53 protein-coding genes (2 of these 53 running past the window's edge) are annotated in these 54,294 nt (G+C 72.6%); 12 read left to right on the top strand and 41 right to left on the bottom strand.

All coding sequences use genetic code 11. The annotated features are described in order from the left end of the window. Nucleotides 1-282, bottom strand: partial view of a rodlin gene (locus ACIP93_RS32300; RefSeq protein ID WP_345219894.1) — the 5' portion only. 117 nt of this gene lie to the left of the window's left edge; only the first 282 of its 399 coding nucleotides appear in the window; the start codon lies at nt 280-282; the stop codon falls past the left edge of the window. Between the two features lie 273 nt (nt 283-555). On the opposite strand from ACIP93_RS32300, the gene ACIP93_RS32295 reads away from it, so the two are divergent. After that, complete coding sequence (locus ACIP93_RS32295; RefSeq protein ID WP_345219895.1) at nt 556-966, top strand: rodlin; 411 nt, start codon at nt 556-558, stop codon at nt 964-966. Between the two features lie 143 nt (nt 967-1,109). Here the strand turns inward: ACIP93_RS32295 and ACIP93_RS32290 are convergent, their stop codons facing one another. After that, nucleotides 1,110-1,607 (bottom strand): DUF5949 family protein, encoded by a 498-nt coding sequence (locus tag ACIP93_RS32290; RefSeq protein ID WP_401764675.1) that lies wholly within the window; start codon nt 1,605-1,607, stop codon nt 1,110-1,112. Nucleotides 1,608-1,871: 264 nt separating this feature from the next. On the opposite strand from ACIP93_RS32290, the gene ACIP93_RS32285 reads away from it, so the two are divergent. After that, nucleotides 1,872-2,282 carry a rodlin gene (locus ACIP93_RS32285; RefSeq protein WP_401764672.1) on the top strand — a complete coding sequence of 137 codons (411 nt, stop codon included), beginning with the start codon at nt 1,872-1,874 and terminating at the stop codon, nt 2,280-2,282. A gap of 495 nt (nt 2,283-2,777) precedes the next feature. Here the strand turns inward: ACIP93_RS32285 and ACIP93_RS32280 are convergent, their stop codons facing one another. The 10 genes from ACIP93_RS32280 to fabG all read right to left on the bottom strand — a co-directional run bounded on the left by ACIP93_RS32280 (nt 2,778) and on the right by fabG (nt 13,439). Then, complete coding sequence (locus ACIP93_RS32280) at nt 2,778-3,152, bottom strand: DUF6009 family protein (RefSeq protein WP_345219898.1); 375 nt, start codon at nt 3,150-3,152, stop codon at nt 2,778-2,780. A gap of 169 nt (nt 3,153-3,321) precedes the next feature. Beyond that, complete coding sequence (locus tag ACIP93_RS32275; protein WP_401764668.1) at nt 3,322-4,890, bottom strand: phage/plasmid primase, P4 family; 1,569 nt, start codon at nt 4,888-4,890, stop codon at nt 3,322-3,324. Nucleotides 4,891-5,735: 845 nt separating this feature from the next. After that, nucleotides 5,736-6,308: a transcriptional regulator gene (locus tag ACIP93_RS32270; RefSeq protein ID WP_401764665.1), complete on the bottom strand. Its 573-nt coding sequence runs from the start codon at nt 6,306-6,308 to the stop codon at nt 5,736-5,738. Then, nucleotides 6,309-7,925: a helix-turn-helix domain-containing protein gene (locus ACIP93_RS32265; RefSeq protein ID WP_401764662.1), complete on the bottom strand. Its 1,617-nt coding sequence runs from the start codon at nt 7,923-7,925 to the stop codon at nt 6,309-6,311. Further along, a complete protein-coding gene (locus ACIP93_RS32260; RefSeq protein WP_401764659.1) occupies nt 7,922-8,206 on the bottom strand; it encodes a helix-turn-helix domain-containing protein in 285 nt (94 codons plus the stop codon). The genes ACIP93_RS32265 and ACIP93_RS32260 overlap by 4 nt, the downstream gene beginning before the upstream one ends. 72 nt (nt 8,207-8,278) lie before the next feature. Continuing rightward, nucleotides 8,279-9,322 carry a dTDP-glucose 4,6-dehydratase gene (rfbB, locus tag ACIP93_RS32255; protein ID WP_401764655.1) on the bottom strand — a complete coding sequence of 348 codons (1,044 nt, stop codon included), beginning with the start codon at nt 9,320-9,322 and terminating at the stop codon, nt 8,279-8,281. Further along, nucleotides 9,319-10,386 (bottom strand): glucose-1-phosphate thymidylyltransferase, encoded by a 1,068-nt coding sequence (locus ACIP93_RS32250; protein WP_345219904.1) that lies wholly within the window; start codon nt 10,384-10,386, stop codon nt 9,319-9,321. The genes rfbB and ACIP93_RS32250 overlap by 4 nt, the downstream gene beginning before the upstream one ends. A gap of 88 nt (nt 10,387-10,474) precedes the next feature. Beyond that, the gene (locus ACIP93_RS32245) at nt 10,475-12,049 is read right to left on the bottom strand and encodes an acyl-CoA carboxylase subunit beta (protein WP_345219905.1); all 1,575 of its coding nucleotides are present in this window, start codon (nt 12,047-12,049) and stop codon (nt 10,475-10,477) included. A 103-nt stretch (nt 12,050-12,152) separates the two neighbouring features. Next, complete coding sequence (locus tag ACIP93_RS32240; RefSeq protein WP_345219906.1) at nt 12,153-12,434, bottom strand: acyl-CoA carboxylase epsilon subunit; 282 nt, start codon at nt 12,432-12,434, stop codon at nt 12,153-12,155. 219 nt (nt 12,435-12,653) lie between these two features. After that, the gene (fabG, locus tag ACIP93_RS32235; protein WP_345219907.1) at nt 12,654-13,439 is read right to left on the bottom strand and encodes a 3-oxoacyl-ACP reductase FabG; all 786 of its coding nucleotides are present in this window, start codon (nt 13,437-13,439) and stop codon (nt 12,654-12,656) included. Between the two features lie 251 nt (nt 13,440-13,690). On the opposite strand from fabG, the gene ACIP93_RS32230 reads away from it, so the two are divergent. The 4 genes from ACIP93_RS32230 (at nt 13,691) to ACIP93_RS32215 (ending at nt 17,563) form a co-directional block, all read left to right on the top strand. Continuing rightward, complete coding sequence (locus ACIP93_RS32230) at nt 13,691-14,125, top strand: ester cyclase (protein WP_345219908.1); 435 nt, start codon at nt 13,691-13,693, stop codon at nt 14,123-14,125. Next, entirely contained in the window at nt 14,122-14,967 is an 846-nt protein-coding gene (locus ACIP93_RS32225; RefSeq protein WP_401764650.1) for an NAD(P)H-binding protein, read from the top strand. Before ACIP93_RS32230 ends, ACIP93_RS32225 begins: the two co-directional genes overlap by 4 nt. A 41-nt stretch (nt 14,968-15,008) precedes the next feature. Continuing rightward, nucleotides 15,009-15,878, top strand: a complete 870-nt coding sequence (locus ACIP93_RS32220) for an NmrA/HSCARG family protein (RefSeq protein ID WP_345219910.1) — start codon at nt 15,009-15,011, stop codon at nt 15,876-15,878. 71 nt (nt 15,879-15,949) lie between these two features. Then, complete coding sequence (locus ACIP93_RS32215; RefSeq protein WP_401764647.1) at nt 15,950-17,563, top strand: PDR/VanB family oxidoreductase; 1,614 nt, start codon at nt 15,950-15,952, stop codon at nt 17,561-17,563. Nucleotides 17,564-17,656: 93 nt separating this feature from the next. Here the strand turns inward: ACIP93_RS32215 and ACIP93_RS32210 are convergent, their stop codons facing one another. From ACIP93_RS32210 to ACIP93_RS32180, 7 genes are all read right to left on the bottom strand, one after another. Next, nucleotides 17,657-18,922 (bottom strand): hypothetical protein, encoded by a 1,266-nt coding sequence (locus ACIP93_RS32210; RefSeq protein WP_401764644.1) that lies wholly within the window; start codon nt 18,920-18,922, stop codon nt 17,657-17,659. After that, nucleotides 18,919-22,149: an SNF2-related protein gene (locus tag ACIP93_RS32205; RefSeq protein ID WP_401764642.1), complete on the bottom strand. Its 3,231-nt coding sequence runs from the start codon at nt 22,147-22,149 to the stop codon at nt 18,919-18,921. The genes ACIP93_RS32210 and ACIP93_RS32205 overlap by 4 nt, the downstream gene beginning before the upstream one ends. A gap of 29 nt (nt 22,150-22,178) precedes the next feature. Next, a complete protein-coding gene (locus tag ACIP93_RS32200; protein ID WP_401764639.1) occupies nt 22,179-23,219 on the bottom strand; it encodes an alpha/beta fold hydrolase in 1,041 nt (346 codons plus the stop codon). 96 nt (nt 23,220-23,315) lie between these two features. Beyond that, nucleotides 23,316-24,143 (bottom strand): ABC transporter permease, encoded by an 828-nt coding sequence (locus tag ACIP93_RS32195; RefSeq protein WP_401764636.1) that lies wholly within the window; start codon nt 24,141-24,143, stop codon nt 23,316-23,318. Further along, nucleotides 24,140-25,138 (bottom strand): ATP-binding cassette domain-containing protein, encoded by a 999-nt coding sequence (locus ACIP93_RS32190; RefSeq protein ID WP_345219916.1) that lies wholly within the window; start codon nt 25,136-25,138, stop codon nt 24,140-24,142. The genes ACIP93_RS32195 and ACIP93_RS32190 overlap by 4 nt, the downstream gene beginning before the upstream one ends. A 56-nt stretch (nt 25,139-25,194) precedes the next feature. Then, complete coding sequence (locus ACIP93_RS32185; RefSeq protein WP_345219917.1) at nt 25,195-26,232, bottom strand: transketolase C-terminal domain-containing protein; 1,038 nt, start codon at nt 26,230-26,232, stop codon at nt 25,195-25,197. Nucleotides 26,233-26,245: 13 nt separating this feature from the next. Then, nucleotides 26,246-27,277, bottom strand: coding sequence for a thiamine pyrophosphate-dependent dehydrogenase E1 component subunit alpha (locus ACIP93_RS32180; RefSeq protein ID WP_345219918.1), 1,032 nt, complete (start codon nt 27,275-27,277; stop codon nt 26,246-26,248). A 209-nt stretch (nt 27,278-27,486) separates the two neighbouring features. Between ACIP93_RS32180 and ACIP93_RS32175 the strand changes: the two genes are divergently transcribed. After that, a complete protein-coding gene (locus ACIP93_RS32175; protein ID WP_401764632.1) occupies nt 27,487-28,590 on the top strand; it encodes a cytochrome P450 in 1,104 nt (367 codons plus the stop codon). Between the two features lie 80 nt (nt 28,591-28,670). On the opposite strand, the gene ACIP93_RS32170 is transcribed toward ACIP93_RS32175, so the two are convergent. From ACIP93_RS32170 to ACIP93_RS32160, 3 genes are read right to left on the bottom strand one after another with little or no spacing between them, the layout of a single operon-like run. Next, the gene (locus tag ACIP93_RS32170) at nt 28,671-28,961 is read right to left on the bottom strand and encodes an antibiotic biosynthesis monooxygenase family protein (RefSeq protein WP_401764629.1); all 291 of its coding nucleotides are present in this window, start codon (nt 28,959-28,961) and stop codon (nt 28,671-28,673) included. A gap of 23 nt (nt 28,962-28,984) precedes the next feature. After that, a complete protein-coding gene (locus ACIP93_RS32165; protein ID WP_345219921.1) occupies nt 28,985-29,947 on the bottom strand; it encodes an EamA family transporter in 963 nt (320 codons plus the stop codon). Between the two features lie 37 nt (nt 29,948-29,984). After that, a complete protein-coding gene (locus ACIP93_RS32160) occupies nt 29,985-31,457 on the bottom strand; it encodes an MFS transporter (RefSeq protein WP_401764627.1) in 1,473 nt (490 codons plus the stop codon). Between the two features lie 187 nt (nt 31,458-31,644). Between ACIP93_RS32160 and ACIP93_RS32155 the strand changes: the two genes are divergently transcribed. Next, nucleotides 31,645-32,415, top strand: coding sequence for an SDR family oxidoreductase (locus ACIP93_RS32155; RefSeq protein ID WP_345219923.1), 771 nt, complete (start codon nt 31,645-31,647; stop codon nt 32,413-32,415). On the opposite strand, the gene ACIP93_RS32150 is transcribed toward ACIP93_RS32155, so the two are convergent. Continuing rightward, nucleotides 32,364-33,704, bottom strand: a complete 1,341-nt coding sequence (locus ACIP93_RS32150; RefSeq protein ID WP_401764624.1) for an activator-dependent family glycosyltransferase — start codon at nt 33,702-33,704, stop codon at nt 32,364-32,366. The two genes, ACIP93_RS32155 and ACIP93_RS32150, sit on opposite strands and share 52 nt — an antisense overlap. Next, nucleotides 33,701-35,353, bottom strand: coding sequence for a BBE domain-containing protein (locus tag ACIP93_RS32145; protein WP_401764622.1), 1,653 nt, complete (start codon nt 35,351-35,353; stop codon nt 33,701-33,703). The genes ACIP93_RS32150 and ACIP93_RS32145 overlap by 4 nt, the downstream gene beginning before the upstream one ends. A gap of 280 nt (nt 35,354-35,633) precedes the next feature. Here ACIP93_RS32145 and ACIP93_RS32140 point away from each other — a divergent pair, with 280 nt between their 5' ends. Then, a complete protein-coding gene (locus ACIP93_RS32140) occupies nt 35,634-36,230 on the top strand; it encodes a dTDP-4-dehydrorhamnose 3,5-epimerase family protein (protein ID WP_345219986.1) in 597 nt (198 codons plus the stop codon). On the opposite strand, the gene ACIP93_RS32135 is transcribed toward ACIP93_RS32140, so the two are convergent. Further along, nucleotides 36,221-37,630: an NDP-hexose 2,3-dehydratase family protein gene (locus tag ACIP93_RS32135; RefSeq protein ID WP_401764619.1), complete on the bottom strand. Its 1,410-nt coding sequence runs from the start codon at nt 37,628-37,630 to the stop codon at nt 36,221-36,223. The two genes, ACIP93_RS32140 and ACIP93_RS32135, sit on opposite strands and share 10 nt — an antisense overlap. 206 nt (nt 37,631-37,836) lie before the next feature. Here ACIP93_RS32135 and ACIP93_RS32130 point away from each other — a divergent pair, with 206 nt between their 5' ends. After that, the gene (locus ACIP93_RS32130) at nt 37,837-38,829 is read left to right on the top strand and encodes a Gfo/Idh/MocA family protein (protein ID WP_401764617.1); all 993 of its coding nucleotides are present in this window, start codon (nt 37,837-37,839) and stop codon (nt 38,827-38,829) included. Between the two features lie 21 nt (nt 38,830-38,850). On the opposite strand, the gene ACIP93_RS32125 is transcribed toward ACIP93_RS32130, so the two are convergent. Then, entirely contained in the window at nt 38,851-39,795 is a 945-nt protein-coding gene (locus tag ACIP93_RS32125; protein WP_345219928.1) for an MBL fold metallo-hydrolase, read from the bottom strand. A 99-nt stretch (nt 39,796-39,894) separates the two neighbouring features. Then, nucleotides 39,895-40,314: a nuclear transport factor 2 family protein gene (locus ACIP93_RS32120; protein ID WP_401764614.1), complete on the bottom strand. Its 420-nt coding sequence runs from the start codon at nt 40,312-40,314 to the stop codon at nt 39,895-39,897. A gap of 267 nt (nt 40,315-40,581) precedes the next feature. Here ACIP93_RS32120 and ACIP93_RS32115 point away from each other — a divergent pair, with 267 nt between their 5' ends. Both ACIP93_RS32115 and ACIP93_RS32110 read left to right on the top strand, forming a co-directional pair. Beyond that, nucleotides 40,582-41,607 carry a serine hydrolase domain-containing protein gene (locus ACIP93_RS32115; RefSeq protein ID WP_345219930.1) on the top strand — a complete coding sequence of 342 codons (1,026 nt, stop codon included), beginning with the start codon at nt 40,582-40,584 and terminating at the stop codon, nt 41,605-41,607. Between the two features lie 10 nt (nt 41,608-41,617). Further along, nucleotides 41,618-42,394 (top strand): SDR family NAD(P)-dependent oxidoreductase, encoded by a 777-nt coding sequence (locus ACIP93_RS32110; protein WP_401764612.1) that lies wholly within the window; start codon nt 41,618-41,620, stop codon nt 42,392-42,394. A 68-nt stretch (nt 42,395-42,462) separates the two neighbouring features. Here ACIP93_RS32110 and ACIP93_RS32105 read toward each other — a convergent pair whose 3' ends face one another. The 14 genes from ACIP93_RS32105 to ACIP93_RS32040 all read right to left on the bottom strand — a co-directional run. Next, nucleotides 42,463-43,323, bottom strand: coding sequence for a class I SAM-dependent methyltransferase (locus tag ACIP93_RS32105; protein ID WP_401764609.1), 861 nt, complete (start codon nt 43,321-43,323; stop codon nt 42,463-42,465). 120 nt (nt 43,324-43,443) lie between these two features. Beyond that, nucleotides 43,444-44,133 (bottom strand): indole-3-glycerol-phosphate synthase, encoded by a 690-nt coding sequence (locus ACIP93_RS32100; RefSeq protein ID WP_401764607.1) that lies wholly within the window; start codon nt 44,131-44,133, stop codon nt 43,444-43,446. Further along, nucleotides 44,130-44,798, bottom strand: a complete 669-nt coding sequence (locus ACIP93_RS32095) for an N-(5'-phosphoribosyl)anthranilate isomerase (RefSeq protein ID WP_401764605.1) — start codon at nt 44,796-44,798, stop codon at nt 44,130-44,132. Before ACIP93_RS32095 ends, ACIP93_RS32100 begins: the two co-directional genes overlap by 4 nt. Further along, nucleotides 44,798-45,535, bottom strand: a complete 738-nt coding sequence (locus ACIP93_RS32090) for a transglutaminase family protein (RefSeq protein WP_401764602.1) — start codon at nt 45,533-45,535, stop codon at nt 44,798-44,800. The genes ACIP93_RS32095 and ACIP93_RS32090 overlap by 1 nt, the downstream gene beginning before the upstream one ends. 49 nt (nt 45,536-45,584) lie before the next feature. Then, nucleotides 45,585-46,724 carry an acyl-CoA dehydrogenase family protein gene (locus tag ACIP93_RS32085; protein WP_401764600.1) on the bottom strand — a complete coding sequence of 380 codons (1,140 nt, stop codon included), beginning with the start codon at nt 46,722-46,724 and terminating at the stop codon, nt 45,585-45,587. Beyond that, nucleotides 46,724-47,098, bottom strand: a complete 375-nt coding sequence (locus tag ACIP93_RS32080; protein WP_345219937.1) for an ectoine synthase — start codon at nt 47,096-47,098, stop codon at nt 46,724-46,726. The genes ACIP93_RS32085 and ACIP93_RS32080 overlap by 1 nt, the downstream gene beginning before the upstream one ends. A 24-nt stretch (nt 47,099-47,122) precedes the next feature. After that, nucleotides 47,123-48,001 carry a tryptophan synthase subunit alpha gene (gene trpA, locus ACIP93_RS32075; RefSeq protein ID WP_401764598.1) on the bottom strand — a complete coding sequence of 293 codons (879 nt, stop codon included), beginning with the start codon at nt 47,999-48,001 and terminating at the stop codon, nt 47,123-47,125. Continuing rightward, nucleotides 47,994-49,031, bottom strand: coding sequence for an anthranilate phosphoribosyltransferase (locus ACIP93_RS32070; RefSeq protein WP_401764595.1), 1,038 nt, complete (start codon nt 49,029-49,031; stop codon nt 47,994-47,996). Before ACIP93_RS32070 ends, trpA begins: the two co-directional genes overlap by 8 nt. Nucleotides 49,032-49,033: 2 nt before the next feature. Next, entirely contained in the window at nt 49,034-49,297 is a 264-nt protein-coding gene (locus ACIP93_RS32065; protein WP_345219940.1) for an acyl carrier protein, read from the bottom strand. 2 nt (nt 49,298-49,299) lie between these two features. After that, nucleotides 49,300-50,823 carry an AMP-binding protein gene (locus ACIP93_RS32060; protein ID WP_345219941.1) on the bottom strand — a complete coding sequence of 508 codons (1,524 nt, stop codon included), beginning with the start codon at nt 50,821-50,823 and terminating at the stop codon, nt 49,300-49,302. Nucleotides 50,824-51,013: 190 nt separating this feature from the next. After that, on the bottom strand, nt 51,014-51,277 hold the full coding sequence (locus tag ACIP93_RS32055; protein WP_345219942.1) for an acyl carrier protein: 264 nt from the start codon (nt 51,275-51,277) through the stop codon (nt 51,014-51,016). Nucleotides 51,278-51,341: 64 nt separating this feature from the next. Beyond that, entirely contained in the window at nt 51,342-52,607 is a 1,266-nt protein-coding gene (locus ACIP93_RS32050; RefSeq protein WP_401764592.1) for a ketosynthase chain-length factor, read from the bottom strand. Next, entirely contained in the window at nt 52,604-53,869 is a 1,266-nt protein-coding gene (locus ACIP93_RS32045; RefSeq protein WP_345219944.1) for a beta-ketoacyl-[acyl-carrier-protein] synthase family protein, read from the bottom strand. The genes ACIP93_RS32050 and ACIP93_RS32045 overlap by 4 nt, the downstream gene beginning before the upstream one ends. Before the next feature lie 125 nt (nt 53,870-53,994). Next, nucleotides 53,995-54,294, bottom strand: the 3' portion of a protein-coding gene (locus ACIP93_RS32040) for an aromatase/cyclase (RefSeq protein ID WP_401764588.1). It continues 681 nt past the right edge of the window; 300 of the gene's 981 nt are visible here — the last part of the coding sequence; its start codon lies off the right edge, out of view; it ends in the stop codon at nt 53,995-53,997.

Raw genomic sequence — 54,294 nt, 5'->3', positions numbered from 1 at the left:
GGACAGGATCGGGATGTCCTGGACGCCGACCGGGACGACGCCCACGAGGGAGGTCAGGTTGGCCTTGGCCGGCAGGCCGACACAGGGCTTGTTGAGCGAGCCCTGGACCAGGGACATCTGCGGGCTCATGTCGCCCTCGGTCTCCGCGTTGCCGTAGTGCTGCTCGGCACCGTTGCCGCTCATCGACGTCGTACCGTGATCGTCAGCGAGCGCGCCGGCCTGCGGGGCGGCCATGCCCAGCGTGGCGGCGGCAAGCATGGCGGTCGCCATGATCTTCTGCATCTCTCAGTCCTTCTTTCCCGTGGAGTACCCCTGTTTTCGGAGCCCCCTGCAGAACTTCGCACTGAGGGTTTGGTTATCCGCATTCACTCCAATGGCGGCAGGCTGGGCCTACGGTCGGACTTTTGAGCGACGAGCCTATTTACCGGAGATACTGACGGGGTCGTCGGCTGAATATCTTTTATGCCGTACGGGTGAACAGAAAGAACCAAACTCGTCGCCGGGTGGTTGTGCAGCCAGTAAGCAGCCAGCCCCTGGAACGAAGAGGTTTCCTCCATGCGCAACAAGATGATGGTTTCGTCTGCGGCCGCCGCAGCCGCCCTGTCCCTCGGCGTCATCGCCGCCCCCCAGGCCATGGCGATCGCGAACGACGACGGTACGACGTCGATGAGCGGCAACGGTGCCGAGCAGCACTACGGCAACGCGGAGACCGAGGGCGACATGAGCCCGCAGATGTCCCTGGTCCAGGGCTCGCTCAACAAGCCCTGTGTCGGCCTGCCGGCCAAGGCCAACCTGACCTCCCTCGTGGGCGTCGTCCCGGTCGGCGTCCAGGACATCCCGATCCTGTCCGCCCCGCAGAACCAGCAGTGCGTCGAGAACTCCACCCAGGCCAAGGGCGACGAGCCGCTCTCGCACATCCTGGAGGACTTCCCGGTCCTCTCCGGCAACGGTGCCAACAACCGCTGACACCGGGGTTGAACGCCCTGGGCTGGTAGTTGCGGTACCCGCGCGCGAACAGCCGCTCGCGCGCATGGGGACGAGGTGAGCTGCGTGTGGCCCCGCGAAGGATTCCCTTCGCGGGGCCACACGCATGTGCGCGGCGTACGCGGCTACTTGCGCAGGCGCGCGGCCGGGAGGCGGCAGTGGGCGGCGGTGCGGATGGTGTCCTCGTCGCCCACGAAGGCCTGGAGCTGGTCCTCGGTGACCGGCAGGCCGGGCCGGTGGTCGGGCCAGGGGCGCGTGGTGAACATCAGGTGCACCTGGCCGCGCTTCTCGGCGGCAGCGGTCCACTGCGGCGGGACGGTGCAGGTGACGTTGAGGTGGGGCAGGGTCAGGACGACGTTGGCGCCGTCCACCATGAGGGTCACGGGAACCGTGGAGAGGGCGCCGTTGGCGATGGGCCCGCCCACGGAGAGGCCGGATCCGGCGAGTACGGCCCGGACCGCCGCGTCGCCTTCCTCCGCGGTGCCCGCGCCGTCGCCCAGGGGGTAGGCGAGGAGGAAGGCCGCGTCGTGGCCGTCGTCGGCGTGTTCTCCCGCCCAGGGGAGGACGGCGATGGTGCCCAAGTGGGCGCGGTTGAGGGGGACACCGGTCTGGGTTGAGGTCATGCGACAGGACAGTAGTTGTGTTGCGTGTTCCGTCCGCCGCGCATGTCACCCACTCAGGCTAAGAAGAATCGGCGGATGGTCCGTACGTGTGTCCCTGGCGCCGTACGGGCGGGCTCCGGCCACTCCCCCGGGGCGCAGCGGGGCTGCCCGACGGTGACGTTGGCGCGGCCGTTCGGGCGAAGGGTGATAACCGGTGGGATCGGCGGGAGTTCTGCAGGGCGCTCCCGGTCCGGGACGCATCACGCGGACGAAAGCGGAATCTTCATGAAGCAGGTCATCACGTACGCCGCCCTCGCAGCGGCCTCGCTGGGTCTGGGCACCGTGGGCGCCTCGCCGGCCCTTGCGCTCGCCGACGACGGCGGCACGGTCTCGCAGAGCGGTCTCGGCGCGGAGGACCACTACGGCGACGCGGCCACCACGGGGAAGATGAGCCCCCAGCTCACTCCGGTGCAGGGCACGCTCAACAGGCTGTGCGTGGGCCTCCCGACGGAGGCGAACGCCACCTCCCTGGTCGGTCTCCTCGTGCCGGTCGGCGTGCAGGACATCCCGGTCCTGTCCGCGCCGCAGAACCAGCAGTGCGCCGACAACTCCACCCAGGCCAAGGGCGACGAGCCGCTCTCCCACCTCGGCAACGGCTTCCCCGTCCTGTCGGGCAACGGCGACCGCAACGACTGACCCCCGGGGCGTTTTTTCAGTGCCGGAAGGGGCTGTCAGTGCTGGGGGCAGGGGCTCACCGGGGGCAGGGGCGGAAGCTCCGCCCCTGCTCACACCCTCGACCCCTGATGAAAAGTGCAGGTCAGAGCGTTAAAAGATTCCTGCAAGGGGCTGGAGGGGCTGAACTTCCAGGTTAACGCGCTGCTTGCGTGCGGGCGTATGCGGGCGCGCGCGAGGAGGACATCTCACAGGTATGGAAATCCTGCGTGCTGATAACTGGGGAGTTCAGCCCCTCCAGCCCCTGCTGTGGGGCGCAGGAACTGCTTTGAACTGCGGAAACATCCAGGAGAGGGTGGGGTCGGCGTTCAGCCCCTCCGACCCTGTCCGCAGGCGTTCAGCCCCTGTGACCCTGCCCGCAGGGTTTTCGGGAGCACGGGCGAGGCGTCGGGCGTGAACGCGGAGATGCCCACGGGCCTCTGGAGAGGTCCCTGGGCATCGGCGTGCCGGGGCGGGTCGTCAGCCGACGGACGTTATGGCGCGTGCCTGGGAGCGCTTCGTCTTCTCTCCGGCCCGGCAGATGTCCACGGTCTGGGGGTCGACGGCCTCTCCGGGGGACCCGGTCTTGTAGTCGCCGTCGGGGGCGCTGTCGCGGTCGTGCGGAACGAGGTAGAAGACGCGGCGGTGGAAGAGGCTCGTCTCGGGGTCCCGTTCCACCCGCGGGCCGAGCTCGGCGTAGCCCACGAGGCGGCCCAGGCCGTCGAAGGGCGGTTTGCCGATCCGGTAGGGGGTGCCGTGGACGGCCTGGCGTACGTACTCCAGTGTGGAGATGTCCTCCAGCCAGACGATCCGGGCCTCCCCCGCGACGTCCGCGTCGGTGAGCAGCGAGCTCATGTCCGCACCCCTTCCTCTCGGTGTGGCTGGGACAGAAGCCCAGGCTCCGCTCCGTACCCGTGCACGTGTTCCCTCTGGAGTGTAAAGAGTGCGGTCCGAGCCGGGCAGGAGCCCACGGGGGTGGCGGTCCTCCGGTGCAGCTCTGCCGGGTGTCGGGTGGTGTCCATGGTCACTGTTCGCCGTCGGCCAGGCCGAGGCCCGGGTAGTAACGGACGCCGTTGCTTTTGATCATCTCGTCGGGGGACTTGAGGCCGAGCTCGCTGCGCACCCGGGTGGCGAAGGACCGGGAGCCGGCCGGGCGTGTCCCTTCCTCGTGGCACCAGTGGGAGTAGACCTGGTACAGCAGGGTCTGGCGCACCTGCATCTTCTCGTGCCGGCGGCACAGGTCGCCGAGGAAGCGCCCGATGTGGTCCTCGGTCGCGGCGTAGGAGGCCGTCGCGGTGCGGACCCGCGCCGGGCCCGCGAGGTTGTCGCGCTCCCTGCTGGGGTCCCGGGTCGCCAGGAAGCGGCGGGCCCCCTCGATGAGCCAGGCCAGGATGCCCGGCCCCTCCTCCTCGACGAGGATCCGGGCCAGGTTGTCGATCTTCTTGTGGTCGGCGATCTTCCGCTCGAAGGGGATCAGGCGCAGGCGTCGCCAGAAGGCGTGTCCGCCGGTGGCGACCTCGGGGTGGTGATTGCCCAGCAGCCACAGGTGGTGGGTGGGCGTGAAGGTGAAGAAGTCCTGGCGCATCCTGCGGGCGGTGACCATGTCGCCGCCGGTGAGGAGCTTCATGCGCACCTCGTTGAACTTGTCGTTCGGCTTGAGTTCGCTGCACACCACCAGGCGGCGCCCGTAGAGCTCGGTCAGTTCGGTCGAGTGCTCGGTGTAGGCCCCGCGGTCCATCAGGAATCCCGGGGGCGCGGAGTGCGCGTAGTCGCCGAGGATCTGCACCGTGGTGTCCAGCAGGACGGACTTGCCGTTCGCCCCGTCGCCGTGGCAGAACGGCAGCACCTGGGCGCCCACGTCCCCGGTGATCGAGTAGCCGAGCAGCAGATGCAGGTACTCGATCATCTCCTTGCCGTCCGCGTCGTCGCCGAAGATGTCCGTGAGGAACGCGAAGAACCGCGGCGTGGGCATCGCGACGGGAGAGACGCGGGTGCAGCGGGAGTTGAAGTCGTGCAGCGGGTCCGCGGCGCGCAGCACCCCGGTCTTCAGGTCGACCACCCCCGAGGGCGTGCACAGGGTGTAGGGGTTGCCGTCGAGCTGCTCGGCGTCCAGGGACAGCGCCGGGGACGCCTTCGCCTGCAGCAGCATGGCCTTCACGCCGCTCGTCGAGGACGAGTACCGGCGGTGCCTGACGACCTCCTGTGCGGAGAAGCGGCCCTGGGGGTCGGAGCGGGGCATCTGCCCGGCCATGTCCCCCGCCGCCCAGATCGCCTCGCCCTCGCCGCCGCGCAGCTTCCACCGGCCCGCCTTCCACACGTACCAGCCGTTTCCGGCGACGTAACGGAACCGTCCCCCGTACAACTGGGCGAACAGCTCTGCGTTCGCCCGGTCGGTGAGGTCCTCCGGCAGTCGCCCCACCGGCGCCGCGTCAGTGCCCGCGGGAGCGTCGACGGGCTTGGTGATGGCCTTCTGCACGGGCAGCACGCAGTCCGCGCTCTCGCCGTCCTGCCCGTCCCGCACGTCCAGTTGGAGCATCTGCTGAGCGACGTGGTGCGCGTCGAAGGCCGCACCGGTGGGGTCACTGGGGCTCATGAGAGTCCTTCGGGGGCGGCGGGCGCGCGGTGCAGCAGCAGTGGGGCGAAGGGGGCCGGCCGGGCCCTGTGTGCACACCGTGCCGTCGTGACCGCCGGGCGAGTTCCCGCCGCCTCGGGAGGAGGCTCTTGGTGCATGGTCACACTCAGGTCCTTGCTCGGGGTGCGGAAGTGACGTGCCGGTGGTGGCGATACGTGCAGTTCAACAGCGGTCGGCACGTCGAAAAGGGGCTGGAGGGGCTGGAGTTCGCGGTCGGTGCAGCGAGCCTAACGCAGCCGGTGGGTGACGCTGCGACCCCGGGCGCGCGGTGGGAGCCGGGTTCGCTGTCGTGGCGGAGCCCCAGCCCCTCCAGCCCCTCCCGGGCCTGCCGGGCCGCCGGGCAGGGGCTGGAGGGGCTGGAGTTCGGGCACCGGCGCCCGATCGAGCGTCTGCTCGGAGGGTGTCTCCGCGGTCGCCGTGTTGCAGGGCCGCCGGTGGGTCCGGGGCCCGGCGGCAACGGACCGTGACCCCGGGCTGCTGCACCCGCACCCGCTGATGAGAAGCGGCCCAGCTACGGCGGTGGGAGGGCAGGGTCTTGCCCTCCGGGCCGGGCGGCGGGCCCGGGGTGGCCGGTGCAGGTGCGCTGGTGCTGGGCGTGCCAGGGTCCGGCCTGTTCAGGCGTCAGGTCCGTCTGGGACTGGTGGCAGGCCCGGCAGGTCGCGCTGAACGGGTCCGCGCTGTACGCGTACCGGCGGCGCCGCTTCGAGGCGGCCGGCTGCGCGGCCCGGCGCGCGGCGAAGTCCTCGGCCGGGGTGGCGGGTGCTCTTCCATGGTCGCGTTTCCCTTCCGGCGCGTTCCGAGGTGCGTTACGCGGCGAACCCCACGTTGGTCACGTACTCGTAGCCGCCCCAGTCCGAACCGAGGTCACCGATCGCGTCGTCCCACCCGGCTTCCAGCTCGCGGCTGTCGCCAGCCGCCCACGCGCCGACGAGGCGGTCCCACTTGCGGACGTTCATGGTGCGGTGGGTCAGGACGCGCTTGTTGCGCTGGGGGACCTGGGACTGGTTCAGCGGGTGGATCTCGATGCGGGTGCCGCGGCCGTCGCGGTTGAGGCGCTTGAGGAGGTGTTTGGCGACGTTCTGACGGCGCACGGCGGTGTACGCGCGCTCGATCTTCTGAAGGCTCGCTTTCGACGGGGTGCGTTTGCCCCCGCGCCAGGCTTTGAGGGTGCGGTCGGTGACGGTGAGGCCGGCGGCCTTCGCTGCCGCCCGCGCGTGGTCGGTGCGGGTGAGGTAGTTCAGGCGGGCCGTCCAGCCGCGCTTGGAGGTGACCGGCGTCGCGATGCCTCCGGCGAGGCGGTCGAGCTGGGCGGCGACCGCGTCACCGCCCTTGATGCCGCGCGCGCCGAACAGGCCGAACCGGAGATTCTTCTGCGGCACTTACTTTCCCTCCCCGGTCTGATCGCCGGGCTCTGTGCCGACGGTGTACGCGTCCTTCACCTTGACCTCGGTGACGCCCCGCCCTTCGGGGAACACCTGGTGCCAGTCGCCGATGACATGGAGCTCGTCGGTGCCCATGGCCCGCACCACGTGCAGGCCGCCCTCATGAGCCTTCCACGCCTTCATCCACAGGTTCGCGAACGCCTGGGAGCGGATGAGGTGCATCCAGTCCTGGCGGTAGATCTCCCGGTTGTAGTTCGACTCCCCCAGCGTGGAGACGAACTTCGAGTACATCGCCTTCACGTACTCCAGCGTCACCTCGTCCCCCTCGGCCAGCGCCTGGGCGCGGGCCTCGGTGAGCGTCACGCGGAACTTCTCCAGCAGCCCCTCGGTCGAGCCGGAGGTGTAGGACTCGTGGATCTCCGGCGGGTCGCACAGCCGGTGCTTGGGGCCGGACAGGCGCAGCAGCAGCCGCAGGGTCGGCTCGGTCACCCACAGCGGGCCGGGTTCGTCGCGGTTGCCGATCGGGTTGGGCAGGACGTCCTCGTGCTCCCAGACCGGCGGGGTGATCAGGTGGACCCCGGCCCGGCGGCGGTCGAAGTCGAACCCGGTGGAGTGCTCCAGTTGCCCGATGGGGAGGTGGGTTTTGAGGGCGGAGAGGTAGGCGGCGTTCATGTCGAGCGCGACCACCTCGTGCGCCCCCTCGGGCAGTGCGCGCCGGGTCCACTTCGGACGGGCCTCCCAGACCTGGTCGGCGCCCTTGGAGGTCTGCTTGCGCAGGATCTTCGGCAAAGCCGGGTGGGCGACGACGTCGTACCGGCCTCCCCTACGGGTCTCGTCCAGCAGCGCCATCGCGTCCGGGATCGCCCGCTTGACCAGCGCTGCAGTGGCTTCTTCGACGTCGCCGCCGTGCTCGGACAAGGCGGCCTGGACGGCCTGGACGATGAGGTCGCCGGGGCCGGACTCCTCCTGGAACGCCCGCCCCCGCGGCTTCTGCTGTGCCGTCGACCGGAAGGCCGGACGGCTCGTACGAGCCGCACGCGCCGGGACCGGCGGTGCCGACGTCGGGGCAGCCGCCGTACGGGACGCGGCGGTAACGACGTCGGCGTCGGTGGCCGGTTCCGCCGGAGCGGGAGCCGGGACCGGAGCAGCGGGAGCGGTCCGGCAGTCGGTGGGGTCGAGGTGCTGCGCGAAGCCGTCGATCCGGTGACCGGCCGGGGTGCCGCACAGCACGCACGGCTCGGGCACCGCCAGGACGTCGACGTCGTCCGCCAGGTCGTCATCCTCGGGCGCGGCCTCGGTGGAGGCGTCCTCGGGGGACGGGTCGGTGTCGGCCTGGTCCTCGTCGTCCTCCGCGGCCGGGGCCTGGTCGGCGAACTTCGCGGCGAGGCCGTCCAGGAGGTACGCGTACCGGGTACGAACTTCCCCGCTCGGGTCGCGGCCGGACTCCCAGCCGGACACCGTGGACGGGCTCACCCCGAGCGCCTTCGCGACCTGCGCCCGGGACAGACGCCCGCGCTCGCGCAGTTCGCGGCGTACTCCCGGGCCGGGGAGGGCGGCCTGTTCGGTGACGGAGGACAGCAGCGAGTCGATCGCGTCGAAGCCGTGGCCGGTCATCGGCCGGCCCCCTTCCTCTGGACGGTCGCCCGCAACCGGTCGGCGGGCAGCGCCTCGCACGCCTTCGTCGGCCCGTCGAGGAGATCGAGGGGGCGCACCCCGTAGTGGGCGGCGAGCGCGTCGACGTCGTCCAACTGCCATGCAGCAGCACCGGACTGACGGCGCGAGACCTGCGTCTGGGTCAGACCCAGCGCCTCAGCCACCATCCGCTGCGACTCCCCCGTCGCCTGCATCAACGCCGCGACCGTCAGCCGCAGCGATTCCTCCAAGCCCAGTGCCACGGGCCCATCGTACGAGTGATTCATGCGTGCAACGCATGAATCTTTGATCAGGGGGCCCTTTCCATGGTTCCTTTAACTCACTTCTGCTCCGCGCTTGCTCGGGTGCGGTTCGCGCACCGGACGAGGGCGGAGGTTTCCGTGCGGCGATGCCGCGCGTTGCCACCAGGAACGGTTGGTGCGGTACCAGTCGACGGTTTCGGCGAGGCCGGTCCGGAAGTCCTTCGTCGGGTGGTAGCCGAGTTCTTGGGTGATCTTTGTGCAGTCCACGGAGTAGCGGCGGTCGTGGCCCTTGCGGTCGGTGACGTGGTGGACGTTGCTCCAGTCGGCCCGGCAGGCTTCCAGGATCAGACCGGTCAGTTCCTTGTTGGTCAGTTCGGTGCCGCCGCCGATGTTGTAGATCTCGCCGGCGCGGCCGCCTTTGCGTACCAGTTCGATGCCGCGTACGTGGTCGTCGACGTGCAGCCAGTCGCGGATGTTGCCGCCGTCGCCGTAGAGCGGTACTGATCCGCCGTTCAGGAGCGTGGTGACGAACAGCGGGATGATTTTCTCGGGGAACTGGTGGAGGCCGTAGTTGTTGGAGCACCGGGTCACGCGCAGGTCGAGGCCGTGGGTGCGGTGGTAGGCGAGGGCTATGAGGTCGCTGGACGCCTTGGTGGCGGAGTAGGGGGAGTTGGGGCTGACGGGGGAGGTCTCCGGCCAGGAGCCGTGGTCGATGGAGCCGTAGACCTCGTCGGTGGAGACGTGGACGAAGGTGTCGATGCCGTGGTGGAGTGCGGCGTCGAGGAGTGTCTGGGTTCCGGAGACGTTCGTACGGATGAAGTCGGTGGCGCCGGTGATGGAGCGGTCGACGTGGGATTCGGCGGCGAAGTGCACGATCTGGTCGTGGTCGGCGACCAGTTGGTGGACCAGGGGGGCGTCGCAGATGTCTCCGTGGACGAAGGTGAAGCGTCTGTCGTCGGCCACGGCGGCGAGGTTGCTGAGGTGTCCGGCGTAGGTGAGCTTGTCGAGGACGGTGATGGTCACGTCGTCGGTGCTGTGGGGGCCGAGCAGGGTGCGGACGTAGTGCGAGCCGATGAATCCGGCGCCGCCGGTCACCAGGAGGGATGTGGCGCTCATGACGCGATCTGCACCTCGCTGTGGTCGCCGAGTACGAGTGTGTTGCCGGAGGGCATGCGGGGGGCCGAGGTGACGGATGCGCTGCGGCCGACGAGGGAGGCGCTGACCCGGCGGATGCCTTCGAGGCGGGCGTCGCGCAGCACGATGGAGAACTCGATTTCGGTGTCCTCGATTCGGCAGTCCTCGGAGATGGAGGTGTAGGGGCCGATGTAGGAGTCGCTGATCAGGGTTCCCGCGCCGATGACGGCGGGGCCCACGATGCGGGATCTACGGACCTGGGCGCCGGCTTCTATGCGGACGCGGCCGATCACTTCGCTGGCCGCGTCGACGTCTCCTTCGACGCGTTCCTCGATGCCCTCCAGGACGAGCCTGTTGACCTCCAGCATGTCGGTGACGTTGCCGGTGTCCTTCCAGTAGCCCTGGATGGTGGTGGAGCGGACGTCGTGCTGGTGGTCGATCAGCCATTGGATGGCGTGGGTGATCTCCAGTTCGCCGCGCCAGGAGGGTTCGATGGCCCGTACCGCTTCGTGTACGGCGGCGCTGAAGAGGTAGACGCCGACGAGGGCGAGGTCGCTCTTGGGTTGCCGGGGTTTCTCTTCGAGGCCCACCACACGGCCTTCGGCGTCGAGTTCGGCGACTCCGAAGGCGACGGGGTTGGGTACGCGGGTCAGGAGAATGCGGGCGTCGGGCCGCTCGGCGCGGAACTCCTCGACGAGTTCGGTGATGCCTCCGACGATGAAGTTGTCACCGAGGTACATCACGAAGTCGTCGTCGCCGAGGAATTCCCGGGCGATCAGCACGGCGTGCGCGAGGCCGAGCGGGAGTTGCTGGGGCAGGTAGGTCACGCGCAGGCCGAATTTCGAGCCGTCGCCGACCGCGTCCTGGATCTCGTCGGCGGTCTCTCCCACCACGATCCCGACTTCGGTGAGGCCGGCGGCGGCGATGTCCTCCAGCACGTAGTAGAGGACCGGCTTGTTGGCCACCGGCACCAGTTGTTTGGGCGAGGTGTGGGTGATGGGGCGCAGACGGGTGCCTGACCCTCCGGAGAGGACGAGAGCCTTCATGCGTTTCACGTTAGGCGGGTCCGCTCAAGCCTTGCTGGGACGTGGGACGACCCTGCGCGGTGTCGTACAGGGCCCGGCCCGGAGGGGCTCACAGGGGCGGGTTGCCGTGTTTGCGGGAGGGGGTGTCGGCGTGTTTGGTCCGTAGCATCGTGAGGGCGGCGATGATCGCGGAGCGGGTCTCGGCGGGATCGATGACGTCGTCCACGAGGCCGCGTTCGGCCGCGTAGTAGGGGTGCATCAGCTCGGTCTTGTACTCCTTGATCTTCTGTGCGCGTTCGGTGTCCGGGTCCTCGGCTGCCGCGATCTCGCGGCGGAAGATGACGTTGGCGGCACCTTCGGCTCCCATGACGGCGATTTCGTTGGTGGGCCAGGCGAGGGAGATGTCGGTGCCGATGGAGCGTGAGTCCATGACGATGTACGCGCCGCCGTAGGCCTTGCGCAGGATCAGCTGGATGCGGGGGACGGTGGCGTTGCAGTAGGCGTACAGCAGTTTGGCTCCGTGCCGGATGATGCCGTGGTGTTCCTGGTCGACGCCGGGGAGGAAGCCGGGGACGTCGACGAGGGTGAGGATCGGGATGTTGAAGGCGTCGCAGAACTGGACGAAGCGGGCGGCTTTCTCGCTGGCGTGGATGTCGAGGACGCCGGCCGCCGAGACGGGCTGGTTGGCGACGATTCCGGTGACGTGGCCGTCGAAGCGGGTCAGTGCGCAGACCACGTTCTGTGCCCAGGCGCGCTGGACTTCGAAGTACTCGCCGTCGTCGGCGATCTCCTCGATGACGGTGCGGATGTCGTAGGCCTGGCCGGGGTGGGCCGGGACGAGGTGGAGGAGGTTGTCGGTGCGGCGGTCGGCGGGGTCGGCGGCCTCCTCGCGGGGGGCGGTCTCGCGGTTGTTGGAGGGCAGCAGCGACAGCAGGAAGCGTACGTCTTCCAGGCAGCTCTCCTCGTCGTCGTAGGCGAAGGCCGCCACGCCGGAGAGGGAGGTGTGGACGTCGGCGCCGCCGAGGCCGTTGTGGGTGATTTCCTCGCCGGTGACGGCTTTGACGACGTCCGGGCCGGTGATGAACATCTGTGAGATGTCGCGGACCATGAACACGAAGTCGGTGAGGGCGGGGCTGTAGGCGGCGCCGCCGGCGCAGGGACCGAGCATCACGGAGATCTGCGGGATCACTCCGGAGGCCCGGGTGTTGCGCCGGAAGATGCCGCCGTAGCCGGCCAGGGCGGTGACTCCCTCCTGGATGCGTGCGCCCGCGCCGTCGTTGAGGGAGACCAGCGGGGCGCCCGCGGCCAGCGCGAGGTCCATCACTTTGTGGATCTTCTGGGCGTGGGCCTCGCCGAGGGCGCCGCCGAAGATGCGGAAGTCGTGCGCGTAGACGAAGACGGTCCGGCCGTGGACGGTGCCCCAGCCGGTGACGACTCCGTCGGTGTGGGGCTTCTTGCCCTCCAGGCCGAATCCGGTGGCGCGGTGGCGGCGCAGTGCTTCGATCTCGTGGAACGAGCCCGCGTCGAGGAGTGTCTCGATGCGCTCGCGTGCCGTCAGTTTGCCCTTGGCGTGCTGCCGTTCGGTGGCCCCGGGGTCGGGTCCGGCGGCGGCGTGGGCCTTGATCTCGGCCAGTTCCGCGGTGCGGTCCTGGATGCGGACGGGGGAGACGTCGCTGATGGTCATGGGGTTCCTCCGGGACGGTGGGGAGGTGTGCCGAGTGCCGGTCCCGTGGGCCGGGGACCGCGGGTGGCGGGCCGCCGCACGGCTCCCTTCCGGTGGGGTGCGGTCAGGAGGCCCAGGAGCCCGGCGCGCGGTAGGCGGGCCGGGTGGGGTGGGGGAGTCTGAGGATCCGGGGGGTGGCGGTGGCCGGTCGGGTGTCGTGGAGTCTGCGCAGTCCTGCCATGAGGACGGCGGCCACGGCGGCCGTCTCCTCGGTGGTGGGGTTTCCGCGGGAGATGCGGAACGAGGCCATCGCCAGTGCTGTCGAGAGCGGTACGTCGTCGGTCGGGCGGGGTGCGTCGCCGGTGGCGGCCGGTCCGCGTTGCGGGGTGCTGCCAGTGGTGCTCATGCGGGGGACCCTTCCGGTCTTCCCGGTTCGGGTCCCGGTGGGGTTCCGGGGAGGACCGGGGGCGGGCGTACGGCTTGACTTGCCTGGTCTGCGGCGGACACCGGACTTGCGGCCCCGGAGGGGGCACGGGCCGGCGGGGACGGCGCCGGGGGCCTCTTCCGGGGGCGGCCGTGGGCCGCTTCGGGCCGTCCTCCTTGCCCGGGGGCCGGTCTTCCGGGATCAGAAGTTGCCGAGGCCGCCGCAGACGTTGAGGGCCTGTGCGGTGATGGAGGCGGCCGTGTCGGTGGTCAGGTAGCCGACGAGGCCGGCGACCTCCTCGGGGGTGGAGTAGCGGCCGAGGGGGATCTTGGCGGTGAACTTCTGCATGATCTGCTCTTCGGAGGTGTCGTAGGCCGCCGCGTAGCCGGAGCGCACGCGCTGGGCCATGGGGGTTTCGACGTATCCGGGGCAGACGGCGTTGACGGTGATGCCGGTGGGGGCGAGTTCGTTGCCCAGGGCCTTGGTGAAGCCGACGACGCCGTGCTTGGAGGCCGAGTACGGGGCGCCGAGCACGACGCCCTGCTTGCCCGCGGTGGAGGCGATGTTGATGATCCGGCCGCGGCCGGAGCCTTCCATTCCGCCGTTCTTGAGGACTTCGCGGGTGAGCCGGAACACGCTGGTGAGGTTGGTCGCGATGACGTCGTCCCACAGTTCGTCGGTGAGGCCGGAGGTGGGACCGCCGCCGCTGCGCCCGGCGTTGTTGACGAGGATGCCGATCGGGCCGAACGCGGCGACGGCGGCGGCGACGAGCGCCTGGACGGAGGCGGGGTCGCGGACGTCGGCGGCGGTGCCGTCGACGTCGAGGCCCTCGGCGCGCAGGTCGGCCACCGTCTCCTTGACCTGCTGCTCGGTGCGTGCGCAGAGGAAGACCTGGTGGCCGCGGGCGGCGAGGTCGCGTGCCACGGCCAGTCCGATGCCGCTGGTGCCGCCGGTGACCAGGGCCGCCGTGGGGGTCTGTGTCGTCATGGGTCTACCTCCGTGAAGGGCATGGGTGGGCCCGACCCTTTCCCGGCGCGCTCGACGGCCGCCCGAGCGGCGCTGGAGGGAGCGGGTGCGCGCAGTCCCACAAAAGTCTCGCTCGAATTCAGCTCAATTACCGGTGCATGCTGCGTCGAATTCCTTTCCCGGGATATTGCGGGTGGTTGTCCGCGCTGCTTCTTTCCGCGCAGGATGAGAAAAGACCGGAAGCCCAGCACATTTCCTGCGGAAGGAATGCGATGAGCAGTCAGACAGACGCCGTGCGCCGGATGATCCAGGCGTACAACACCGGAGAAACCGGTGACGTGGCGGAATACATCCACGCGGACTACCTGAATCCCGCTTCGATGGAGCACATGGACCTGCGGGGTCCCGATTCCTTCGCCATGGCGGTGAAGTGGCTGCGGATGACGTTCTCCGAGGAGGCCCGCCTCGAAGAGGTGCAGTTGGAGGAGCGCGGGGAGTGGGTTCGCGCCTCGCTGGTGCTGTACGGCCGTCATGTCGGCGAGCTCGTGGGGATGGCCGCGACCGGGCGGGTGTTCTCCGGGGAGCAGATCCACCTCATCCGTTTCGTCGACGGCAAGATCCGTGACCACCGGGACTGGCCGGACTACCAGGGCACGTACCGGCAGCTCGGCTCCCCGTGGCCGGAGCCGCAGGGCTGGCGGGCATGAGCGTGTTCCTGGTCACGGGCGCCACCGGCAAGGTCGGCAGGGAGGCGGTGGGCCAGCTTCTCGCGCGGGGCCTCCGGGTGCGGGCGCTGAGCCGGGCGCCCGAGGAGGCGGGGCTGCCCCCAGGGGTTGAGGTGGTGGCGGGCAGTCCTGCCGATCCCGCCTCGCTGCGGGCCGCCTTCGCGGGGGTGTCGGCGGCGCTGGTGGTGCTCTCCGGTGATGTGGGCGGTGAGGCCGCACACGTGGCGGATGCGGCTCGGGCGGCCGGGACGGAGCGGCTGGTGCTGCTGTCGTCGGGCGGTATCGAGCATCCGTTGCCGCACGGCATCGCCCACGAGCACCGGGCCGCCGAGAAGGCGATCGAGGAGTCCGGGGTGCCGTGGACGTTCCTGCGGCCGGGGCCCTTCCACGCCAACACCTCCTGGTGGATCTCCACGGTCCGTGAGGCGGGTGCGGTGCGCTGCTGGATCGGCAACAACCCCGGTGCTCCGATCGACGAGTACGACATCGCGTCCGCCGCGGTGGTCGCCCTGACCGAGGACGGCCATCTGGGGAAGTCGTACCTGCTCACCGGTCCGCAGACGCTGACCTCGCAGGAGCAGGCCCGGATCCTGGGCGAAGTGCTGGGCCGGGAGCTGGAGTTCTCGGTGGCGCCGCCCGAGGAGGTGGTGGAGGTGTTCACCGGGATCAGCGGGGACCGTACGGCGGCGGAGTCCAATGTGGCGGCCCTGCACAGCCCCGAGGTGCCGTGGGCCGGGCCGACGCGTTGGGTGCGTGAGCTGACCGGGCGCGAGCCGCGCACCTATCGCCAGTGGGCCGTGGAGAACGCGGCCCTGTTCCGCTGAGCAGCAGCCGCACCGCAGCTGCGTATCCGAAGGAGTGTCAGATGAGCAGGATCCTGGTGACCGGCGCAACCGGTCTGCAGGGCGGGGCGGTGGCCCGTGAACTGGTCGGCCGGGGCCGGGCGGTGGCGGCGCTGGTCCGTGACCCGGACGCCGGGCGGGCGCGGGCGCTCGCGGAGCTGGGGGTGGAGCTGGTCCGCGGCGATCTGGACGACGAGTCGTCGCTGCGTGCGGCGCTGGAGGGGTTCCACGGTCTGTTCGCGGTGCAGAACTTCATGACCCCGGCCGGTCTGGGGGGTGAGGTCCGTCAGGGCCGGGCGCTCGCGCGGGCCGCGAAGGCGGCGGGGATCGGCCATGTGGTGTACACGTCGGTGGGCGGCGCCGAACGGGAGAGCGGGGTGCCGCACTTCGACTCCAAGCGGGGCATCGAGCGGTATCTCGCGGGCACCGGGGTGCCGTTGACGGTGCTGCGTCCGACGTTCTTCATGGACAATTTCGCCGCTCATGGGCCGGAGCTGGTGGACGGCACGCTGGTGGTGCGGCTGGCGCTGAAGCCCGATACGCGGGTGCAGTTCATCGCGGTCCAGGACATCGGGTTCTTCGCGGCGGAGGCCTTCGAGAAGCCGCAGGCGTACGTGGGGCGGTCGGTGGAGATCGCCGGTGACGCCCTGACCGCGACGGAGATCGCGGAGGCGTTCGCGGCGCGTTCGGGTCTGCCGGCCCGGTTCGAGGAGCTGTCGCTGGACGCGGTGGCGCACAACCCGTACATCCCCAACGCCCCGGACATCGCCCTGATGTTCGAGTGGTTCCAGGAGCACGGGTACCGGGCCGACATCGCGGCGCTCCGCGCCGAGCACCCGGGGCTCCAGTCCTTCGCGACGTACCTCAAGGGAATCGAGGTGCCCGCGCCCTGACCGCCCACCGCTCCCCCCACCCCCCACCCGCACCACCGCCCGACACCCCCACACGAAAGCGAGGCCCCCTTTTGACCACCCTGATCCGGCAACCGTCCTCCTCGGCCCCCGACGTCCCGCGGGAGGTGTCGCGGGGCCAGGGTCCGCCGGACGCTCCCCCGGCGCGGGCGGAGCGCAAACCGTTCCGGCTCGGTGCCCGGGGGCGCAAGGTGACGCTCGCCGTGCACATCCTGTCGTCGGTCGGCTGGGTGGGCCTGTCCCTGTCGATGGCCACGCTCGCGCTCATCGGGTACCTGACCTCGGACCCCGGGGTCGCCGAGGGCGCGTACTACGCCATGTACGTCTTCGACGAGAGCACCGTCTCCCTGGTGAGCCTGGTCTGCGGGGCCAGCGGCGTGCTGCTGGGGTGGGGCACGCCGTGGGGCCTGATGCGGCACTGGTGGGTGCTGGTGAAGTGGGTGCTGTCCCTCGCCGTCGCTGCGTTCGCCTGGGTGTACACCCATCCGCTGGTGCTGACGGCCGCCGAGCAGGCCGGCGCGGCCGAGGGCGGCGTCTACCGGCCGGGCACGGAGGGCACGCTGCTCGCCTGGACCGTGCCGCCGGTGTTCACCGTGCTGGTCTTCACGGGTGTGCTCTCGGTGTACAAGCCGTGGGGGCGCACCCGTCGCGGTCGCCGGTACGCGCAGACCCGGGCGGCCGGGCCCGTGCAGGCCGCCGCTGCCGGTGCGGGCGGCGCCCGGAGCACGGACGTGGCGGTGCGGGTCGCGGCCGTGGAGAGGCCGGCCGAGGGCGTGGTGGCCCTGCGGCTGGTTCCCGAGTCGGGGGCGGCCACCGCGCCGTGGCGGCCAGGTGCGCACATCGACCTGGTCCTGCCGTCGGGGAAAGTGCGGCAGTACTCGCTGTACGGCGCTCCCGCGGACGGTTCGGCGTACCGGGTGGCGGTGCTGCGGGACGCGGCGGGCAGGGGCGGGTCGGCCGAGGTCCACGGCCTGTCGGTGGGTGACCGGCTCGCGGTGCGCGGTCCGCGCAACCACTTCCCGCTGGCCGACGCGCCCGCGTTCCTCTTCGTCGCGGGCGGCATCGGGATCGTCCCGTTCCTGCCGATGATCGAGGAGGCCGAACGCCGGGGCGCCGAATGGCGGTTGGTGTACGTGGGCCGCAGCCGGGCCTCCATGGCGTTCGTGGAGCAGGTGGAGCGGTACGGGGCCGAGCGCGTCCAAACGTACGCACGGGACGTGACGGGCCGCCCCGACCTGGCCGCGCACCTGTCGGCGGCCCCGGCGGGCACAGCGGTGTACTGCTGCGGTCCCGGTGGGCTGATGCGGGCCGTCGAGGAGCTGATGGAGAGCGCCTGCCCGGCGGGGAAGCTGCATCTGGAGCGGTTCGCGGCCGACGCGGAGGATGCCGGGGGCGAGAAGCTGCCCTTCGAGGTCGAACTCGCCGGCAGTGGCGCGGTGGTGCGGGTGGCGGCCGACCGGTCGGCGCTGGAAGCGCTGCGGGAGGAGGCGCCCGGTCTCGCGGCGTCCTGCGAGGACGGGCTGTGCGGGAGCTGTGAGCTGCGGGTGCTGCGCGGGACGCCCGAGCACCGCGATCATGTGCTGCCGCCGAACGAGCGGGGGCGTACGGACGTGATGTATCCGTGTGTCTCGCGGGCGCGCGGCGGGCGGCTCGTGGTGGATCTGTAGCGGGTGCGGCCCGGGACGGAATGCGCATCCGTCCCGGGCCGCTTCGCGTCCTGCGCGTGCGGGGCCTCCCACCCGTCCCGCGTACGGGGCTGCTCAGCCGTCGAGGAGGTCGGCGAGGGCGTCGGCCGGGTCCTCGTGCGGTGCGGCGGCCGGCCACCAGCGGCCGTCCTCCGTCTGCCGGTAGGGGTACCAGCGGCCGTCGCGCCCGTAGCGGAGCTGGAGTCCGCGGCCGGCCAGCGTCCAGTGGTTGTCGTGCACGTCGAGCTCGGGAAGCTCGTCCTGCTCCCAGCCCGCGGTCAGGGCGTGGCGGGCACGGGCGGTGTCCTGCCGGGACGGTGTCCAGGCCTCTTCCAGTACGTCGAGGCCGGCGCTGCCGCCCAGCCGCCATGCCTCGGCGGCCCGTTCGAGCTTCTGCGCGTTGCCGCCGGCCTCCCGCAGCCGGGCCAGGACCCGGGAGTCGGGGCGGGTGGCGGCGATCCGTACGCAGTCCCGCCACAGGTCGAGCGGCGCGGGCGGCTCGGGGATGAGTCCGTGCGTGTACGCGAGCAGTTCGCGGCCGCGCAGGGCGGCGCCGTCGATGAGCCGCTCCAGCGGGTCGGTGCCGATCTGCGCGGAGGACGCGCCGGCGACGACGGGGGGTGCGGGCAGTGGCGGCAGCTCGGGCAGTGCCGCGGGGGTGCGCCCGAAGAGGTCGGCGGCGGGGATGCCGTCGGGCAGCGGCACGGTGGCGGGCTGCGGCTCCGGTTGCGTACCGCCGCTGCCGAGGCCGCCCGCGATCGCGGCCATCAGTACGACGGACCGCAGTTCTTCCTGGGCCTCCTGCTCGCTGCGCCCGCGCAGCAGGAGCAGCAGGAACGGGTCCTCGTCCAGCAGCCAGGACGCCTGGTAGCTGAGTGCGGCCGCGTGCGTGCAGACGTATTCGAAGGAGTCGCAGTCGCAGTCCGCCTCCAGGTCGCCGTAGCCGGGCAGCAGGCTGACCCGGGCGTCCTCGGCGGCCTCCATCAGGTCGGGCGGCAGTTCGCCGGCGAGCAGGCCGTCGGCGACCTCCGGCAGTGCGGCGGTCTTCTCCCAGAGCGACTCCCAGGCGGCGTCGTCGAGTTCGTGCAGGGTGAGCACCGTACGGAAGGGGCTGCCGTCCTCGTATCCGGTGGTGGACAGCTCTCCGGGGCTGACGGTGATCGGCCCGAGCTGGCCGGTGCGCGCGTAGGAGCGGCCCCGCTTGAGGGCGTCCTCGTCGAGGGAGGTGTCCTCCAGTGCGTCCGCCCAGGCCTTGCCCCACCAGGACTGGCCGCGTACCCGGCCGCCGCGGCGTGCGGCGAAGGCCGGAAAGCCCCGTGCTTGCCTGTCGTTGACGCTCATCCCTCGCTCCTCAGCTCGACCAGGTTGGCCAGCTCGTCGTTGGTCAGGTTCGACAGGGCCTGCTCGCCGGAGCCGAGGACCGCGTCGGCGAGGCCCTTCTTGGCTTCGAGGAGGGCGGCGATGCGGTCCTCGACCGTGCCCTCGGTGATCAGGCGGTGGACCTGTACGGGCCGGGTCTGCCCGATGCGGTAGGCGCGGTCGGTGGCCTGCGCCTCCACGGCCGGGTTCCACCAGCGGTCGTAGTGCACGACGTGGTCGGCGCGGGTCAGGTTGAGGCCGGTGCCCGCCGCCTTCAACGACAGCAGGAAGACGGGGACTTCACCGTCCTGGAAGCGGCGCACCATCTCCTCGCGGCGCGGCACCGGGGTGCCGCCGTGCAGCAGCAGCGTGGGCACGCCGCGCTCGCGCAGATGGCTTTCCAGGAGCTTGGCCATGGTGACGTACTGCGTGAACACCAGGGCGGAGCCGTCCTCGGCGGTGATGGTGTCGAGGAGTTCGTCGAGCAGCTCCAGCTTCCCGGAGCGGCCGGCCAGCGTGGGGTCCTCGGTCTCCTTGAGGAAGTGGGCGGGGTGGTTGCAGATCTGCTTGAGGCCGGTGAGCAGCTTGAGGACCAGGCCGCTGCGGGCGATGCCCTCGGTGGACTGGATCTGCGCCATGGTCTCGCGGACGTACTTCTCGTACAGGGTGCGCTGTTCGCCGCTGAGGGCGACCGGGCGGTCCGTCTCGGTCTTCGGCGGGAGTTCGGGGGCGATGCCCGGGTCGGACTTCTTGCGGCGCAGCAGGAAGGGCCGCACCAGTTCGGCGAGGCGCTGGGCGGTGGGGCCGTACTCTCCCTCCTCCCCCGGCGGCGGCCCGAATTCGGCGCGTTCGGCGCGCTCGGCCTCGATGGCGGCCACCCAGCGGGTGCGGAAGTGGCTGTGGCCGCCGAGGAGGCCGGGGGTGGTCCAGTCGAGGACGGCCCACAGCTCGGAGAGGTTGTTCTCGACGGGGGTGCCGGTGAGGGCGATCTTCGCGTCGGCGGGGATGAGCCGCAGGGCCTTGGCGGTGCTGGAGTGCGGGTTCTTGACGTGCTGGGCCTCGTCGGCGACGACCGCGCTCCAGCGGTGTGCGCCGAGCTGCTCGGCGTCCAGGCGCATGGTGCCGTACGTGGTCAGGACGAAGCCCGCGTCGGCGCCGTCCAGGGTGCGTCCGGGGCCGTGGTAGCGGCGGACGGGGGTGCCGGGGGCGAACTTGTGGACCTCGCGCTGCCAGTTGCCGAGGAGGGAGGCGGGGCACACCACGAGGGTGGGGCCGGCGCTGTCCGGGTGTTCCTGGCGCAGCAGGTGCAGGGAGATGAGCTGGACGGTCTTGCCGAGGCCCATGTCGTCGGCGAGGCAACCGCCGAGGCCGAGCGAGGTCATCCGGTCCAGCCAGCGCAGGCCGCGCAACTGGTAGTCGCGCAGGGTCGCGTTCAGCGCGGCGGGCGGCTCGACGGGCTCGCCGCCGGAGTCGGGGTCGGCCAGGCGGTGGCGCAGGGCGAGCAGCCAGGGGCTGGGGGCGATGCGCACCGGGGTGCCGTTGATCTCGGTGTGTCCGGTGAGGGCGGCGGCGAGGGCCTCGATGGCGGTGAGCGGTTTGAGGTCGCGTTCGCGCAGCTTGCGGGCGGTGTCGGTGCCGATCAGGACCCAGTCGCCGCGCATCCGCACCAACGCCTGGTCGGTGTCGGCGAGTTCGGCGATCTCCTGCTCGGTCAAAGGCTGGCCGTCCAGGTCGAACTGCCAGCGCAGCCCGACCGTGCCGTCGCCGCCGAAGAAGGAGCGCAGGTCGGTGGGCGGGGTGCGGTCGCCGCCGACGACGGCCCGGGGCACGAGGGAGCGGGTGGTGTCGGTGGGCCAGAGCACCTCGAAGTCCTGGGCGGCGAGCCGGTCGGCGACGGGGCCGAGCAGGTCGCGGACCTCGTGGTCGGCGAGGTCGAGGGCGGAGGGCACCGGTAGCAGGCGGGACAGCGGTGGCCAGATCTCGGCGGCCCTGCGGACGGCCGCGACGGTGTTGTCCTGGGCGCGCCGTCCGAATCCGGCGGCCTCGACCGAGGCGAACAGTTCGTCGGCGTCGGCGCTGCGGGTGGGGTCGTCGGGGCTGGAGATCTGCGGCACCAGGCGCAGTGCGGGCGGCTCGCCGTCGCCCGCGGGCACCAGGTCCACACGCAGGGCGAGCCGGATGCCCGAGGCGAGGCCCTGGGAGATCTCCTCGGCCCAGGCGCGCAGTTGGGGTACGTACTGAGGTTCCACGGCGGCGAAGGCCGGCCGGCCCGCCGCTGCGGGGGCGGCGGCGGTGCGCGGCAGGGTGTCGGCGACCGCGTCGACGAAGGAGCGGATCAGGTCGGCGGTGTCCGGCAGCAGCAGGGGGCCGCCCTCGGGCACCGGCAGCGGGGTGGCGAGCGCCTCGGCCGGTGCGGCGGCGGCGAGTTCACGCAGGTGCTGGACGTCCTCGGCGGTGAGCGGGCCGGCCCGCCAGGTGTCGTGGTTGGTGGCGGAGACACCGGCGAGGAGACGGCCCCGGGCGGCGAGGTGCAGGCCTGCGGCGGCGACGGCGCCCCAGAAGGCGGCGGAGGGGGTGGGGGAGGCTGAGGGAGTGGCGGGGGCTGCGAGGCCGGCGGGATCGGCGGGATTCGCGGGACCGGCGGGATTCGCGGGATCGGCGGGATTCGCGGGATCGGCGGGGCCGACAGGACCGGTGGGGCCAGCAGGTGCGTCCGCCGCCTGGGTGTGCAGTCGGCGGGCGAGGAGGAGGGCGGGCAGCGCCTCGGCCACGGTCAGCCGCAGCACCGGGAGGCGGCGCACGGTGAGGGTGCCGCCTTCGTCGACGACCAGGTCGGCCTCGCCGCGCTCGCCGAGGTCCGGCCCGGCACCGGGGGCGGGCAGGCTGTCGTGGCCGGTGGCCTGCGGACCGCCGGTCCCGGTGCTGGACACACCGCCGGAACCGGTGCCGGACAGCCCGTCGGAACCCGTACCGGACGCACCGCCGGAACCCGTACCGGACGACCCTCCAGGACCCGTGCCCGACACACCGTAGGAACCCGTTTCGGACAACCCCCCGGAACCCGTACCGGACACCTCCCCAGGAGCTGCCCCCGGCATGCCTTTGGGGCTGTGGAAGGCCAGTCGGCCGGTGCGTGCGGGGTCGCCCGGCTCGTAGATCACCGTGCATTGCGCCAGCAGGACCGCCTGCTCACGCGACATCCACACCATCAGTTGCGCCTCCCGATCCGGCTTTCCGGTCAACTCCCGCCGTCAACGCGGCGCTTGGTCCAGTCCTGTGCGTAGGCGTACCACAGGGGGGCGGTGCGGTGCACATTCAGGCTGTGTCCGGTGGCCGGAACCGTGAGGGCCTCCAGCTTCGCCCGGGGCCCGTACAGCGGGGCGGCAGCGGCCTTGAGGGTGGCCGTGCTGGTGCAGTCGGCGCCCTGGCCGCCGCAGATGAGTTTGTCTTCCTGGCCGACGACGACGAGCACGGGAACCCGGATGTGGCGGTTGAGGGCGATGTCGCCGTAGGCCGGGTCGGCGGGGTAGACGCCGGGTTCGGTGGTGAGTTCGTCGTGGAGCATCACCCGGGGTTCGGTGGTGGCCCGGTGGTAGAACCAGTCGCTCTTACCGCCGGTGCGCAGCGCCAGGTAGCCGTCGTCGAGGCGGCGTCCGGCCAGCAGCGGGTGCTGTCCGGCGGGCATGTACAGGCCGAACATCGCCTCGAAGGAGGCGAGGTTGGGCGGGGCGCCCTCGCCGGTGAGGATGAGGCCGTCGACGGCGTCGGGGTGTTTGGCGGCGACCATGCGGGCCACGGTCGCGCCGAAGGAGTGGCCGACCAGGACGACTTTGCGGTAGCCGCGGTCGCGCAGGGTGCGGATGAGCTGGAGGGTGACCAGTTCGTGGGTGGTGTCGGTGTAGCGGGAACTGTGCGGGGCGGAACTGGTGCCGCTGCCCAGCCGGTCGAAGGCGAGCGCGGCGTGGCCGGCGGCGGCGGCCGCTTCCACGTAGGAGGGGCCGCCGGTCCGGCCGCGTACGGTCCAGTAGCCGCGGTCGTAGGTGCCGCCGTGGACCAGCAGTTGGACGGTGGTGGCCCGGTCGCCGCGCGGGGTGCAGAGCGTGCCGGAGATCCGCTGGTCGGCGCGGGCACCTTCGGTGACGGCCACCCGGGAGGTGAAGGGGGTGCAGGCCGCCTTGCCCGGCCTGTGGGCGGTCGCGGTGGTCGCGGGGCCGACGAGCAGGGGCAGCACGAGTGCCGCGGCGGCGGCCGCCGCCAGGGCTCGGGGGCGCAGGGCCATCGGGGTTCTCCTTGGGGTCGGTGCGGGTGTGCCGGGGTGGTCGTGCGCGGGGCGGCCGGTCCTTCGTACGGACGTCGGCGGCCGGGGGCCGGTTGCTCAGCGTGTGAGGTGGCGGTAGCGGTTCACGGCCAGGGGGAAGAAGACGGCGGTCAGCAGGAGGGGCCAGAGCACGGCCATCGTCGTCGCGTGCTGCGCGATCCAGGAGTCGCCGCCCCAGCCGGGGTTCTGGAACAGTTCGCGGGTGGCGGCGACGGTGGAGGACAGCGGGTTCCACTCGGCGAGGGTGCCCAGCCAGCCCGGCATGGTGGCCGGTGCGACGAAGGCGCTGGTCAGGAAGCCGACCGGGAATTCGAGGGTCTGCACCATGGTGATGCCCTCGGGGCCCTTCATCAGGAGGCCGAGGTAGATGCCGACCCAGGTCAGGGCGAAGCGCAGCAGCAGGAGCAGGCCGACCGCGGACAGGGTCTCGGCGGTGGTGCCGTGCGCCTGCCAGCCCATCAGGAGGCCCACGCCGAACAGCACGGCGAGGCCGAGCACCGAGTGGAGCATGTCGGTGACGCAGCGGCCGACGAGGACGGCCGAGGGGGCCATCGGCATGGTGCGGAAACGGGAGGTGACGCCGCGGTTCTTGTCGGCGGCGACGGCGGCCACCGATTCGCCCATGCCGAAGACCATGGTCATCACGAACATGCCCGGGATGAGGAATTCGCGGTAGTCCCCTCCGCCGGGCACCTGCATGGCGCCGCCGAAGAAGTAGCCGAACATCAGGACCATCATGACCGGGAAGAGCAGTCCGCTGATGACCGTGCCGGGTTCGCGCCGCAGGTGCAGCAGGCCGCGCAGGGTGACGGTCCAGCCGTCGGCGAGCGCCCAGCGCAGCCGGGACAGGGGGCCGGCGGGCAGTTCGGGGAGGAGGAGGCTCATACGAGGGCGCCCTTCGGCTTCGTGGTCGGTCCGTCCTGCGGTGCGGTGGCCCGGTCGGTGCCGGTGAGGTGGAGGAACACCTCGTCGAGGGTGGGCCTGCGCAGGGAGATGTCCTCGGCGGTGACCTGGGCGAGGTCCAGGGCGCGTACGACGTCCGCGAGGGCGGTGGCGCGGTCGCGGACCTGGACGCCGACCTGCCGGGTGTCCTCGTCGACGACGGGCTCGCTTGCGCCGGTGCGGGCCACGGCGGCCGCGGCCCGCGCCAGTTCGCCGGCGTGCCGGACCACGATGTCGATACGGTCCCCGCCGATGCGGGACTTGAGCTGCTCGGGGGTGCCCTCGGCGACGACCTTGCCGGTGTCGATCACCGAGATGCTGTCGGCGAGCTGGTCGGCCTCCTCCAGGTACTGCGTGGTGAGCAGCACGGTGGTGCCGTCGTGGACCAGGTCGCGGACCGCCGCCCAGACCTCGTTGCGGCTGCGCGGGTCGAGGCCGGTGGTCGGCTCGTCCAGGAAGAGCACCGGCGGGGCCAGCACCATGCTGGCCGCCAGGTCCAGGCGGCGGCGCATGCCGCCGGAGTAGGTCTTGACCGGTTTGCCGCCGGTGTCGGCGAGGCGGAAGTGCTCCAGCAGTTCGTCGGCGCGGCGGCGGGCGGCGGCGGGCCGCAGGTGGTGCAGCCGCCCGAACATCACCAGGTTCTCGCGCCCGCTGAGGACTTCGTCGACGGCCGCGTACTGGCCGACGAGTCCGATGCGGTGGCGGACCTGGGCCGCCTGGCGGACGACGTCGTATCCGGCCACCTCGGCCCGACCCGTGTCCGGGGCCAGGAGGGTGGAGAGGATGCCGACGGTGGTGGTCTTGCCCGCGCCGTTGGGGCCCAGCAGCCCGCACACGGTGCCCTGCGGGACGACGAGGTCGAGCCCGTCGAGGACCTTGGCGGTGCCGTAGCTCTTGCGGAGCCCTTCGGCGACCACGGCCGACCTGCTCGATTCCACGTCTGGTGCCTTTCGCTCGGGTGGCGGGGTGCGGGGTGCGGGGGGCGGGGCGCGGATCAGTAGGGTCCGCTGAATCCGGCGTCGACCCCGGTGAGGACGGGGACGGTGGCCCCGCCGGAGCCGACCAGGTCGAGGCAGGCCTCGGCGATCTTCGCGGCGCTGGGGTGGAAGGCCTCCTCCAGCGGCCAGGACACCGGGGCGGGGCAGTCGGGGGGCGTGATCCGGCGGACCGGGGCGCGCAGTTCGCCGGGGATGCGTTCGGCGATCACGGCGGCGACCTCGGCGGAGAAGCCGTAGCGCGCCCAGCTCGTGTCGGCGACGACGACGCGGCCGGTGCGGGCGACGGACTCGCAGATGAGGTCCTCGTCCAGCGGCCGGATGCTGCGGACGTCCACCACCTCGACGCTGACGCCCTGCCGGGCGAGGAGGTCGGCGGCGCGTTCGGCCTCGTGGACCATCAGGGAGGCGGCGACGACGGTCACGTCGGTGCCGTGGCGGGCGAGGCGGCCCACTCCGAAGGGCACCGGGGTGAGTTCCTCGGGCACCTCGCCCTCGATCGGGTAGAGCGAGCGGTTCTCCATCAGCACCACCGGGGTGTCCGACTGGAGGGCGGCGGCCAGCAGCCCCTTGGCGTCGGCCGGGGAGGCGGGCGCGGCGACGTACAGGCCGGGGAAGTGGCCGAATGTCGCGTGCAGGCTCTGGGAGTGGGTGGCGCCCTGCCCCCAGCCGCGGCCGACGACGCCGCGCATCACGACGGGCACTCCGCCCTTGTCGCCGTACATGTAGCGCCACTTGGACGCGAGGTTGATCAGCGCGTCCATGGCCAGGAACATGAAGTCGGCCCGGGTGTGCACCACGAGGGGGCGCAGGCCCTGGTCGGCGGCGCCGATGCAGATGCCCGCGACGGCGTTCTCGCTGTTGGGGGTGTCGATGACGCGCTGGGCGCCGAAGCGTTCGAACGCCGGGCGAGTGGTGCCGTAGGAGCCCTTGTGGTCGTCGACGTTCTGTCCGGCGATCAGGATGCTCGGGTCGGCCTCCATCGCCTGGACGGTGCCCTCGGCGATCGCCTGCCAGTAGGTGAGCGTGCGGCTCATGGTGCGGCTCCTGTCAGTTCGCGACGGCCGGGCGCCCGTAGGCCCCGTCGGTCAGTCGGTCCGCGGTGGGGTAGGGGGCGGCCTTGGCGGCGGCGACGGCGCGCCGGGCCTCGTCGCGGAACTGGGCGTCCCAGCGGGCGACGCGTTCCTCGGCGGTGGGTTCCTGGGCGTCGGGTGCCGACGCGTGCAGGGCTGCCGTGCCGCGGCGGACCGGGCAGCGCTCCAGCCACTGCTCGACCTCCGGTTCGGGGCGGTCGATGCCGGTGTCGTAGCCGGGGCCCACGTGCTCGCGCCAGCGGTAGGTGTCCAGTTCCAGGACGTACGGGCCGCGGCCCGCCCGGCAGTGGGCGGTGGCCCGCCGGGTGGCCTCGTGGACGAGGGCGACGTCGTTTCCGTCGAGGCGCTCGGCGGTGATCCCGTACGCGCGGGCCCGCTCGGTGATGCCGGTGCCCGCGGAGGTGGCCGGCTGGCGGGCCGAGAGCGGCGAGGAGATCGAGTACGCGTTGTTCTCGCAGACGTAGACGACCGGGACGCGGTGCACGGCGGCGAAGTTGAGGGACTCGTGGAAGACGCCTTCCTCGGAGGCGCCGTCGCCGAAGAAGGTGACGACGACCCGCGAGGAGCCCTGCTTGGCGAGCGCCCACGCGGCACCGGTGGCCACGGAGATCATCTCGCCGAGGATGGCGGCCGATCCGGCGAAGCCGACGGACCGGTCGGTGAGGTGCACCGACCCGCCGCGCCCGTTGGAGCAGCCCGTCTCCTTGCCGTACAGCTCGGCGACCATGCCGGTGAGGTCCCCGCCCTTGGCGAGGTACGCGGCGTGGCTGCGGTGCCCGGTGTAGACGAGGTCGTCCGTGCGCAGGGCGGCGCAGACTCCGACGGCGGCGGCCTCCTGGCCGACGGAGAAGTGCACCGGGGTGCGCATCTCCTGCTCGTCGCGGTAGAAGTCGGCCAGTTCCTCCTCGACGCAGCGGATGCGCACCATCTCCCGCAGCAGCGCTGCCGGATGCGCCACCGGGTCCTCGGTTGTGTTGGGGATCGGCACGACCGACGCCACCTCCAGGTTCGACTCAACGACCGAGTGGTGATCGTCGCCGGGTGCGGTCGAGCACTTCTGGAGGCGGGGCGGAGCGGTCGGCGGCCGCCGCGCTCGACCGATACTCCGCCGGGGCCGCCTAGCCTGCGCCGTGCCCGCGGCGCGCTCGTGCCCGCGAGGGAACGCGAAGGTTCGCCAAGGAAAAGGGGAGCTCGACGATGGTCGTGGCGGAGAAGGAGCTGGGCCGCCGGCTCCAGCTCGTCCAGGGAATCCACTGGTTGCGCGGGGTGCAGGGCGACCGGTACGCCGCGCTGCTGCGCGGGTACGACGGTGCGGGGCCGCAGGAGCACTATGCCGCGCTCCGGGAGGCCGGGCCGCTGTGGCGCAGCAGCCTGGGGACCTGGGTGGGCGTCGGGTACGGCGTCGCCGCCGAACTGCTGGCCCTGCCGGCGGCGGCGGGCGCCGCGCCGCCCGCGGTGGCCTGGGACGCGGAGCTGCCCGCGCGGGAGCCCGACGCGGACCGGGTGCGGGAGCCCGGCGCGGACCGGGTGCGGGAGCTGGCGCGGCAGGTGTGCGCACGGCTGTGGGCGGGGCTGGGCGGGGAGACGGATCTCGTCGCCGGGGTCGCCGCGCGCGTTCCCGCCGAGGTGCTGGCGGACCTGCACGGGCTCACGGGCGGGGACCGGGAGCGACTGGCCGGGGCGCTGTCGGCGGCCTCCGGTGCGCTCGACGCGGCGCTGGCTCCGCCCGCCTACCCGGAGGCCGTGCGGTTGTCGGCCGCCGTGGCCGAGCTGCGCGGGCTGCTGGGCGAGGGGGCCGTGCGGGAGGCGGTGGTGCGGGTGCGTGCCGCGCGGGAGTTGCTGGCCGGGGCGCTGGGTGCGCTGGTCGCCGCTCCGCGGGAGTGGGCGCTGCTCGTCGAGCAGGGTGGTGGGCGCGCGGCGCGGGTGGTGGCGGAGACGCTGCGGCACGACGCGCCGGTGAAGGTGCACGCGTTCACGGCGGCGGCCGGTGCCGAGGTGGCCGGGCAGCGGATCGCGGCCGGGGACGAGGTGGCGGTGGTCGTCGGCGCGGCCAACCGCGACCCGCGGGTGTTCGAGGACCCGGACGTCTTCGCTGCGGACCGGGTCCTGCCGGACGGGGTGCGGGCGCTGGTCCCGTCCCCGTACGGAATCGCGCCGGAGCCGTTCGGGGCGGCCGTCGCCGAGACGGTGCTGGTGGCTCTCGCGGCGGCCCGCCCGGGGCTGCGGGCGGCGGGGCCTGCGGTGCGTTCTCGCCGTACCCCGGTGACGGGCGGGCTGCTGAGGCTTCCCGTACGGCTCTGAGGTTTGGCGCGTACGTGACACGAAGCCCGGCCGGGAGCTGCCCGGCCGGGCTTCGTGGGGTGCGGGTTCCGCGGCGGCGCTCAGGCGGTCCGCTCGTACAGGGGTACGTAGAGGTTCGGGTCGCTGGTGCTGAGCGCCCTCAGCGCGGCGCGGTGGGCGGTGAACTCGGGCCGGTCCAGGGCCGTACGGAAGGATTCCTCGTCCTGCCATTCGGCGACGTTGACGTATACGGCGGGATCCTGGGTGTGCCGCATCAGCCGGTGGCGTACGAAGCCGGGCTGGGCGGCGAAGAACGCGGACGTCTCGTCGAAGGCCTGCTCGAACTGGTCGGCCGGTCCGGTGACGGTGAATCGGTTGATGAAGGTGATCACGGCGGGGTCCTCGTCTCGGCTGCTCAGCGGGCGGTGGGCGTGGTCGCCGGCTCGGCCGGGGGCCGGGCCGCAGGGGTGTCGGTGGCGGGGGTGCGCTGCGGGAGCCGGGCGAGCACCACGCCGAGGGCGATGACGGCCATGCCGGCCACCTCGCGCCCGGAGAGCCGGTAGTTCTCCAGCACGACCATGCCCAGGGTGAGCACCACGGGTACGACGTACAGCACGCTGGAGGCCCTGGCGGCGCCCTCGTCGCGGATCAGCCAGGCGAAGCACATGTACACCAGGCCGGTGTTGAGGACGCCGAGCACCAGGAGCGCGCCGACGACGGCCAGGGAGAACTGCGGGGCGCGGTCGAAGCCGCCGCCCGGCATGTTGATCGCGGCCCAGCCCACTCCGATGACGGCCTGCGAGGTGGCCAGGACCAGGGGGTGCATGTCCTGGCCCGCCTCGGCGGCCGGCCTCATCAGCTTCTCCATCAGCAGCATGGACCAGCCGTAGGCCAGTGCGGCGACGGCGTTGACGGCCGCGGCGGCCGACAGCCACTGGGCGCCGGCGTTCCAGGGCGCGTACAGCACGAGGACTCCGGCGAAGCCGACGAGCAGGCCCGCCAGCAGGGTCACCGGGAGGTGCCCGGTGCGGCGGCGCACCAGGTACAGCACGACCACGCACAGCGGCACGCTCGCGTTGAACACCGAGACCATGCCCGCGTCGGCGCCCAGGGCGTCGTCGACGAGCTCGACCAGCAGTACGGGCAGCGCGTTGGCCAGGAAGGCGATCAGCACCAACTGGCCCCAGATCTTGGGGCGGCGCGGCAGCCGGGTGCCGCTGAACAGCAGCACGCCGAGCATGGCCACGGCGCCGACGAGTATCCGGAAGAAGCTGAACTGCGCCGAGTTCAAGCCCTGGAAAACGATTTTGATCCAGAAGTAGCTGATGCCCCACATCAGCCCGACGACGCTGAAACGCGCCAGGGAGCCAAACCGCACGACTGTTTCTCCTTCTCTGTCCTGAGTGGGCTGTCCGTTACGAGCGGGCGGCACCGGAGGGCCGGACGAACCAGGCGATGACGAACGCGGCCGCGGCGAAGGCGGCTCCGGCCAGGAAGCTGGCCGACATGCTGTGCACGAACACCTGGCCCATGGCCTCCTCGGGCGGGGTCCCGGCCGGGAGGGACTGCTGGGCGTCCTGTCCGGCCTGGGTGCCGACGGTCACCAGCAGGGCGAGGCCGAGCGAGGCGCCGAGGGTCTGGAGGGTGTTGTGCACGCTGGAGGCGGCGCCCGCCTCGTCCTCGTGGAGTCCGGAGGTGGCGAGGATGACGGAGGGGACGACGCACCACGCCATGCCGGTGCCGAACAGCAGCAGCGCCGGCAGGACCTCCGCGGCGTACCCGAAGTCGGGGGTCAGCCGGGACAGCCACACGTTGGAGGCGATCAGCAGCAGCGACCCGGCGAGCAGCAGGGTGCGCGCCCCGAGCCGCCGTTCCAGCCAGACGGCCGCCGCGGACATGCACATCATCGCGGCGGCGACCGGGGTCAGCGCCGCCGCCGACAGCAGCGGGCTGTAGCCGGCGAACTGCTGGAGGAACTGGACGAGGAAGAAGCCGGTGCCGATCAGGGAGCCCTGGACGGCGAAGGTGGCGGCGAACGCCCAGGTGCGGTTGCGGTCGGCGAACAGGCGCAGCACCACGATGGGCTGACGGGCCTTCTGTTCGATGCGCAGGAAGAGGAGCAGCAGGGCCGCTCCCGCGGCGAGCGGGCCGGCGACCGTGGGGTCCGTCCAGGGGTGTTCGGCGGCCCGGGTCAGCCCGAACACGAGAGCCACCGCGCCCAGGGTCGACACCAGGGCGCCCGCCAGGTCGAACCGGCCGCGGCTGGGTGCGGTCTCCTCGATCACCAGCGGTGCCAGCAGCAGGATCAGCAGGCCGAGGGGGACGTTCAGCAGCAGCACCCACTGCCAGGAGCCGAGCGAGGAGAAGGTGCCCGCGAGCAGCAGCCCGCCCGCGGTGCTGGCGGCCCCGACCGCCATGTAGAGGGCGATGGCGCGTTTGCGTGCGCCTTCGTCGCCGAACATGCTCAGTACGAGGGCCAGCGCGCTGGGGGCGGCGAGGGCGGAGCCGATGCCCTGCACTGCTCGTACGGCGATCAGGAACTCGCCCGTGGTGGCGGCGCCGCGCAGCGCCGCGGCCACGGTGAACAGGGCGACCCCGACGAGGAAGACCCTGCGGCGGCCCAGCAGGTCGCCCATGCGGCCGCCGAGCAGCAGCAGTCCGCCGAAGGTCAGCAGGTAGGCGTTGACGACCCAGCCGAGGCCGACGGGGGTCAGGCCCAGTCCCCGGCTCATGCCGGGCAGGGCGATCTGCACCATCGACTCGTCGAGCAGCACCATGGCGTTGCACCCGGCGAGCAGGGCGAGCGCGGTGCCCGCGCGCACCGCGCTGCGCCCGGGGGCCGCGAGCAGCGGCCCGGGTACCGGGACTTTCGAGGTGTGCACGGACATGCCTGGCCTCCTGGAGGGGTTCGACTGCGGACCGCCGGTGCGGCGGGGCGTGGACGGGGCGGGCGTCGGGGCTCGCGAGAGCCGGCCGCGCGAGGTGGAGGCACAGGCTCTGACGCCTTTCGGCCAGGACACCTTCGCAACGGGCGCTAGAGCGGCCTTCGAGTACGAGTGGCTAGCGTCCGTGGGCATGACACACATCACCGGCAGGGGTGCAATGCGGCGGACGGTCGTCGTCACCGGGGGCGGGACGGGCATCGGGCGGGCGACCGCGCGGGCCTTCGCCGCCGAGGGCGCGGAGGTGCTGGTCGTGGGGCGCACCGGGCGGAATCTGGCGGCGACGGCCGCCGGTCACCCCGGGGTGCGGACCCTGACGGCGGACCTCACGGAGCCGGGGGCCGCGGAGCGCGTCGCGGCCGCCGCCATGGAGTCGTGGGGGCGCATCGACGTACTGGTGCACAACGCGGCGGCGGTGCTGCCGGAGCCCGTCGGGTCGCTGACCCGCGACGCGGCCCGGCGGCAGGTGGAGACGAACCTGCTGGCTCCGCTGTTCCTGACCCGGGCGGCGCTGGGCGGGCTGGAGGCAGCGGGCGGCACGGTGGTGTGCGTGGGCACCGCGGCGACGCTGGGCCGGCGGGCGTTTCCCGGCATGTCGCTGTACGGGGCGACCAAGGTGGCGCTGGACTTCCTGGTGCGCACCTGGGCGGTGGAGCTGGCTCCGCGCGGCATCCGGGCGGTGGGGGTGGCGCCGGGCGAGACGGACACGGGGATCGGTGAACGCATGGGCTGGAGTGCCGAGGAGATCGCCCGTCATCAGGAGCAGGCGGCCGCCCGCACGCCCTCGGGCCGGGTGGGCAGGCCCGAGGACGTGGCGTGGTGGATCGTACGGTTGGCGCGGCCCGAGGCGGGTTACGCCAGCGGCACCGTGGTGGCGGTGGACGGCGCGGCCTCGGTGGTCTGAGGGGCTGGGGCAGGCGTCCGGCGGTGGGCGGCCGTCATCCGTTCCAGGACCGGGACGAGGTCGTTGGGTGTCGGCTCGGCGAGGATCTCGGAGCGCACCTTGGCGGCCGCCCCGGCGAACGAGGGCTCCTCCAGCAGCCGCAGGACCGCGGCGCGCAGGCCGTCCGCGGTCAGTTCGTGGGCGGGCAGGCACAGCCCGTACCCCAGTTCCTCGACCCGGCGGGCCTTGGCGACGGTGTCCCAGCCGTACGGGAGCAGGATCTGCGGCACGCCGTGGAGCTCGGCGGTGGAGCGGGTGCCGATGCCGCCGTGGTGGACGACGGCCGCGCAGGTGGGCAGCAGGTCGTTGAGCGGTACGAAGTCCACCAGGCGGACGTTGTCGGGGACCGTGCCCAGCTCGTCGCGGGACGCCCCGCCGAGGGTGGCGACGATTTCGGCGTCCACGTCGGCGAGCGCGGCGAGGGCCTCGCCGAAGGAGAACGCGGTGTCGAGTTCGCCGGAGACCCCCAGGGTCAGGCAGACCCGGCGTCTGCCGGCCGGGGCCCGCAGCCAGTCGGGCACCACGGAGGCGCCGTTGTGCGGGACGTAGCGCACACCGGCCGTGGGCAGGCCCAGGTCGTAGCGGGAGCTGGGCGGGGTGATGTCGACGGTCCACTGGCCGGTGACCATCTCCTCGGCGAAGCCGAGTCCGGGCGCGTACCGCTCCAGCACCCGGCCGAGCCACTCCGCGGTGGGGTCCTGGGCGGTGCCCGGCGGCAGTTCGGCGTTGAGCCGCAGGAACTCCTGCCGGGCCCGCACGGTGATGTCCATGCCGTGCAGCAGTCGGGCGTGCGCCGCTCCCACTGCGCGGGCGACGACCGATCCGGCGAAGGTGTGCTGCTCCCAGACGACCAGGTCGGGCCCCCAGTGCCGGGCGTAGTCCACGAGGTCGTCGAGCATGGCGTCGTTGCTGACCGAGGCGTACAGGGCGGGCACCGCGAGGGACTCCAGGGCGAGCAGGGACTCGTGGGTCCACTGGGAGCGGTCCTCGCCGGTGAAGTCGAAGCCCTGGACGAGCCCGGAACCCTCCTCCAGGAGCTGGCCGAACAGGTCGGGCGCCCAGGGGTCGTCCAGGTACCAGGGGCCGGTGCCCACGGGTACGGCGGTCAGGCCGGCCGCGGTGATCTGGTCGGTGACGTCGGGGTGGGTGGCCACCCGTACCTCGTGCCCGGCGGTCCGCAGGGCGGAGGCCAGCGGGACCATCGAGAAGTAGTGGGTGTGGTGCGGGAAGGAGACGAACAGGACCTTCATCGGACACGCTCCGGGGTGACGGCCAGCGCGTGGCGGAAGACGTTGCGGGGGTCCCAGGCGGCCTTGACGCGCTGGAGGCGCGGGTAGGCGTCCTTGTAGTAGAGGCGCTGCCAGGGCACCCCGGAGGTGTTCCACCGGGGGTCGGCGGCGTCGATGTCGGAGTAGTTGATGTAGCAGCCGTCGGTGTCGCGGCCGGGCACCGGGACGCCTCCGGTCGTGGCGAACACGTCGCGGTACAGCCGCCGCAGCCAGTCCACGGCGGCCTCGTCGGCGGCGGGGTCCTGCCAGGTGTTCATGTAGATCGCCTTGAGGACGGAGTCGCGGTGCGAGGAGGCGGTGGCGTCGCCGGGGACGGTGTTGATCCGGCCGCCGTAGGAGTGGAAGGTCACGTTGGACAGGTCGTGCCGGTTGCCGGTGCTGTTGAGGTACGCGTAGAGGACGTCGGCCTGGGCGTCGTTGTGACCGCGGCGCAGGTACGCCGACTTCAGCTTGTGGCGGCCGATGTCGCTGTCCTGGGCCCCGGCGAGGTACTCGGCGGCGGCGATCCAGGTCTGACTGTTGATCGGGGAGAAGTACGGGGTTCCGCCGGCCCCTTCGGCGATGTCGCGCAGGTAGGCGCGCAGCAGTTGTTCGGCGTCCGGCCGGGTGCCGTCCATGTAGGTGTAGCAGTTGATCGCCGGGCCGGGGTCGCCGCTCTCGGGGCGGCCGTAGAGGACCAGTCCGCTGTAGAGCCCGGCGTACGGGGTGTCGGCGCCGCTGTTGCGTTCGTGCCAGCGGCCGTGGTTGCGGATCACCCGGCGGAAGGAGGTGCGGTCCATGCCCTCGCGGGGGAAGCTGACCATGCCGCCCAGGATGGTGCGGGGCGGGCGGGGCAGCAGCCGGGTCGGGTCGGTGCAGTGGCGGGGGGCGTCGGGGGAACGGAACCAGTAGCGGGTGACGACGCCGAAGTTGCCGCCGCCTCCCCCGGTGTGCGCCCACCACAGCTCGCGGCGCGGGTCGGTGCGTTCGCGGGTGGCCACCACCGCGCGGGCGCGGCCCGCCGCGTCGACGACGACGACCTCGACGGCGTAGAGGTGGTCGGCGGCCAGGCCCAGGGAGCGGGAGAGCGCGCCGTAGCCGCCGCCGGCGATGTGGCCGCCGAGGGCGACGGTCGCGCTGGTGCCGCCGGGCAGGGTGACGCCCCAGCCCTCGTCGAGCTTCTTGTACACGTCCATCAGCTGGGCGCCGGCCTCGATCATGAAGGCGCGGCGGCGGGCGTCGTAGCGGACGGCGTCCATCGCGCCGAGGTCCAGGACCAGGCGTACGGCCGGGTCGCCCGCGACGTTCTCGTAGCAGTGGGCGCCGCTGCGGACCGCGATGCGCCGGCCGGTCCGCACGGCGTCGCCGACGGCCCGTACCGCTTCCTGCGTGGTGGTGATGAGGCGGAAGGCGTCGGGCTGTGCGGTGAACCGCTTGTTGCTGCCGCGCGTCGACAGGGCCGCGTACCGGGGGTCCCCGGGGGTGACGACCGTGCCCCCGCCCCCCGGCGTGGGGTGGGGGGCGGGGGTGCTCCGGGCGTGGGCGGGGGCGACGCCCGCGGCGGCGAGCCCCACGGCTGCGCCCGCCGTGAGAGTGCCGGCGACGAAGCTCCGGCGGCTGGGAACGGTCATCGTTCACCTTTCTCGGGTGGCTGTCGGTGGGGTGCGCCCCGCCCGCGTACTGCCGCCGATGGTCGGGGCAGCGGCCGCAGTACGGCTCGGGTGCCGCTGGAGCCGTCGGCGTCGACCGCGGCTCCAGCCGGGTGGCCCACGCTGGGGCGGTCCGCGGCGCCGCCGCCCGTCCTTGCCAGGAGGCCAGATGAAGACCGACGCGACCCACACGACGGACGTGACCCGCACGACCGACGCGACCCGCACGACGGACGTGCCCGGCTCCCGGGCCGCCGCTCCGATCACCGCGCGGGCGCTGGCGGTCGAGGGTGCCTTCGTGTTCACGCCCCAGGTGCACAGGGACGAGCGGGGGATCTTCACCTCCCCGCTCCAGGGCGAGGACTTCGCCCGGACGGTGGGCCATCCGCTGCCCGTCGTGCAGACGAACCACAACCGGTCGGCGCGCGGGGTGCTGCGCGGAATCCACTTCACGACCACGCCGCCCGGTCAGGCGAAGTACGTGCACTGCGCCGCGGGCCGGGCGCAGGACTTCGTGGTCGATCTGCGGTGGGGCTCCCCCACGTTCGGCGTGTGGGACACGGTGGCGATGGACACCGTGTCCTTCCGCTCGATCTACCTCCCGGTCGGGGTGGGGCACGCGTTCGTGGCGCTGGAGGACGACACGGTGATGTCCTATCTGGTGTCGTCCCCCTACCGTCCCGGCCTGGAGCAGTCCCTCGACCCGTTCGACGCGGAGCTCGCCCTGCCGTGGCCGAAGGGCTTCGCGCTGACGCTCTCCGAGCGGGACAGGCACGCGGTCTCGCTGGCCGAGGCCCGCGGGCGGGGCATGTTGCCGCGGTACGAGGACTGCCTGGAGGTGACGGCCGGTTACGCGTGAGCCGCCGCCCCGACGGGCTCGGCCGGCGAGGTGGCGGGCAGGAAGCCCAGCAGGGCCAGCAGGGTGCGCGCCTCCACGTTGAGGTGGCCGCCGTGCCGGACGAACCCGATGAGCTGACGTACCGTCATCCATGTGTAGGCGGGCGGCAGTTCGAGCGGGAAGTCGTCGTCCGTCTCGATGAGCGCGTAGCGGATGCGGGCGTGGTAGAAGCGCCCGCCCTCCTCGGACTGCACGGTGTCGAACCGGATCTGGTCGGGCCTGGCGGAGAGCACGGTGTCCAGGAACTCCAGCCGGGGCGCGGGCCCCCGGCCGTCCCGCGCGCCCGGCCCGTAGTCGGCCGGCTGGCACTGCACGGTGGGGGCGAGCTCGACGCGGGCCATCGCCGCCGTCTCGGTGCGGGCCTGCACCAGCAGGTGCAGCGCCCCGTTGATCCGCTTGGCCAGGAAGGCGGCCACGCCCCGGCTGTTGGGCATGAGCATGGGCTGGGACCAGCCGGGCACCTCCCGGTGGGAGGCCTCCACGCGGACGCCGAGGACGGTGAAGTGACGGCCCGTGTCGTGTGTGACGACCCCCTCGCGCATCGTCCACCGGGCGGTGTCCGCGAGGGGGACGAGCCGGCGGATGAGGGTGCAGCGCTCCTTGGCGCGGGCCAGGTGCCGCAGCAGTGCGGCGCTGCCGTGCAGCGGCCTTCCCTGCGGGTCCCAGGAGGCGGCCAGCGCGCCGTGGAAGGAGTCGGGGTCGGCCGCCGCGGCCCGGGTGGGCGGGCGCAGGCCGACGGCGCCCGACAGGACCGTACGGGTGTCCATGTTGATCAGGTCGTCGATCTGCAGCAGTTCGGCGATCTGGTCGAAGGTCAGCCAGCAGAACCCCTCCAGGAGGGGGACGTCCTCGTCGGTCCGCACGATCATGTTGCGGTTGCGTTTGGCGAAGAACCAGGCCGCCTGTTCGGACTGGAGCGCGTCGCTGAGGACCTGGCCGCGGCCGGGGTCCAGGAAGTGCCCGAGGTAGGGCACCGGCCGTCCGCCGTGCACTCCGGTGTAGTTGCTCCGGGTGGCCTGCACGGTCGGTGAGAGCTGTACGGGGACGGAGTTGCCGGGCTCCATCTTCGCCTGGAGCAGGCAGTGCGGGACGCCGTGGAACTCCTTGACCAGGATGCCGAGCATGCCCTGTTCCGGCTGGACGAGGATCGGCTGCTGCCAGGCGTCCACGTCCCGGCCCGCCCGTTGGACGTCGAGTCCCTGGACGGAGAAGAAGCGTCCGCTGCGGTGGACCAGATTGCCGGTCCCCTCCTGGAGGGACCAGCCCTCCAGCCGGTCCAGGGGGACCCTCGTCACCTGGTGCGCCTGCGCCGCGCAGGCCTGGGCGAACCACTGGTGGAATTCCGCCGTGCTGGAGAACATGCGGGCCCTCTCGTCTGGTCGGCCGCGACCGCCGCACGACCGCCCGTTCAGCGTCGGCGACGCCGCTCGCCCCCGTCTCGATCCGGGATCGAGACGGGATCGAGCGGCCTCGGCCACCGTGGAGGGCGCCGGGCCGGGCGCGTTGACGTGGCCCTGCGACCGACCGGGGCTCCGGGCCCGACCGAGGACGACGGGAGTTCACCGCCATGGCTGTTGCCTCCGAGGCCGCCGATGGGCCGCTGCGGCTGGGCGTGCTCGGCTGTTCCGGGTTCGCGCGCCGCCGCATGCTGCCCGCGATGGCCGCCCATCCCGGGGTACGCCTCCACGCCGTGGCCAGCCGGTCGGCCGAGCGGGCCGCGGCCACCGCGACGCCGTTCGGGGCCAGGCCCGTCGTCGGGTACGGAGAACTGCTCGCCGACCCCGAACTGGACGCCGTGTATCTGCCGCTGCCGGCCGCGCTGCACGCCCCCTGGGTGGAGGCGGCCCTGTCCGCGGGCAAACACGTACTGGCCGAGAAGCCGCTGACCACGGACCCCGGGCAGACCCGCGCGCTGCTGGCGCGGGCCCGCTCGCTCGGCCTGGTGCTGCACGAGAACACCCTGTTCGTCCACCACGGCCAGCACGCGGTGGTGCGCCGGCTGCTGGCGGAGGGGGCGATCGGTGAACTGCGCGCCCTGCACGCCGCGTTCACGGTGCCCGCGCCCGCGCCGGGAGACATCCGGTACGACCCGGAACTGGGCGGCGGATGCCTGGCCGACATCGGCCTGTACCCGGTGCGGGCGGCCGTGCACCTGCTCGGCACCGGGCTCGACGTGGTCGGCGCGGTGCTGTCGTCGGCGCCGGGGCAGCGGGTGGAGACCTCCGGCGCGGCGCTGCTGCGCCGGGCGGACGGGGTGACGGCGCAGCTGACCTTCGGGATGGAGCACGCCTACCGGTCGCGGTACGAACTGTGGGGCAGCGAGGGGCGGATCACGGTGGACCGGGCGTTCACCCCGGCCGCCGACCACCGCCCCGGGCTCCTGGTGGAGCGGGCGGACGGCACCCGGACGCTGACCCTGCCGGCCGAGGACCAGGCGGTGGCCGCCCTCACCGCCTTCGCCGACTCCGTGCACGAAGGCAAGGGCGGTGCGGACAACGAGGCGGACCTGCTCGCCCAGGCGGAGCTGCTCACCCGGATCCGGCGGGCGGCGGGCGGCTGAGGGGCTGCCGGGCGGGCCGCTTCAGGCGAGGCAGTGGGGCGGCCGTCCGTGGTACGCGATCATCTCGCCCAGCGCCTGCTCCATGACCGGCATCGGCAGTGCCTCGGCCGCCTCGGTGCCGGCCAGTTCCGCGTAGGCGCGGTGCAGGTTGGGCACCAGGCGCTCGGCGTCCAGCAGGTCCGCGTACGGGCCGAGATCGGCCTCCCGCGCGGTCTGCACCGGGGTGAGGCCCGCGGCCCGGCCCTGCGCGGCGAGTTCCGCCACCCGGCGCAGATAGCCCTCGACGGTGTCGAACACCTCGGGGCCGCAGACGGGGCCGTGGCCGGGCACGACGGTGGTCGCGCCGAACGCGCGCAGCCGCTCCAGGGCATCGAGGGAGCCCGCGAGCGAGCCCATCAGGAAGAACGGGGTCACCCCCTTCATCACCAGGTCCCCGGTGAACAGGACCTTCTGCTCGGGCAGCCACACCACGGAGTCGTTGGAGGTGTGGGCCCGCGGCCCCACGTGCACCACCTCCGCACGGACGGAGCCGATGTGCAGGGTCAGCGCGTCCCGGAAGGTGAGGGCGGGCGGCACCAGCGTGAGGGTGCCCCAGTCGACGTCGGGCCACAGCCCGGTCAGGTGCAGGCCCGAGGCGATCATCTCGGTGCGGGTGCGTTCGTGGCCGACGACCAGGGCCTCGGGGAAGAAGTGGTTGCCGAAGGCGTGGTCGCCGTGGAAATGGGTGTTGACGACGGCCTGCGGGGCGGCCGGGGCCAGCCGCAGCGCCGCCCGGCGCAGGGCGCGGGCCCGGGACTCCGTCGCGACGGTGTCGACGAGGGCGCTGCGACCCTCGGAGACGATCACTCCGGCGTTGTTCAGGCACCATCCGCCGGGCGGCTGGACGAAGGCGTGGACGCCGTCGGCGACCTCGGTGGTGCGGTCGGTCACGGGGGCGGGGACGACGGCGGGGGCGGGGTGCGGCACGGCGGGACTCCTCACACGGGGCAACGGGCGCAGCGAGTCTGGCCCCGGCCGCTCGCAGCGCGGTCGAAGGGCCGCTGACCGGGGTCCGCGCCCGGCGCCTCAGAGGTGGTCGCCCCAACCGCCCTGGATCATGGTCTGGAAGACCCAGCGGCCGTCCTGCTTGATCAGTACGTCCGCGTAGCACATCCGGTGCTCCTCGTCGTCCACGGTCGCGGTGCAGTCGGTGAAGACCACCACCGTCGCGGCGGAGAGGAAGACCGGGGTGCGGGTGGAGGCGAAGGACGCGCCCTCCCCCATGACGTGCCGCATGGTCTCGACGAACTGCCCGCGCTCCCACTGCGCCGACCGTCCGTCGCCCCGGGAGTCGTCGCTGACGAGGTTGAGCGGGAAGACGGCCATGTCGGCCATCTCCTCGACGCGGCAGGCCGAGCAGTGGTCGTCGTAGGCGGCGAACCAGGCGTCGAGCGCGGCGAGTTCCTCGGCGGTCGCCGCGTATCCGGTGTCGACGGGAAGAATCACGGGGGCATCTCCCTCACGCTGTTCAAGTTTGACTAGTACGGTGACCGATCATACACACTCAGCGATGAAAACGTAGTGGAGCATTCCGGCTGTCCGGCCGCCCCTCCCCCCCTCCCCCCAGAAAGCCGCTCAGGCGAGGCTCAGGCGTACCTCCACGGGACACCGCGAGGCTCGACCGGAAACGTAACGACTGCTACCCGATGGGGGTTTCGCGAGATGACGCAGACAACGGTCGGCCGACCGACGGTTTCACCTCTTCAGGAGGCTGTGCAGAAGGCGGCGGACCGCCTGGTCGAGGCGGGCGCGGGAGGCGTCCAGTTCCGCGTCGCGCGCGGCAGCGAGCAGTTCGTGGTGACCTCCGGCCGCGCCGAGCTGGGCACCGACCGGCCGGTGCCGGCCGACGGCCGCTTCCGGATCTCCTGCATCACCAAGCCGTTCGTGGCGGTCGTGGTGCTCCAGCTCGTCGCCGAGGGCAAGATCGTCCTCGACAACACGGTGGAGAGCTACCTGCCCGGCCTGCTGCCGTACGGCGAGAAGATCACCATTCGCAACCTGCTGCAGCACACCAGCGGCCTGTACAACTACGCGGACTCCTTCCAGAAGCCGGGCGACCGGTTCCTGCGCGACCGCTACAAGGACTACGACCCCGCCGACCTGATCGCCATCGCGGCGGCCAAGCCGCTGGAGTTCGAGCCGGGCACCAAGTTCGCGTACTGCAACACCAATTACTTCATCATCGGCCTGCTCATCGACAAGGTCACCGGCCGTTCCTACCGCACCGAGATCACCGAGCGGATCCTGGAGCCGCTGAAGCTGACCGAGACGGTGCTGCCGGGCCACGACCCGAACATCCCCGGCCCGCACGCGCGCGGCTACATGCAGATCGGCGGCGAGGCCGTCGACGTCACGCTGATGAACCCCTCCGAGGCCGGCTGCGCGGGCGAGATCATCTCCACCACCCGTGACCTGGACACCTTCTTCTCGGCCCTGTTCAGCGGAAAGCTGCTGAACGAGCCGGAGTTCAAGGAGATGACCACGCCGCTGCCCCCGGAGATGATCGAGAACCTCCCGATGGGCATCGGCTACGGCCTGGGCATCATGAAGCTGGCCAACGACAACGACCTCGACCTGTGGGGCCACGGCGCCGGCATCCCCGGCTACGCCACCCTCGCGGCCACCACCCAGGACCTGTCGGCGCGCTGCCAGCTGTCCTTCACCATCGGCGACAAGGACTTCGGCCCGGAGGCCGAGGAGGCCGTGATCCGCGGCGTCAACGTCGCCCTCTGCTCCTGAGGGGCCGGAGATGGCACCGGTGGCACAGAATGCCGCGCAGGACACGTCCCAGGCCGTCGTCGTCACCGGCGGCGGCACCGGGATCGGCGCGGCGAGCGCGCGGGCGTTCGCCGAGAACGGCGCCCGGGTGCTGGTCGTCGGCCGGACCGAGGCGCGGCTGAAGGAGACCGCCGCCGGCCACGAACGGATCAGCACGCTCGCGGTGGACCTCCACGACGAGGACGCGCCCCGTCGGGTCGTACTCCGGGCGCTGGAGGAGTTCGGCCGCCTCGACGTGCTGGTCAACAACGCGGCCGTCACCTCCTTCGCCGGGCTCCAGGACCTGGAGCCCGACACCGTCCGCGAGCAGATCGGCACCAATCTGCTGGGCCCCGTCTTCCTCACCCAGGCCGCCCTGGACGCCCTGGAGGAGACCAAGGGCGTGGTGGTCAACGTCAGTTCGGCCGGTTCGCTGGGCCGCCGGGCCTGGCCGGAGAACTCCGTCTACGGCATGGCCAAGGTCGCCCTCGACTTCCTCACCCGTACCTGGGCGGTGGAGCTGGCCCCGCGCGGCATCCGCTGCGTGGGCATCGCCCCCGGCGTCGTGGACACCGGCGTCGGAGTGCGGGCGGGCATGCCCGAGGACGCCTACCGGGGCTTCCTGGAGCAGATGGCCGCGCGCATCCCGGCCGGCCGGGTGGGCCGTCCCGAGGAGATCGCCTGGTGGATCGTGCAGTTGGCACGGGCCGAGGCGGCGTACGCCAACGGCACCGTGCTGGCGGTGGACGGGGCGCTCTCGGTGACCTGAAACAGGCTCTTGCGCAGGTGCGCCCGGCCGGGAAGTCCCGGCCGGGCGCACCTGCGTGCCGTGGTCCGTCAGCGGGCGACGGTGGCCGTCACATAGCGGACCGGGACGTCGATGCGGACGGGGCCGCCGTCCTCGCGCAGTGCTTCGAGGGCGTCGATCAGGCGCGTGCGCAGGGCGGCGGCCTCCGGCGCGGGCAGGTGCTGCCACAGCAGCCGCATGCCCTGCGTGTGCGACCAGTCCACCCATGCCTCGCCGGACACCGCCGTCATCGCCACGTTCTCGTCGGTGATCTCCACGTCGGTGAACCCCGCCTTGTCGAGGGCGGCCACCAGGTCCGCGGGGACCTCCAGCCAGGAGTGCAGCTGGCGGTGCAGCTGCTCGGGGTGCCAGGCCGCCGGCAGGTGCTCCAGCAGGGACATCGGGATCAGCTCGGTGAACATCGGGGGCAGGAAGGGGAAGGTGTCACGGGTGAAGACGGGGCTGGTGAAGGCGACCCGGCCGCCGTCCCGCAGCAGCGCGGCGTAGCGGGCGAGCGCCGCACGGGCGTCCGGCAGGAAGATCACGCTGTAGCTGCCGAGCACCAGGTCGAAGGAGCGGTCCGGGAGTTCGGGGTACTCGCCGTCCATCACCCGCACCTCGACGTTGCCCAGCCCCCGGCGCCCGGCCTGCCGGCCGGCCTCCTCGACCATGGCCGGTGCGATGTCGATGCCCAGCGCCGAGCCCTGCGGCCCGATCAGCGCGGCGGCGGGCAGCAGGGTGGCGCCGAGGCCGCAGCCGACGTCCAGCAGGTCCTGGCCCGGCCGCGGGCCGGCCAGCTCCACCAGCCTGCGGCCCATGGGCGTGAAGAACTCCACGCCCAGCCGGTCGTAGGTCGCCGCGGCCTCGTTGAAGGCGTCGGTGACTTTCATCTTGTACAGGGCGCTGTCCACGGGCAACTCCGGAGGTCGAGGTGGGGTGTTGGGCTTCATCGTGCACAGCACGGCACAAGGCGCACTGGAGCGTCCGTGCAGGCCGGCTCGATGCCGTACGGGCTTCAGGGGTACGGGAGTTCAGGCGCGGGCCGCGTCCAGTTCCGCGCACCACCGGGTCAGGCTGGGCGCGCCGAGGAGGCCGGTGCCGATGAGCAGGCCCGCGTACCCGGCGTCCAGCAGCCGGGCGGCGCGGCCGGGGTCGGTGATGCCGCCTGCGCTCACCGCGCAGCGGGTGCCGGTCGCCAGGACGGCGGGCAGCAGGTCCGTACTGCGTCCGAGGTCCCCGGGGAAGCGTTCCCGGGTGGTGATGTCCTTGTTGTTGACGGCGACCACGCAGTCGGGCCCGGGGGCCACCATGGCCGCCTCGGCCTCGTCGGCGATCTCCACGAAGGGGGTCAGCCCGAGCTCCAGGGCGTGGCCCGCCAGCCGGGCCAGAACGCCCGCGGGCAGCAGCTTGGCGGTCAGCAGCACCGCGGAGGCGCCGAGTTCACGGGTGCGCACGAGCTGGTTGCGGCTGGTGATGAAGTCCTTGCGCAGCAGCGGCAGTTCGGTGAGGGCAACGACCTCGGCGAGCAGGTCCTCGGTGCCGCCGAACCAGTGTCCGGTGACCACCGAGATGCACGGGGCGCCCGCCCGTTCGTAGCGGGCGACGGTCTCGGCGACGGTCCGGCCGCCCAGCAGGTCGTTGCCGTCGGCGTCCTGGCGTTTGACCTCCATGATCACCGGGCGGTGTGCGGAGGTGAGCGCGTCGGCGAAGGTCGGGGTCACGGTGTCCTCCAGGCACGGACCAGGTCCGCGGTCCGGGCTGCGTCGAGCAGGCCTTCGTCGTCCCGGGCGGCGGAGTCCACGTCGATGCCGCACAGGCGCGGGTCGGCGAGGACGGCGTCGAACAGGTGCCGGTTGTCCGGGCGCAGGCCGCCCGCGAGCAGGAAGGGGCGGGTGGTGCGCCGGGCGAGGCCGGCCGCCGTACGGTCGTCCAGGGTGTGCGCGGTGCTGCCCACCCGTCCGTCGGCGGTGGCCGCGTCCAGCAGGAACAGGTCGGTGCCGGCGCGTTCGTAGGCCGGGATCAGGCTCGCCTCCGGGCAGGAGGTGCCGTGCACGTGCAGCACCTTGACCAGGCTCACCCGCGCCGGGAGCTGGGCGCGCAGGGCGCGGACCAGGGCGGGGCGCTGGTAGCCGTGCAGCTGGATCCAGTCGACGCCGCTGTCGACGGCGGCACGGGCCAGGGTGTGGGCCTGGGAGGCGAAGGTGACCAGGACCGACCGCAGCCGGCCGGTGGCGCGGGCCTCGGCGGCCAGCCGGGCCAGTCGCGGGGCGGACAGGTCCGCGCGGCCGCCGGGCACTCCGTGCCACAGGCCCACCAGGTCCGCGCCCGCCCCGGCGACGGCCCGCACCTCGCCCTCGGTTCTCGCGCCGCAGATCTTGACGAGCACTACGCCGTCGCCGCCGTGCCGCGGGCCTGCCGCCTCGTCGTTTCGTGGGCGTCGCGCACCAGGGAACCGCCGGCGAAGCGCGGGCTGTCGTCGGGGAAGAGTCCCGGGTGCCGGGCCCGCAGATCGGCGATGATCCAGTCGTAGGGCAGGTCGTCGTACTCCCCGTGGACGCGCAGGAACTCCATCTGCCGGCGGCCCTGTTCGTCGAAGGGGTGCAGGTGGCTGTCGGCCGTTCCGTCGAACTCCAGGGGGGCCATCCGGTAGAGCCGGCACAGGGTCCGGTTGAAGACCGGGGTGGCCTTCACCCAGCGGCCCTCCAGGTGGATCGAGGTCAGGGCGTGCTGGTGGAACACGTCGCCGCCGAGCAGTTGTTTGAGCCGGTCGGAGGCGAGGTGGTTGCGTACGTCGGTGAGCACCAGGCGGGCCGGGATGCCGAGGGAGCGCAGGCCCGCGGCGTACAGCACGGATTTGTGCATGCACATGCCGGAGCCGCCGGTCACCACCCGGCTGGCGCGCAGTCCCTCGCGGGACAGGTCGGCCCCGTACACCTCGTAGCGGATGCCGTCGCGCACCGCGTAGTACAGCGCCACCGCCTGCTCGGCGGGGGTGGCGGCCGCCGGGACCGCGTCGCGGACGAAGGCGCGGACCTCGGCGCTCTCGTGGTCGATGAACTCGGTCGCGGCCAGGGCCGCGGCGGCCGGGGCCGCGGGGGCCACGGGTTCCGGTGGGGGATTCATGGGGGACGTCATCCGTTTCTGTCGGATCAGCGGTGCAGCCGTACGGGTGTCACAGGCCGAGCATCGAGGCGATGCGGTTGCGCTGGATCTCGGAGGTGCCGGAGTAGATGGTGGAGGCGACGGAGTTGCGCAGCTCCTTCTCGATGCCGTACTCGGCCATGTAGCCGTTGCCGCCGAAGATCTGTACGGCGCCGAGTGCGGAGGCGACGTTCGCCTCGCTGACGACGAGCTTGGCGATGGCCACCTCCTTGGCGGCGTTCTCGCCCGCGGCGAGCTTGCGCGCGGCGCTGAACAGCCAGTGGCGGGCGCTCTCCAGGCCGATCTCCATGTCGACGAGCCGGTGCGAGACGGCCTGGTGGGAGCCGATCGGCCGGCCGAACTGGGTACGGGTGCGGGCGTAGTCGAGGCAGCGCTCCAGCCGGTCGCGCATCTCCCCGGTGTTGACGGCGAAGGAGCACAGGACCTCCCAGCGCATCACATGGTCCAGGACCAGGAAGCCGCCCCCCGTCCGGCCGAGCACCCGCGAGGCGGGGACGCGGCAGTCGTCGAGGAACAGCTCGCCCAGCGGGGAGGTGCGCAGCCCCATCTTGGGGATCGGCCTGCCGAAGGACAGGCCCGGGGTGTCGCGGTCCAGCAGGAAGGCGGTGATGCTGAGCGGGCCCGGACGGTCGCTGGTCCGGGCGTAGACGGTGATCAGGTCGGCGACGGGCCCGTTGCTGACGAATGCCTTGCTGCCGTTCAGGACGAAAGAGTCCCCGTCGCGCACCGCTCTGGTGCGCATGGCCAGGGCGTCGGAGCCGCTGTCCGGCTCGGTGATGGCATGGGCGCCGATGAGTTCCCCGGTGCACAGCCGCGGCAGGTAGCGCTCCTTGAGTTCCTGCGAGCCGAAGCGCTGCAGGGGGACGCCGGTGCTGACCATGTGGCTGGTCACGGAGAAGTTGAGTCCGGCGTCGCGGCAGCCCTGGCCCAGCCCCTCCAGTACGTAGACGGTGGTGAGCAGGTCCTGGCCGAGTCCGCCGAGGCCCTCCTCGAAGGGCAGGCCGAGGATGCCGCTGGCGCGCAGCAGGTCCCACTGCTCCCGGGGGAAGTCCGCCCGGGAGTCGCGTTCGACGTGTCCGTCGCTGATCTTGCCCAGCAGCGGCTGGAGGCTCGTCCTCAGCCGCTGCTGGTCCTGGCTCCACGTCGTCATCAGTACTGGGAGAACTCGGGTGCGTCGAGGTTGTGGACTTCGTCGCCCCGCAGTGCCGGGGTGAACACGCAGACCAGGCGCAGGTCCTCGTGCGGGCTGGCGATCAGCCAGTGCGCGTCGTGCTTGTCGAGGGCGTAGAGGGTGCCCGGGGTGATGGGGTGCGAGTCGCCCGAGGTGTCGACGACCTCGCCGCTGCCGCCGATGCAGTAGCAGGCCTCCAGGTGACGGCGGTACTCCAGGCGGGACTTGGTGCCGGCCCGCACGACCGTGTCGGTGACGGTGTAGCCGAGACCGTCGGAGGCGGTGAGGAAACGGCGGCTGGTGCCGTTGCCCCAGTCGACACTGCGGACGTCGTCGTGCTTACGGATGATCATGACGGGCTTCCTTTCGCGGACGGGTCAGACGGACGGGCGGCGCAGGTCCCGTACGAAGGAGGCGAACTCCTCGACGGGGTCGCGCCCCTCATGGGTGGCTTGTTCGATCCGGGCGACGCCGGCGCTGCCGACGACCGCCGCGTCCGCGCCGGTGCGGCCGAGCGCGGCGATGTCCCCGGCGGTGCGCACGCCGAAGCCGACGGCGACCGGCAGGGCGGTCTGGGCGCGCAACGCGGCGAGGGCGGCGGCCAGTTGACCGGGCCCGGCCGTGGCGGGCGTACCGCTGCGGCCGTAGTGGGCGACCAGGTAGACGTACGCGGAGGCCTCGCGGGCGGCGGCGGACACGGTCTGCGGGCTGGAGACGGCGTAGCAGGTGGTGACGAGCGGCAGCCCCGCGTGGTGTGCGGACTCGACGTGGGCGGCGCGCAGCCGGGGCGGCAGTCCGTGCAGCAGCAGCGCGTCGCAGCCCGCGTCGGCCACGGCCCGGTGGAACTCCCCGAGGCCGCTGCCCTTGACGCTGTGGCTCCAGTCGGCGAGCAGCGCGATGCGCAGGCGGCGCAGGCCGGGCCGGACGGCGGCGACGGCGTCGAGCACGGCCGCGAGGGTGGCCCCGCCGGCCAGTGCCCGCTGTGCGGAGCGGCGGATCACCGGCCCGTCGGTGGGCGAGTGGGGGAAGGGGACGGCGAGTTCCAGGCAGTCGACGCCCTGTTCGTCGAGCATCGCGACGAGTTCGGGCAGCCGGGCCAGCGGGGGGTCGCCCGCGTTCGCGAACACGGCGAGTCCCGGCCGCTCCGGCCCGCGCCCGGCGAAGAATCCGGGCCGGGCGTGGGGGGCCGCGGTGTGCGGGGCGGTGCCCGGCCGGGCCGCGACCGGCAGGACGGGGGTCCCGGGGTTGTCAGGCATGTGCGGCCTCCAGGGACCGCAGGCGCTCCAGCCGGTCGAGGGCGGCGCCGCTCCGCAGGGCGTCGTCGGCGGCGGCCAGGGCCTGGTGCCAGTCGCCGGTCCGCCGGCCGGCCACGGCGAGCGCCGCGGCGTTGAGGCAGACCGTCCGGTGCGCGGTCGCGTTGCCCCGCCCGGCGAGCACCTCCAGGAAGAGGGCGGCGCTGCCCTCCACTCCGCCGTCGGGCACGGCGAGGTCGGCCGGGTCTCCGCCGCCCAGCCCGAGCGGCCGGGGGCTGAGCGTGAACTCCGTGTGCGCCCCGTCCTCGTAGGCGTGGACGGTGTTGGCGGTGAAGGCGAGCAGTTCGTCGGCACCGGCGTCGTTGACGGCCAGCCATACGGTCCGGCCGGCGCGCGAGGCGTACGCGGCGGCGTGCCCGAGTCCCTCCAGGTGCCGGGGCCGGGCGACACCGGTGACCTGTGCGCCCGTGGGGGTGCCCGCGAGGAAGGGCCCGAGGGTGTTGACGAAGGGGCCGAGGGCGCGGAGGTCGAGCGGTGCCACGGCCCGTGCGAGCAGGGCGATCTCCGGCGGGTAGACGAACAGGCCCGCGAAGGCGATGCCGCAGTGCTCAAGGACCGCGTGGGTCTGCGCGTGGGAGGTCGTCGGTGTGATGCCGAGCCGGGTGAGCAGATCCAGGGAGCCGCAGCGGCTCGTGTACGCCCGGGAGCCGGTCTTGACGACGGGGACGCCCGTGGCGGCGGCGACGAGGGCCGCCGCCGTGGAGATGTTGAAGGTGGCAAGGCCGCCGCCGGTGCCGACGATGTTGACGGCTCCGGTGAAGTCGCCGGCGGGCGCCGGGGTCCGGCGCTCGTCCAGCGACGCCAGCAGCGCGTGCAGGGTCTCCCGGCCGGGCATCTCGGTGGACAGCGAGGCGAGGAGGGCCGCGGCCTCCCCGCGCAGCAGACCACCGCTGTGCAGCCGGTCCCAGAACGACCGCCACACCGGCAGTTCCACGGGGACGCGGCCGATGAGCGAGACGACGGCCTCGTGCATGGCTACACGGCCCCCGCGCTGCGGGGTGCGAACCGCTCGACGAACGCGGTGATCGCCGCGACGGTGGTGAAGGAGTCCGGGTCGAGGTCGACGGTGTCGGCGTCGATGCCGTAGCGGTCCTCCAGCCAGGCGATCACCTTGAGCAGTCCGAGGCTGTCGACGACTCCGTTCTCCAGGAGGTCGTAGTCGTCGGCCAGTTCGGCCGCGGGCACGTCGGGCAGGAACTCCTCGACGATGAACGCCTTCACTGCCTGGGCATGGGACATGGTCAGTTCTCCTTGGTGAGAGGGGCCCGGACGGCGAGAGCGCGGTCGACCTTGCCGGTCGAGGTCCTGGGCAGGGGGTCGTCGGTGATGCGCAGGGCCGTGGGAACGGCCGCGCGCGGCAGCCGACGGGCCAGGTGCCCGCGCAGCGTCAGGCTGTGGAGGCCGGAGCCGGCGGCGCGCCGCACGACGGCGTGCAGCAGGTGTCCGGCGCCGGCGTCCGGCACGGCCAGGACGGCCGCCTCGGTGACGTGGGGGTGGGCGAGCAGGACGCTCTCCACCTCCTGGGCGTTGACCCGGACTCCGCGCACCTTGACCTGATGGTCGGTGCGCCCTTCGAGGGTGAGGGTGCCGTCCGGGTGCCGGCGCACCAGGTCGCCGGTGCGGAAGTACGGGTGTGCTCCCCTGCCGGGCGGGGGCGGGGCGAAGACCGGGGCGGCGGCGGCCGCTCCGAGGTAGCCGTCGGTCTGGAAGGGGGTGGAGACCAGGAGTTCGCCGGTGCCCGCTCCTTCGACCACGCTCCCCCGCTCGTCGGCGAGGAAGTGCTCCACGCCGGTCAGGGGGCGGCCGAGCGGGAGCGGGGCGCGGCTCTCGGCGCGGGCGTCGCGCACCTCGTACCAGAAGCTGTCGTTGGTCTCGGTGCACCCGTAGATGTTGTGGAGCCGGGCGCCTGGCATCAGGTCCGGCAGTGCGGCCAGCAGCGGGCCCGGCATGGTGTCGCCGGTGAAGATCGCGTGGCGTACGCCCGCCAGTGTCCGCCCGGTGTCCTGCGCGGCTTCGGTGAGCAGCCGGTAGAGCAGGGGGACGCCCTGGACGACCTGGGGCCGGTGGGTGGCGAGCAGCTCCAGCAGGCGGGGGCCGTTCAGGGCCTGTTCGGCGTCGACGAGGACGACGCGGCCGCCGTGGGCGAGGGTGGTCCAGACATCGAGGAGGCACAGGTCGAAGTTGAGCGGGGCGTAGTTGAGGACGGTGGTGCCGGGCCCGATGCCGAAGGCGTCGGCGGCCCAGTGGACGAACGCGGCGATGCCCTCGGCGCGCAGCGGCACGATCTTGGGTGCTCCGGTGGAGCCCGAGGTGGTCAGCAGCAGGGCGGGCCGTCCGTCGGGCTGCGGTGCGCGGGCGGGCGCGGGGTGCTCGGACGGGGGTACGTCCGGGGCGGCGTCCAGGACCGCGCCCACCCCGGCTTCGGCGCACAGCCTCTCCAGGGCGTCGGCACCGAGGGTGGCCGAGGGCAGCAGGACGGTGCGGTGCTCCAGCAGGCAGGCCAGGACCAGTGCGACGGTGTCGGGCGACTTCACGGCCAGGACCGCGACCGGGGCGTCGCCGGGTGTCGCGCGCAGCCGGGCGCGCTGTTCGCGTACCCGGTGCAGCAGGGTGCCGTAGTCCGTCTCCTCGCCGCGCCAGACCAGGGCCGTGGCGTGCGGGGTGCGACGGGCGTGCGCGAGGAAGCCCTCGGCGGGCCCGGACTCGTGCCCTGCGGGTGCGACCCGGGTGTGCGCGGTCCGCGCCGTGTTCACACTGCTGCCCACAGCCCCTCCCCAGTCCTTGTCGGACGCGTCGTCTGCGTCGTTGGCGTCGTTGGCGTCGTTGGCGTCTTCTGCGCAGGTGTCTGCGTGGTCGTCTGGGTTCGATGGTGGTGATCCGCTCTGGAGAGCGGATGGAGCCCCGCTGCATCCCGGCGCCCCGGCACGGGCGGGGCCCCGGGCCGGGGCCGGTGCGTCAGGCGGCGGCGCGCGCGGTCAGCGCCTGGTTGACGACCTCCAGGTACTGGCCCGGCGTGCGGGCCTCGGAGACGGCCTCCTCGTCCAGGACGACCTCCCACTGGCGCTCGATCAGGCCCGTGGTCTGGAGCAGGGCCAGCGAGTCGTAGCCGAGGTCGTCGAAGGGGACGTCGGTGATGTCGCCGTCCAGGTCCACGCCTTCGTCGGCGCCCGCGGACTCGCGCAGCAGGGCGGTCAGGTCGGTGAGTTCGAACCGGGTCATGGTGATGCCTCATTTCTGTGGGTGCGGGAATCCGTGCGGTGCACGACGGTGAGGGGAAGCTGTCTCAGGCGCGGACCACGGCCGCGGCGTTGAACCCGCCCCGGCCGCGCGCCAGCACCAGTGCCGTCCGCAGCCGGACCCCGGTGCGCGGGGCGCCGGTGACCAGGTCGAGGGGGCAGTCATCGGCCGGGCGGTCGGTGCCGGTGGTGGGCGGGATCACCTGGTCGCGCAGCGAGAACAGGGCTGCCGCCAGGTCGAGGGAGGACCCTCCGGCGGAGAGCCGGCCGGTCATGGTCTTGGGGGCGGTGACGGGTACGCCCCGCTCGCCGAACAGCGCGCTGATCGCCTGCGCCTCGGCGCGGTCGGCGGCGCGCTCGCCCGCGGCGTCGGCGAAGACCACGTCGACCTCCTCGGGAGCCAATCCGGCGTCGGCCAGGGCGAGTTCGGCCGCGGCGCCGAGCCTTGCGCCGCCTGTCTCCGGAGGCGGGTCGAAGGTGGCGGCGTACCCGGCGACCGACCCGTACACCCGGGCGCCCCGGTCGCGGGCGCTGCGGGCGTCCTCCAGCACCAGGAGGGCGCCGCCCTCGCCGGGTACGTAGCCGTCGGCGTCGGCGGAGAAGGGCAGGAAGGCACGGTCGGGGTCGTTGCTGGCGCTCATGCGGCCCTCGGCGACATGGGCGACCCAGCCCCAGGGGCACAGGGCGGAGTCGACGCCGCCGGTGACCACGAGCGAGGAGCCCTTGCGCAGTTGGCGGCGGGCGTGCGCCACGGCGTCGAGCCCGCCCGCCTGTTCGGTGACCAGGACGCCGCTGGCGCCGCGCAGCCCGTGCAGGATGGAGATCTGGCCGGTGTTGACGGCGTAGAACCAGGCGAAGGACTGGTAGGCGCTGACGTGCTGGCCGCCGCGGCTCCACAGGGCCTGGAGTTCGCGCTGGCCGAATTCGAAGCCGCCGGCGGAGCTCGCGGTGACCACCCCTGCCGCATACACGGGCAGGTCCGCCGGGTCGACCCCGGCGTCGTCCAGCGCCTCCTTGGCGACCGCCAGGTTGAGCCGCGTCACCTGGTCGGTCTGGGCGAGCAGCCTGCTGCGTACGTGGTCCTCGGCGACGAAGCCGGGCACTTCGCCCGCGAGGCGGACCGGGTAGCTCGTGGCGTCGAAGCGGGTCAGCGGCCGGATGCCGCTCTCGCCGCGCAGGACGGCGTCCCACCAGGCGCGGGCACCGAGCCCGTTGGGGGCGGCGACGCCGATTCCGGTGACCACGGCCGTCGGGCGCCCGGGGGTGTCCCGGTGGGCCGCGCGGGGGCGGTCGAGAGTGGTGGCGTCGCTCATGCGGTGACTCCCAGGTGCGGGCGGGTCAGGATCATGGCGCTCTGGAATCCGCCGAAGCCGCTGCCCACGGTGAGCACCGTGTCGGTGGGCTGTTCGCGGGCCACCAAGGGGGTGTAGTCCAGGTCGCACGCGGGGTCGGGCTCGTGCAGGTTGGCGGTGGGGGGCACGACGTCGTGGGCGATGGCCAGGGCGCTGGCGGCCACTTCCAGGGAGCCGATCGCTCCCAGGGAGTGGCCGATCATCGACTTGATGGAGCTGATCGGCACCTCGTGGGCGCGCTGCCCCAGGGCGCGTTTGAAGGCGGCCGTCTCGTGCCGGTCGTTCTGCTTGGTGCCGGAGCCGTGGGCGTTGATGTAGTCGACGGCGCCGGCGTCGAGCCGGGCCTCGTCCAGGGCCGCGGTGATGGCCTCGGCCATCTCCACGCCGTCCGTGCGCAGTCCGGTCATGTGGTAGGCGTTGCTGCGGCTGGCGAAGCCGGATATCTCGGCGTAGACCTGTGCCCCGCGGCGGCGGGCGTGCTCCAGCTCCTCGACGACCAGGACGGCGGCCCCCTCGCCGAGCACGAACCCGTTGCGGGTGCGGTCGAAGGGCCGCGAGGCGGTCCCGGGTTCGTCGTTGCGCGGGCTGGTGGCCTTGATCGCGTCGAAGCAGGCCACGGTGATCGGGGAGATCGGCGCCTCGGTGGCGCCGGTGATCATGACGTCGGCGCTGCCTTCGCGGATCAGCTCCACGGCGTGGCCGACGGAGTCCAGGCCCGAGGTGCAGCCGGTGGACACCAGGGACACCGGTCCCTGGGCCCCGGCCAGCCGGGCCACTTCGGCCGCCATGGAGCTGGGCACGAAGTAGTCGAAGAGGTGCGGTACGGCCCGGGTGTGGTCCAGGACCCAGTCCGCGCCGCCTCGGCTGACCTGTGCGTACTGCACGTCCAGGCCGGTGGTGCAGCCGACCGCGCTGCCCAGGGTGACACCGGTGCGCAGTGCGTCGAGTTCGCCGGTCAGCCCGCTGTCGGCGAGTGCTTCCGCCGTGCTGACCAGGGCGAACTGGGTGGCCCGGTCCAGTCGTTCGGCCTCGGCGGGGGTGAATCCGTGGTCGGCGGGCTCGAAGTCCGCCTCCGCGGCGATACGGGAACGGAACTGCGCCGGGTCGAACAAGGTGATGCCCCGGGTGGCGGTGCGGCCGGAGGTGAGGACCGACCAGAACTCCTTGGTGCCCACGCCGCCGGGTGCGACCACGCCGATTCCGGTAATCACGACCCGCCTCATCGGCTTTCCTTCACAGTTGTCCTCCAGAGGTCACGGCGGCAGCGCGGATCGCTGCCGCGGGGGAACCCGGTCCAGTGGGTCAGAGCAGCCGTACCGCCGGGTCACGGCCCGACGCGCACCGCGTCTCAACGCGTCGCGGTGGCGTTCTGCGCGAACTCCTTGGCGAGCGCGAGGGTGGCGCCGGAGTTGCGGCCCAGCGCCTCGCGGACGTAGCGGCGGGCGGCGGCGACGTCCGCCTCGGGCCCCAGGATCCGCTCGATGTTCTCCGGCCGCAGGACGACGCTGTGCTGCGAGGTGACCTTCACACCGGTCCCCTCGGGGCGCAGGGACCATTCGCCGGTGTGGGCGGCCATCAGCGCGGGCGTCGCGGTCTGCTTGTAGACGATGCGCCCTGCCTCGGGGAAGCAGACGCGCACCGATTCGGT

The organism is Streptomyces sp. NPDC088745 (assembly GCF_044751045.1).
Lineage (GTDB): Bacteria > Actinomycetota > Actinomycetes > Streptomycetales > Streptomycetaceae > Streptomyces > Streptomyces cremeus.
Note: the sequence above shows the minus strand (reverse complement) of the source record. Positions and strands in the feature narration are given on the sequence as shown.

Bases quoted from the DNA above. Each gene is read 5' to 3' on its own strand.
- ACIP93_RS32085 (WP_401764600.1), bottom strand. From the start codon at position 46,724: ATGACGACGTGGAGCCAGGACCAGCAGCGGCTGAGGACGAGCCTCCAG.
- ACIP93_RS32155 (WP_345219923.1), top strand. From the start codon at position 31,645: ATGACACACATCACCGGCAGGGGTGCAATGCGGCGGACGGTCGTCGTC.
- ACIP93_RS32280 (WP_345219898.1), bottom strand. From the start codon at position 3,152: ATGAGCTCGCTGCTCACCGACGCGGACGTCGCGGGGGAGGCCCGGATC.
- rfbB (WP_401764655.1), bottom strand. From the start codon at position 9,322: ATGAGCGCCACATCCCTCCTGGTGACCGGCGGCGCCGGATTCATCGGC.
- ACIP93_RS32250 (WP_345219904.1), bottom strand. From the start codon at position 10,386: ATGAAGGCTCTCGTCCTCTCCGGAGGGTCAGGCACCCGTCTGCGCCCC.
- ACIP93_RS32245 (WP_345219905.1), bottom strand. From the start codon at position 12,049: ATGACCATCAGCGACGTCTCCCCCGTCCGCATCCAGGACCGCACCGCG.
- ACIP93_RS32065 (WP_345219940.1), bottom strand. From the start codon at position 49,297: ATGTCCCATGCCCAGGCAGTGAAGGCGTTCATCGTCGAGGAGTTCCTG.
- ACIP93_RS32135 (WP_401764619.1), bottom strand. From the start codon at position 37,630: ATGTTCTCCAGCACGGCGGAATTCCACCAGTGGTTCGCCCAGGCCTGC.
- ACIP93_RS32230 (WP_345219908.1), top strand. From the start codon at position 13,691: ATGAGCAGTCAGACAGACGCCGTGCGCCGGATGATCCAGGCGTACAAC.
- ACIP93_RS32265 (WP_401764662.1), bottom strand. From the start codon at position 7,925: ATGACCGGCCACGGCTTCGACGCGATCGACTCGCTGCTGTCCTCCGTC.
- ACIP93_RS32160 (WP_401764627.1), bottom strand. From the start codon at position 31,457: ATGTCCGTGCACACCTCGAAAGTCCCGGTACCCGGGCCGCTGCTCGCG.
- ACIP93_RS32240 (WP_345219906.1), bottom strand. From the start codon at position 12,434: ATGAGCACCACTGGCAGCACCCCGCAACGCGGACCGGCCGCCACCGGC.
- ACIP93_RS32195 (WP_401764636.1), bottom strand. From the start codon at position 24,143: ATGAGCCTCCTCCTCCCCGAACTGCCCGCCGGCCCCCTGTCCCGGCTG.
- ACIP93_RS32150 (WP_401764624.1), bottom strand. From the start codon at position 33,704: ATGAAGGTCCTGTTCGTCTCCTTCCCGCACCACACCCACTACTTCTCG.
- ACIP93_RS32110 (WP_401764612.1), top strand. From the start codon at position 41,618: ATGGCACCGGTGGCACAGAATGCCGCGCAGGACACGTCCCAGGCCGTC.
- ACIP93_RS32045 (WP_345219944.1), bottom strand. From the start codon at position 53,869: ATGAGGCGGGTCGTGATTACCGGAATCGGCGTGGTCGCACCCGGCGGC.
- ACIP93_RS32080 (WP_345219937.1), bottom strand. From the start codon at position 47,098: ATGATCATCCGTAAGCACGACGACGTCCGCAGTGTCGACTGGGGCAAC.
- ACIP93_RS32205 (WP_401764642.1), bottom strand. From the start codon at position 22,149: ATGGTGTGGATGTCGCGTGAGCAGGCGGTCCTGCTGGCGCAATGCACG.
- fabG (WP_345219907.1), bottom strand. From the start codon at position 13,439: ATGACGACACAGACCCCCACGGCGGCCCTGGTCACCGGCGGCACCAGC.
- ACIP93_RS32225 (WP_401764650.1), top strand. From the start codon at position 14,122: ATGAGCGTGTTCCTGGTCACGGGCGCCACCGGCAAGGTCGGCAGGGAG.
- ACIP93_RS32175 (WP_401764632.1), top strand. From the start codon at position 27,487: ATGGTCGTGGCGGAGAAGGAGCTGGGCCGCCGGCTCCAGCTCGTCCAG.
- ACIP93_RS32070 (WP_401764595.1), bottom strand. From the start codon at position 49,031: ATGCACGAGGCCGTCGTCTCGCTCATCGGCCGCGTCCCCGTGGAACTG.
- ACIP93_RS32220 (WP_345219910.1), top strand. From the start codon at position 15,009: ATGAGCAGGATCCTGGTGACCGGCGCAACCGGTCTGCAGGGCGGGGCG.
- ACIP93_RS32145 (WP_401764622.1), bottom strand. From the start codon at position 35,353: ATGACCGTTCCCAGCCGCCGGAGCTTCGTCGCCGGCACTCTCACGGCG.
- ACIP93_RS32290 (WP_401764675.1), bottom strand. From the start codon at position 1,607: ATGACCTCAACCCAGACCGGTGTCCCCCTCAACCGCGCCCACTTGGGC.
- ACIP93_RS32130 (WP_401764617.1), top strand. From the start codon at position 37,837: ATGGCTGTTGCCTCCGAGGCCGCCGATGGGCCGCTGCGGCTGGGCGTG.
- ACIP93_RS32185 (WP_345219917.1), bottom strand. From the start codon at position 26,232: ATGAGCCGCACGCTCACCTACTGGCAGGCGATCGCCGAGGGCACCGTC.
- ACIP93_RS32295 (WP_345219895.1), top strand. From the start codon at position 556: ATGCGCAACAAGATGATGGTTTCGTCTGCGGCCGCCGCAGCCGCCCTG.
- ACIP93_RS32210 (WP_401764644.1), bottom strand. From the start codon at position 18,922: ATGAGCGTCAACGACAGGCAAGCACGGGGCTTTCCGGCCTTCGCCGCA.
- ACIP93_RS32090 (WP_401764602.1), bottom strand. From the start codon at position 45,535: ATGAATCCCCCACCGGAACCCGTGGCCCCCGCGGCCCCGGCCGCCGCG.
- ACIP93_RS32275 (WP_401764668.1), bottom strand. From the start codon at position 4,890: ATGAGCCCCAGTGACCCCACCGGTGCGGCCTTCGACGCGCACCACGTC.
- ACIP93_RS32285 (WP_401764672.1), top strand. From the start codon at position 1,872: ATGAAGCAGGTCATCACGTACGCCGCCCTCGCAGCGGCCTCGCTGGGT.
- ACIP93_RS32055 (WP_345219942.1), bottom strand. From the start codon at position 51,277: ATGACCCGGTTCGAACTCACCGACCTGACCGCCCTGCTGCGCGAGTCC.
- ACIP93_RS32050 (WP_401764592.1), bottom strand. From the start codon at position 52,607: ATGAGCGACGCCACCACTCTCGACCGCCCCCGCGCGGCCCACCGGGAC.
- ACIP93_RS32200 (WP_401764639.1), bottom strand. From the start codon at position 23,219: ATGGCCCTGCGCCCCCGAGCCCTGGCGGCGGCCGCCGCCGCGGCACTC.
- trpA (WP_401764598.1), bottom strand. From the start codon at position 48,001: ATGCCTGACAACCCCGGGACCCCCGTCCTGCCGGTCGCGGCCCGGCCG.